Source organism: Vibrio crassostreae (assembly GCF_041439375.1).
GTDB lineage: Bacteria > Pseudomonadota > Gammaproteobacteria > Enterobacterales > Vibrionaceae > Vibrio > Vibrio crassostreae_D.
Genome location: NZ_JBGONY010000033.1, coordinates 1 through 57,561 on the forward strand (window position 1 = coordinate 1; position 57,561 = coordinate 57,561).

The window sequence follows — 57,561 nt, forward strand, 5'->3', positions numbered from 1 at the left end:
AATAATCACCCATACTGGCCGTTTCTATCTGAGATCCAATTAGGAAACAAAGCCACTACAGGTTGTAGAAATTTGAATATGCACAGTGGACTTAATCATTTCTATTCTCCTCAAGTCGATTTTGTTGTACAGCAGTGACTAATATTGATTAGTTTAGTGATGCTGAGTCATTGAAATGAAAATTATTTTGTTTTTCCTATTTCATTATTTAGTCATATTTTTAGTCGGATAACTAATATAACTGGTGATGTAATCAGAATGGCAATTGTATAGATATTTTGCATAGTAGTTTTTGGTGTTATCTCTATAAAATTGCCATCTTGATATTAAATGCATAATATATATAGTGTTTATATCACATCGTTATTTGATGTGGTGTTCTGCATTTTGGTACTTTAGTACCGCCCTTTTAAGCCAATTTAGTGTTCCAAAATAAATCCTATTTATATTGGCTAAGTTTATGTGGGAATTTATTCCCACTTTTTTTCTTTTTTACAGATGAGAAAATGCTCAATATAACCTTCTAAATCGATGAAATGCTTCCACCAGATATGTGTGCTTGGTCTAGTTAGTATTTACTTAAGTACGCAATGAAATGATTGTTATGTGACATCCGTTCAAATTGATTTGCCTTTTTAGTTGGTCAGACGAAATGACTATTTATCCTGTTTAATTAGCTTTATTGCTAGTGTTATGGTTTTTGACGATACTCCTTCTAATCTATTGAAATTTATAACCATTACGCGTAGAATTTATTTAACCAAATCGTTTTTTAAGCCTTATCAGCTTAGTTATCACCGCAACTATATATACCTGTAGGTTGTGGAGAATCCAAATGCACTTAGTTTGCAAATTTATATCTAGTTCGTCTCTCAGTACGAACGACCTTCAATATGTCTTAACACCGGATGAGTGTATCGGGCTATTTTCGCGTGTGCGCACCCCTAAAAACATCTTGGCTCAGTTACCAAGCACTCTGGTTCAGCAGATTACTGCGTCGGCTAAAAAAAATGTCCACAGCCTGCTCAATGCTATTCGAGTAGAACTTGTAAAAGCGAACTGGGTTTGTCTTTCATCCAATGTGAGACGTAGTCCACTAACGAGTAAGCAACTAGCAAGCTTCCCTCGACTGAAGTTACATGTCGACAGGGTGAGTAAGAGCACTGGAGAGCGTGTTCACAAAGCCAACTACCAGCAAGTTGTCGATGATGTACCTTTGGCACGTCACTACAGCTTCTCACCGGTTGAACCTTCCCCTGAACATAAAATCGTCGTTGAGTTTGCAGGGCAGTGGTCTAGCAATGCAGCATGTTTGATGTTGGGAAAAACAGATACTCAAAAAGAAAAAGTGACGGTAGGTAAGCCAGATCGAGAAAATAAGCACCGAAGCCTAGCTACATTTAAAGATCTTGAAGTAGAGGGGAAAACGCTCTATATCAAAATTCCTTGTTTTGACCAGCCTCAGCCAATCTTGCTTAAACTCGCAGAAGACCTGAAACCCGTTGAGAAAGAAACTCAGATGGATGAGTGGGATAACGTTTTGGTGCCGGTGAGGCCATTAGCTTACTTAGATGGCAGCAGTGAAAAGGCAAAAGCTTCTGATCTATGTGGTGGTTTTCTTTATGTTTTTTGGAAAGGGAAGCTTTGGCGAGAGATGGGGATAAACGAGAAAGGTTACTACCAAGACGTTGACGTCGAGTATTACCGTACCCTAGAGCAAGAAGAAAAGAAAAAAGATACACCTCAGGTAATACAAAGAAGCGCAAGCGGTTTTGCCATGGCGCATTTCTGGGCACCTTACAAAATATCGGGTGAAGTCCAACAGGGAGAAAATGGACTCAAGATCATTTTTTCACCAAAGCAAAAGCGCTTTGCTCAAATTGAAGCATTAGAATCGGATGCTGCTTTGCTAGATAAATCCAGCACGCCATTAGATGAATTAAGCAGTTACAGTGATGCACAGTCATTCAGTGCACAAGAATTCACCTCCGATGTAGACAGCGCAGCCATCCACAAAGTAACCGAAGACGACATGCCATGGCTGAGTGATCAACAAGCCATCGTTCGCAGTTATGACCAGAGCAACACCGTGATTGCTTATGTGGATGGAAAAAACAGTGGTTTTCAATTATCAGTTGAAACCGGGCTGATCGATTTTAATACCCCTGTCATTCATTATGCGGTGATATCTGATAGTGAAAGTGATTGGGTACTGAGTGAAGCGCTTCAATATGACCAAGAAAACCCACATTTTGCAACGGCGCAGCTCGGTGGTTTTCCCCCAAAAGGAAAATTCACTTTACAGATCACCTCTCCAGGTTATACCCATCACTCGGAACTGGTTTTTCAAGACTTAACTCTTGAGCAAATACAGAATTGGTCGACTCCGACTCAAATGGCGGAAAGGGTAGAACCCGAGCCAGAACGCAGCGAACAAGAGCTGAATGCAGAAGATAATCTCAGCCAATATATGTCGCTATGGAAACAAGAATTAGGAATGTAAGTTATGAATAAAAAAGTCGTCTGTGGCTTGATCGCATTTGCTATTGGGGGCGTCGGGGTAGGCATTGCCTTTAGCCCACAAGTTCAGCAATGGTTAGATGACATAGCTGTTGCACAAGCGGAGCAAGAAAAATATAACAAGGCGTTAAACACGGTTGTTTCCTCGATGGGGCTCTTTGTTGATAGGACGTCAGAGCGAGCTGATTGGATATTGGAAGTCGCAGACCCACGCACCGTGCCGTTGGCTCAGTGGGACAATCCCGGAGACAAGCCGCAAATCATCACGCAGATTTATCGTGCTGAAAACCGCAAACAAGCTGGTTTATACACCATGAATTTAGACGGCAGCAACCTGCAAACCTTGTTGACTCCAGAAGAAGTTGGCAGCCTAGTTGGTTTTACCAAAAACTTGCGCCCGCAGCGCTCACCAAATGGTCGCTTCTTATTTTTTAACATGGGGTTATTCGCATCGTTAAAAGGTTGTGCCGTTGCAGACCTTAAAACCCGCCAAATCGAACGCTTCGGGGGTGATTGTAACTTTGGTGGCTGGTTGCCTGACAGCAGTAAAGCTTACATGTCGAAACTCGGTAAGGCGTATGAATTTGATACCAACAGCATGGTTATGAGTGATCTGCCGTTGGCTGTACCTAACCCGGATTCTCCTGAACTGAGAAAGAAATGGCTGGATGGTAACGAGCATGCTTATGATGAACCTATAAGAGTGCAACTTTTGAATCAAGGAAAACAGTTACTAGTAACAGCAAGAACTTCCCATAACAAAATTGTATTAGGTCGGGCCGATGAGGAAACCAATCTCGTCTATCAAGTTGGCGACTGGCAACATTACAAGGAGGAGCGTTATTACCCTAAGGAATGTTATTTAGCCGAAGAGCGCAGAAAGTACAATGCCGTTGCAGATTATATCTACTGGCGGGAGGATGGTGGTGCGTTGACTTGCAACACCAAGGATGGTTATCGTTCATTTAATACTCGAGCAACCGACAAAGCCGTACCTTTAGCAAACAAAGACAGTCGCTATACGTTGCAACTCGGCGTATTAAGTGGCGATGATGCGCCTACCCCGAGACTGTATAGAGCGCGTCAGGCAGATGAGAGCGCGCCGATTGATGAACTAGCCTACCAGTATAAACCGCCTGAAGAAGGCGATAGTGTTAATGGCTTCTCCCTTTATGTTCCAGCGAGTTTGCAGCCTGACTTTTCTGATTATGATTTACGTCAGGAATTCCCAGCCTTACCAGACCACGCTCAATACAAACAAGCTTTCGCCCGTTATCAGGAAGCACAGCAAGAAAAATGTAAAGAAATAGATTATGGAAAATGGACATCACTTGAAATCCGACGTTGTGAGCGCACATGCCAAATTGAAAGACAAGGCGATCATTTTGTGACGGCATACTGTCACTCAAATAAAGCTAAATAAGGAATAAACTTCATGGCGAAATCAAACCTTAAAGTCAGTGGTGTTTACCTCCTGGGTCAACTTTTTGATGACAAGGGACCAGTACCAAATAGTCGATATTTTCCATTACGTAATGTGTGTTTCGCGCATAAAGACGACCGTGAAACTAGGGCTGTCAGCTATGATGGCGAAGGACACCAAACTCAAACACCACCGAAAGCGGCGTTACTGTACAGTGATACACTCGGGAAAATCACCTATTTTAACGCACCTGAATCATTAGATTTGGGGCAAGATTTGCCATTGCAAGGTAATCCTGCATCCGTGACAACGTTTGCCTCTGGTCACTCTCGCTTACTATTTTTTCCGCCTTATTTAGCGCCAATTCATCTTATGAGTGAAGAGGGCAAAGAAGGTAAATGGCTGGCGAATTTGTATAATTCACTTATATCAGGAGCAGAAACTGAGCCTGACGAAAACTATTTCACAAAGGCTAATCAAAGAGATTTTCCCATTACAGCTCTATTACCAAGTAAGGAGGTCAGTGATAAACGCTATGCTGCTGCTATCGGTAAGCTTGAGGATTCGATCGAGACAGAGCAACTGAATACGCTAAATGCCATTGTTTTACCGCAGACATTTACGATTGTGGTGCATTTTTCTGATGCCAACTTCGTTGGTGCGACGGTTACGCTGTCGAATTTCCCTTCACAGTTGCGAATTAAAGGGGATACAGAAGGCAGTAATTTAACTGCGGTGAGCACTGTTAAAGAAGTGAAATTCAAAGATATTGACGGTCAAGAAAAAAACATTTATAGCGCTACGTTTTGGGTAATTTCCGATTCGGTGTTTAAGCTCGAGGAGGCGAACCAGCATTGTCGTTTTGATATTGATCTCTCCACCGTTAGAGAGGGTAGTGCGCTAGACTTTTGGCAAGATACTAAAATCCAGAAATACAGTTTTTGCGAACGGGTTTTGCACTTACCGATCTCAACTCCGCTTGGGCGCAGTGCTTTGGTGAACGGTGATCCTATCTCGGTAGAGGAAGCACTGTTCAATCAAGCCCCTCACCTTTATCCCAATTTGCTGGAAAAACTGAAACAAAGCCCAACTGATTTGCCTGAAAAACTCGCCAGTGAGCCAAAAAACGCGATTGCTCCTCAGATATGGCACAGTGTACAAAACAATAAAGCGTACATTGAAAGTGCAGCCCAAACGATGCAACACAAGTTAAGTTGGCAAACTGTTGCCAAGGTTGCTGCGGCTTCTGTTGGTGGCAGTGCTGATAGCGAAATGAGAAATATTGCGGGTGCGACAGAGGCTTGTTTATCCGTTATCAGCAAAGCTAATGATCTTTCAGCGAACACGGCCGCATTTGGCCAGAGTCAAATCGATATGATTAAGTTGTTCGGTGACAAAGGCAATATCTTATTTGACAAGTTGAAAGAAAAGATCAATTTGATTGAAGTACCTTCGCAGTGGCGTCAGTTATTACAAAACACTCAAATAGCGGAAAAGATCGGTAAAGGTTACACTTTGGCTGATGTCGTCATTAAAGGTGGGAACTTAGTAGAGGCTTACAACAAAGACGATAAGGCGAGCAAAAGGCTTGATTCTGTTGTGCTTGAGTACCTTGCAACTGTACAGCAGCCTGGAATGAAATCTTTGGCCAGTATTGGTGATAAGGCACTTTTGGACGCAGAGACTAAGGCACTTGAACAACTCAAAAATCTACTGCCCAAGCTTGGAGACAACGATGAGCTTTCATTAAATACCGAGGTTAAAAAAGGGCGACACATATTCGAATTAAGAAGCACGACGTTTGCTTTTGACCGTAGCGACTCAAATAACCCTAAAGCTAGAGCCAACTTAATTGAATTGGGGGGGATACTATCGCAAATACACCGCCCGATTCCAATTACGATAAAGGGTCACACTTGTTCGCGCGGGTCGATCGAATACAACCAGACTTTGTCAGAAGAACGAGCGAGTTATATACGAGAATGTATATTAGAAGGGATTACGTCTAACCAGGCTGTTTGGAAAACGTGCATACGTGCCATTGGTCTAGGTGAGCGAGAACCGCTTGTCCCCAATGATTCTGAAGATCAACGCCGGCGCAATCGTCGCGTCGACTTACTGCTTCATTTTGAAGCAATCTTAGATTACCCAGTTTCTCGAGGTGGACTAACCGTCGTCGAAAAGTCTCGTCAAATGATGATTGCTAATGAGATGCAGCTTGACGCGGCCACTTTAGATGCAATAGAACTTGCCCTTGATACTGCCCTTGATACTGCCCTTGATGTGGCTTCAGTAACGCCTTTGGGAGCTACTGCTAACTTTATTTATACGGTAGGCAAGGCAGGTTCTTCGGTGTTCTCAAATCTTTATGATTTGATTAATGAAGAAGCAGACACTTTAAAGCTACGAAATAATCTTGAAAAAATACAATACCAAAATATTGTCTCTCAAGAACAAATACTGTCATTTGGTTCAGAAAGCCTCTCTGACGAGATGAAGTCAAGTTATTACAAACGTGCTCACGCGCTGAATGGCTTGAGTCGATTATTGCTTGAACGAAACTATCAAGAAATGTCAGGCGAACATAGCAACGTTTCGATAGAAAATATTAATGATTACATTCAACTTTTTTTGCTCAACGATCAGTGGCAACTTAATGAAAATGGGTTTGGTATGGTACACCTTGATGAGTTCTTTATGGATTCAGACTATGCACAAGCTGAGTTATCACTCCTAAAAGCCAGTACTTATTCTGCTTACGCACAACTAGGGGCAAGCATTGCGGGCAGACAGTTGAGCGATTGGTACTCTGACGCTGAGGATAGTGAAAGCCCAAGACCATTTATGGAATACAGCCCGATTCATTACACGGTATCCGCTAATACAGAAGCGCTTGTCAAAATGTTTGAAATTCCCTTCAAAACTGACGATCTGGAAGCGTTGTACAAAGGAGCTAAGCAATCAATATCCGTTAAAACGGCTCGTGACGGAGCACCAAAAGAATGGATAGCAATGGATGAATTCCTAGAAGAGCATGGATCTTTGTCACCATTTGATGAAGTTAGGATTATCGTCGTCTTGGCTAAGGGAGCTGTAGAGTCGATATCTGAAGAAAAGCGTCGCTTATTGCATCGAGTAGGAATTGAGGTTCAAGCTCGCTGGAATTGGTCGAATTACTCAGGCTTAACAGATGCAGTGCTAAAACGCTCAAAAATCGTTAATAAAAGTTCAGAGTACCTGCGAGATATTAAGCCGATAGTCGATAAGTTAAGTTTGACTTCTAAGGAAAAAGCGCTTCTTAACCAGCAATCTGATGATGAAACTTGGGGCGTCATTATCGAACCGTCTTTTGTTTTTGGTGTCAATAAAATTAAAGGTACAAGACCGTGGATTCCGTCAGATTCGACGAAAAACATATATTTGAACCACTTGTTTGAAGAAGAAAATAGAGAATTACGCTCTGGTGAGTTGCCTCTAGAGTATGAGTATCTGGCGGGCATCAAAGGGGTTAATGATTCATCTGAACCTATTAATTATAACTTTTGGGGGACATGGGGGATTTCTACATTCAATCTCTCACTAAGCCCCTCTCGACTTTATCAATTTGGTAAAAATAAGGATGTTAGGCATGCTGATCACTTGTTAGTTTCAGAAAGTTTCCTATCAGCGCCTAAACCGGGTTCAGACCAAGGCAGTTTCCCTAAAGTGTTTGATGATCCGACCGTTGAGCTCCATATAATGCAGAAAGGTCTTGACGGTAAATACTCTGATTTTGAGCGGTACTACAACAAAGAGGTTGAGGGTTTTGACTGGAGTAAGTGGGTCAATTGCCTAGCGATCGTTAAGACTAAACATTGTCCTGATACACATTTCAGTAACCTAGGATTCGCGCCTGGCAAAGTGATAGGTGTTGAGGCCAAATTGAGAGAAGCCGAGTTTACGAACAATATTGATTTTCTAGCTGGCGTATCAGGTGGGACTCAGTTTGCTTTGGGTCAAAAGGAGTTATATCGAATAGGCATTATTCTTGAAAATGATAATGAATGGCAGTTTGACGTAATGACCACACAAAAGAATGGAACACCATTAAAAACCGAGCTCTCCATTCAGCTTGAGAGCTTACGTCAATCTTATTCAAGAATGAGTTCGGATGAACTTAAAAGTCATGCCATAACCAACTTTGTTGGATTAAGGCAGAAGACGGATATTTATGCCCAGATTTTCAAGCCTGAATATGTCAATGCACTGGGCTCAAAAGTAGCTGGGCTTAAACCATTTAAGAGAGTTGAGAAGTTAGTTGATAATTTTCACACATATATCGACCTTCAACTTGAGCTCATTGGGCCTACTGGGTCAGGTTTACATTCGCAATCAGAAAAATTCAGGCTCAATCTGCATGCCGTTGACCGTGAAGACGTTCCTGCAACTTGGTATTCATGCAAAGAAGAACATATCAAAGGGGCTGAAGAGATTCTGAAAATAGAGGATAAAACAGACTTATCTTCGAAAAGAGAAATAGCAGAGCGCTACGGAAAAACTTACTCTGATATTTCACCTATTTTAGAATGGTTGGCAGCAGGCGAAGCTAAACCAACTAGGCTAAGTGAGCGCCAAATTGAATTGATAAACAAATGGATTTTAAGTAAATAAAAAACCGCCTTCGGGCGGTTTTTTTTCTTATCAATGGAAACTGAAGTAAGATTTTCTCGCTTAACCCGCTGCAGAAATGTCGTATTTCTTCATCTTATGGTTGAGAGTACTTAACGGGAGTGACAACTGCTCAGCTGCCCGTTTTGTGTGCCAATTACAAGAATTTAAGCAGTCAATAATTACGGTACGTTCGTACTGGCTGACGACCTCTTTTAGGCCAACAGCGACATCGTCATCTCCTAGAGGTTCAGGTTCAAGCGTGGGCTGTATTGCCGATGTAACTGGAGCAACGACTTGATGGTGTTCTACCTCTTCAGGGATCTGTTCACCAAACTCAATCTGAGTAATGGTTTCGAAATCGGAAAGCAGGACCGAGCGTTCGATGATGTTCTTAAGCTCGCGTACGTTACCGGGGTAGGTGTAAGTAAGTAGCTGGTTTCTCACATTAGCACTCAATCCCGGTGATTGAGGCAAGCCTAACATCGTCGTGGTGTGCTGAACAAAGTGCTCGGCAAGTGGGATAATGTCCGCTTGTCTGGATCTCAGTGGTGGTAAGGTGATGGGAAATACGTTCAAGCGGTAGAATAAATCGGCCCTAAAGCCTCCGTCTTTAATCTGCTGCATTAGGTTACAGTGCGTCGCGGCAATGACTCTAACATCCACTTCAATCTCTCTGCTGGCGCCTACAGGGCGAACTTTACGCTCTTGTAACACACGCAGCAGTTTAGCTTGAAGTAGCATTGGCATATCGCCAATTTCATCTAGGAACAGGGTGCCACCGTTTGCTGCTTCAAATAAGCCAACTTTGTCCTTGTCTGCACCGGTAAATGAGCCCTTTCTGTGCCCGAAAAGTTCGGATTCCAGAAGTTGTTCAGGAATTGCGGCACAGTTCTGAACGATTAATGCTTGGTCAGAACGATTCGAGTTTTCGTGAATGTATTTTGCAATGACTTCTTTACCCGCACCCGTCTCGCCTCTAAGTAAGACGTCGACAGGCAAAGAGAGCACCTTATCAAGTCGGCTCAATACATTGACCATCTCTTCACTTTCAGCGATCGGACCTTGATAGGTTTTCTTTGTCCGTTTCTTTAGCTGAGTATTTTCACGAACCAACGCTTGGTTATCGGCGCTTAAACTCTTAATCACTTGACCATATTGCTCTAACCAAATGGCATGGCGAATATTACTTGCCGCCATTCGGCAAAACTCGGTAAGTGCGGTTTCGTTATCGATAACGCTTAAATCAAGCAAAACCAACAATCCAATAGTTTTGCTTTCATCATCAATCAATGGCCAAGCAAGTAAGTTATTGCTTTTTAGACCTAATGTTTGCTCGGTTTGATAGATGCTTTCACAGTCATAACCATTGTAAGTGTATAGCTCATTGATCAAGACAACTTCGCCGTTACGTACGGCGAAGTTGAATGGGTCGGCTTCACTTACTGTGTCTAACTGCAGTGGCTCCCAAGGATGTGAGGCGATGACTTTTTCATGGTGATGCGCGGTACTTGGAATCAAGGCTTGACCGGTTTGGTCAAGCACGTAAATGATGCCATGTTTCGCGAAAGTCATTTGCCTTGCTGCTGTGAGAACGGCATCCAAAGTTTGAGCTAACTGGCTGCGATCAGCCAGAGATTGGCTGATCGCAAGTAGGGCGTTACTAAGCTCACTATGGTTAGCTGAACGCATAGGTTAGAGTTCCTTGCTCGTCCACAGAAACGTCAATTTGAGTATGTGAATCATCCTTGTCATTCACCAGTAGTTGAGTCGAAAGCTGCGGCAATAGTTGACGGTTAATAACGGCATCAATATTTCGAGCTCCCGTCTCCGCAAGGCGGCAGTTGCCTAATACGAATTCCACTAAGTTATCACCATAGCAAAGTGCCAGTTTGTGGTGGCTTTGCAGGCGCTCAGACACTTTCTTCAGTTTATGATGGATGATATCAGTCATTGCTGCGTCTGAAAGAGGAAGGAATGGCAACACGGACATACGAGCCAACAAGGCTGGCTTGAAGTGTTGATTCAACGTTGGGCGAATGGCTTCAGCGACGATATTGGCATCAATGTCTTTCGCTTGGTGAACTAAAGACTCAATCTCATGAGTCGCAAGGTTACTTGTCATGATGATGAGTGTATTTTTGAAGTCGATGGTACGACCTTCGCCATCATTTAGCGTGCCTTTGTCGAACACTTGGTAGAACAGGTTGAGTACTTCTGGATCTGCTTTTTCAACTTCATCTAAAAGAACAACAGAGTAAGGGCGCTGACGAACTGCTTCGGTCAGCATACCGCCTTCACCAAAACCAACATAGCCAGGAGGAGAACCAATAAGACGAGAAACCGTGTGTTTCTCTTGGTACTCAGACATGTTGATGGTTGTCATGAAGCGTTCACCACCAAACATCTGATCAGCGATAGCGCGAGCGGTTTCTGTTTTACCTACACCACTTGGGCCAACCAATAAGAAAACACCCGTTGGTGCATCTGGGTTACCTAATCCCGCTTTTGCGGTTTGAATACCTTCAGCAAGCGCATCAATGGCAAATTCTTGGCCTTTAATGTTTTGGATTAGGTTTTGTTTCAAGTTTAAGGTTGCTTGCGACTCATCTTGAAGCATCTTACCCATAGGGATGCCTGTCCAATCAGAAATTACATGACTAATTTCGTCGGGACCCACTTCATAGTGAACGAGTGGATTGGTACCGCGCACGTTATCTAAACGTTCGTTACAAGATTGAATAGCTTCGCGAGTCTGCTCTTCAGAATATTCATGACAATTTGGTTTGTCACTTGTTAGTGCGTCATCATCTTGAACCGTATTGTCAGCTATAGGAGCGCTGTCTTCTTCAGTCGAAGGAGTAGTAAGGCTATAAAGATGGCTACGCAGTTCAATGATTTCTTGAATAAGAGATTGTTCTTTCTTCCATTGAACTTGAAGGGTAGCTTGTTCTTCGGTGGCCTTTTCAATCTTCTCTTTTAGATCAGGAATTAAAGCGGCGCTGTGTTTGTCACCGGTTTGCTGCAGTTGGTCACGCTCAAGAGCTTCGAGTTCGCGGTTCGCAGCCGCAATTTCTTGATGCAATGTTTCGACAGGTGCCGGTGTTGCATTAAGGCTAATATTGACGCGAGCACAAGCCGTATCTAACACGTCGATTGCTTTATCTGGCAGTTGGCGTCCAGTGATGTAACGATCAGCTAAGTTTGCTGCGGCAGTGATTGCGTCGTCACGTACGTACACGTTATGTGATTTTTCATAGGCTGGTCTTAAGCCTCGGATGATCAATGCGGCTTGACTAGCTGATGGCTCATCGAGTTTTACTAGTTGGAAACGGCGCGCCAGAGCTGGATCTTTTTCGAAATATTTCTTGTATTCAGACCATGTGGTGGCAGCAATTGTTTTTACTTCACCACGTGCTAGAGCGGGTTTAAGTAGGTTGGCAGCATCACTGCCTCCAGCTTGATTGCCTCCACCAACTAGCGTGTGAGCTTCATCTATAAATAAAATGATTGGAGTCGGTGAATTCTTCACTTCATCTAGTACTGCGTTAAGGCGTTTTTCAAACTCACCTTTTACACTCGCTCCTGCTTGAAGTAAGCCCATGTCTAGGCCGTATAGTTCAACACCTTTGAGGCAGTCTGGAACATCTCCTTCGGTAATTTTTAATGCAAGACCCTCTACCACCGCTGTTTTACCAACTCCCGGCTCACCTACGGCGATTGGGTTATTTTTTCTGCGTCGCGCCAATATGTCGATTATTTGTCGGATTTCCTGATCACGGCAGAATACTGGGTCGATCTCGCCCTTTCTTGCTTTGCCGGTAAAGTCGGTGGTGAATTTACTTAATGCCGAACCATCTTCACGTGTGTCGGTTTTTTCTGATGTCGTTGCTAAAGATTCTAGAGAGTTTGTTGTGAGTTCAGAAAAGTTACGCTTTAAGGTATCTGGGTTTACACCGTCTAAGATTGAAGCGTAGCCGTGCTGACCATAGCGTAGTGGGTTACTCACGAGTGTAAGAAGTAGGGCGCCAGAGCGAATCTGAGTTTCGGATAGATCTAAAGATGAGACCAACCAACTTTCTTGAAGCCATTCGATTAAAAGCGAAGAAAAAACGGGCTTGCTGCCGTTGCCTGTTGTGTTGGTATCTAAAGTCGAACGAATGGATTGCCTTAAAATGGTCTCTGAGCAATCGAAATGACTTAATAAGATATCAAAATCACTATTTGGCCTTTCTAATAAGCTTAATAGATAGTGTTCAATTTGCACTTCATTGGCTTTTTCCGATACGGCTAATGCAGCGGCGTCCTCTAAAGCGACTTTTACAATAGGGTGCAGACGTTGTATTAAAGAGGAAAGGTTTATATTTATCATTTTAGTTCTATTAGTTATGTATATGGGATGCAGCAATTATACTAAAATTGATAACTGGTTTTTTATTCGGTGATGAATTTACTATTGTTTATTGGTTACTTTTATTGTTTGTTTTGGCTTTTTATCTGACTAATATTCAAAATCCCGTTCAAAATAATAAATAGTCTAGGCGTTATGATTTAATTGCTAGTTTTTTTGACTTTATTTCTAATCTTCGAGATAGTTATTTTGCCTTTGTTTTTAAATTCAATTTATTAGTATCCACGTTCAATAAATCGTTTTTCTAAACAACAAATTGTTGTTAAATATAATATTTATAACGGATAATTTATTGTAACTATCTGTATTTATTGGTTTTATAAAGTTGGCATGATGTTTGTATTAGCTTAATCAGTCGCGGTGATAAGCGATTTGGTGAATTAATGAATTATAAATTTTAAAAAGGAAATATCGATGCCAACTCCAGCATATATGTCTATCAATGGTGAAACTCAAGGTCACATTACTAAAGATACTTACTCTGCAGATTCTGTAGGTAACACTTGGCAAGAAGCTCACGTTGATGAGTTCCTAGTTCAAGAACTTGATCACGTACTAACAGTTCCACGTGACCCACAAAGTGGTCAGCCAACAGGTCAACGTGTTCACCGTCCGGTAGTAGTAACTAAAGTACAAGACCGTTGTTCACCTCTGTTATTCAACGCATTAGTGTCTGGCGAAAAGCTTCCTGAGTGTGTAATCCGTTTTTACCGTACTTCAGTACAAGGTAAGCAAGAGCACTACTACTCAATCAAGTTAATTGATGCACTACTAGTAGATATTCAAACTCGTATGAATCACTGTCAAGACGCTGCAACTTCAGATCGTGTAACTGAAGAAGTACTTAAGCTGACTTACCGTGCAATCGAAGTTACTCACGAAAACTGTGGTACTGCTGGTAATGATGACTGGCGTGCTCCACGCGAAGCTTAATCGCTTTTCGTGAAAAACAAAGGGTCAACAACTACTGTTGGCCCTATTTCTATTATTAGTATCAGGTAAAAGATATGGTGAATGACGTAGAATTTAAGTTTGAACTGCAAGGCTCCACGCATGATTTTCGTGTGGAGAGCTTTCAGGTAATCGAAGAGCTTTCAAAGCCTTTTCAAATCAGCCTATCATTACTTTCACTTGATCCTGATATCTCATTTGACGCACTCATCCGTAAACCAGGTAGTTTGACTCTATACGGTCAAGGCGTCAGTTCTGCGAGATGCTTTCACGGCGTGGTTAATGAGGTGCGTTACCTTGGTTCGGGCAGGAGATTCTCTCGTTACCAATTGACTCTTGTTCCACAAGCTTGGTTTTTGAGCCAAAGACAAGACTGCCGTATTTTTCAACAAAAATCAGCGTCGGCGATCATTTCTGAAGTTTTAGATGATGCGTCAGTGACCGATTATCGATTCGAACTGTCTGGTGTATATCCTTCAAAAGAATACGTGTTGCAATATCGAGAGACTGACCTTGAATTTGTTCAGAGAATTCTGGCCGAACACGGCATGTGGTACTACTTCGAACATACAGAAGCTAACCACACAATGGTTATTGTCGACAGTAATGATGCAATCGCTGAGTTATTGAGCACGCCACTAAACGGATCTTATTTAGGCCCTATTGTTTATCATGCGGATGGTGGCGGTGTTGCAGACCGCGAGCATATCTCTGACCTTGAACTCGTGAATCGAGTGAAAACCGGACACGTTACTTACACTGACTATAACTACGAGTTTCCGAAGATCCCTCAGGAAATGAGCAGTTCCGGCGAACTCGATTTAGATTTGAAATTATTCGATTTTCCAGGACGTTACGTTGACCCAGCAATGGGGCAAGTAAGATCAAATGAATGGATGTCAGAGCACGTTGTAGATAATCAGCAAGTAGAGGCGACCAGTAATGTCATGAGACTGGCGTCTGGATACAGTTTTAGTATCAGTGAGCATCCACGTTCGGCAATCAACCGCGATTACCTCATGCTGTCGGTGATGCATAGTGGTCATGACCCTCAGGTGCATGAAGACGAAACTAATGGTCTGCCAACTACATATCATAATCAGTTCGCGTGTATTCCTAGACATGTTGAGTTTAGAGCTCCAAAACTTGAAGCTCCTTTGGTTGAAGGTACGCAAACAGCGGTTGTCGTGGGGCCTGCAGGTGAAGAGATCTATACCGATAAGCTTGGGCGAATCAAAGTCCAGTTCCATTGGGACCGTTATGGCGAGAGCGATGAGCATTCGAGTTGTTGGATTCGAGTTAGCCAATCAATGGCTGCACCGACTTGGGGGGCGGTATACCTACCTCGCATCGGCCATGAGGTGGTTGTTACCTTCCTAGAGGGAGACCCTGATAGGCCTTTAGTTACTGGCGCAGTTTATAACGGGCTTCATTATCCCCCTTATTCGTTACCAGAGAACAAAACGCGTACAACTTTCAGAACTCAAACGCATAAAGGGACTGGCTATAACGAGTTGAGCTTTGAAGATGAAGCTAACCAAGAAGAAGTCTACATTCATGCGCAAAAGGACATGTCGACCAAGGTTTTAAATAACCGCTATCGCGACATAGGCCAAGATGAGTTTTTAAAGGTTGCGCGCCATCAGACGAATGATGTTCACGGTGATCACAAAGAGACCATTGACGGGCACAAGACTACCCAAGTTAACAGCACGTTTACTGAAACTGTCGAACAAGATGTATCTGTTACTTACAACGCTAATGAAACTCAATATGTTAAGAACAACTCTGATTTAGAAATTGGAGATAATCAAATTACCAAGATTGGTAAGAATGATGACTTGGATGTGGGTGAAAACAGCAATTTAACGGTTGGTGCATCAAAAAGTTCTGATATAGGAGCCGATGATAACCAAACGGTTGGTGGCAACTTAACGGTTTCTGTTAAAGGAAATACTTCATACAAAGCCGATGGTGCGACCCAGATCATAAGCGGCGACAAGATAGTACTCAAAACGGGTGGGTCTTCATTAGTGATGAATAGTGATGGTTCTATCAAGTTGTCCGGTTCTTCAATAACCATTGAAGGAAGCGATAAAGTTGTAGTCAAAGGTGGAAACGTAGCGATCAATTAATGATGGAAAAACAAACCCAAATTATCCAAACCATCACCGAACAGCAAGCCGAATCAACGGCTTGCTTTTCGCGTTTTGGAACAATTGTATCGATTAACGAATCTAAAAGTGGTGTTCGTGTCGATTTCGAAGGTAACCCTTTACAGCAACCAATAAATGCGAGGTTGGGGCGGGGGTTCAAATTAGCCGAGTTACAACTTGCTATTGATAACAAACTTTCATGTCGTATCGAATTTTTAAATAACGATTTTAATCTCCCTTTAGTCACAGATATCTTTTTCTCCATTCTAGATGATTCTGATGAATTTGTACTGAGAGCAAAGAAAATGGTTATTGAAACGGAACAAGAGTTAATTGTGAGAAGTGGCGAAACAGAGACTCGTTACAGCGGCCGTGATGGCCGAATTACCACCAAAGCCAAATATGTGACTTCCCAAGCAGAGAAGGCTCAAAAAATTCAAGGCGGCACCATCGCGATCAATTGATCGTGTTACTAGATTGGATTCACGGATGCGTCAAAAAATAGGTATTGATCAACTAAACCAGCCGATTACTAATGAAGATTTGGAACTCGCCATCACTAATGCGGAAAGTACGCTCGCTTTATTGGACGAGCTTCCTATCAAGTGGCTGGATATGTGTAATGAAAAGCTGTCACTGGCTTCGGAGACACTCGGTTTCTTGTTAAAGCAACGCTTACAAGTACATAAAAGGGGATACCCAAGCGTTAAACTGGAGTATTTAGCGCTGGCTGAGCGTCAGATTAAAGATTTAAAAAATGTTTATTTGTCTTTCTATCGTTTAGCTCCAGGGTTAATACATCAATTAAAGCAGAGCGAACCGGCTATTTATGCTTGGTTGATGTTGAGTTCTGAGCTTGGTCAAGACCAGCAAAACCTGCTTTGTGGTTTATCTATACTGGGTGATTTAGATTATCAAACCACAAAATTGTTGTTGGTCCAGTCATCATTATCAGACATCGACTCTGTGATCATCGGAATGGTTGAAGGTGGTTGTAAGCTTCCCTTACTTTTCCTTGAATGCATACAGTTACGTCAGAGTATTACTGTCGGTTTATTAAAACGTTGGCTCAAAGATAAACGATTTTCCGATCATAAAACGCATTCGTTTTTATCTTTACAAAATGATTCAGAGAGCGTCATTTGGTTAGTTGAAAATACTGCGGGCAGTCAGAATTTGTTTGAACGATTACTTGCGAAGGAAGACAGGAATACATGGTTTCGTAAGGAGTTCGGTGTATCCGTCGATGGTGTCTTTGATCCTGAAGTCATTACTTTTGCCAAACTTTTAGAACTCAAAGAGTTTTCCAAGTTTGATACGAGCGGTGCGCTGGCGCCAATTGAGTTTGTTTTACATGGCCTGAATGAGCACGTTCCTGAAATAGTTGAATTGATGTTAAGCCTTGATGAGTTCGATGGCGAGCAATGGGTTCAGGCGCTCTATATTGTCTATGGACAACGTATGCCAGTGACACCAGAAAATTTTGGCCTCGACATTGAATGGGATGAAATACTCATAAAGTTAACAGAGTGGGTTGAAAGTGGTGCTTACATACAAGTATCACCAAGTCGAATGGGGCAACCTTTGACCTTAGAAACCAGTATACAAGCCATGTTCGATACTCAGGTTAGTACCGTATTTAGGGTTTGGATTTGGCGACAGGTTTGTCTTCACACTCGATCATACATTCCTTGGGATTTTACTATGCCTGCTCATCAACAAAACTGGAATATCACACGATTAACTCAGAATTCAGCAGCCTCAGAAAGGTTCAATTTAAGGAATAATAATGCAGTTGTGGGATATTGAGAATCATCCTGACCTTTCTATTAAAGGCAGATTCCAACGAGATCAGAATGGCGATGAGGTGTGGGTTGTTGTTGGAAAACGCTCTTGGAAACTCGTAGATTCAGTTTGGACGGAGCAAGAAGAGTCAGAGATTTACGACGATCCGATTTATTTGGGTGAAGCGGGGCTCTCCGCCATGAAAGTAGACCATGAATTTGCCATAGTCAAAGCCAATACTGATGTGCTGATTTTCGGAAAGGCACGAAGCTATGCAAAAAAGGCAGTTACGTACCACGAGTGTCGGCTTTTGATTGACGGTCACATTGATAAAACCATCTCGGTACTTGGTGATAGGCAATGGATTGAGCATGGTGGCAGTGTAACATTGAGTAAACCACTCCCATTTGTCGAAAAAGAGATCGATTTCTCATGTGCCATAGGCGGCGATTTAAGAAATCGACTCGGTGGAGGAGTTGCTGATAGCAAAGGTGAACTATTAAAACAGAAGGTTCCTTCTGTTTTCTATCCAACAGAGGATTGGAGTGCAACGTCAAAGAACACTCGAGTTGCGGGGTTTGGTCCGTTAGCGCCATTTTTTGGAGCGCGGCAGCGATACGCTGGTACTTTTGATGACGATTGGTTAGAGCATAGAAGGCCTCTCTATCCGGTAGATTTTGATCAGCGTTTTTATCAGAGCGCACCACAAGACCAACAATGCAAAGGCCTCATATCTGGCGGCGAACGTTTGATGATGAGTGGGTTTTGTCATGATGACTCGCTCTCTTTCCGCTTCCCTCAGGAAATGTATGTCGCAGAAGCGCAGTTCAAAAATGCTAATTATCAAGCTGATATGTTTATTTCTACCGTTTTCATCGATACCGAGACTCGCACACTTTCAATCAGCTATAGCGCTGCGTTTCCATGTCAAGGTGAGGAGCACCTGTTAGTGTCAACGAAGATTCATAAAAAACAGGAGTTTTCCGATAATGAATAACAATTCAGCACGATTTGTTATTGGGATGGAGGCCATGACACCAACCGGCATGAACCTTGATATCGCCACAACAGTCGCCAAAGCGGATTTGGGAAGGTTTGACCAGAAAGTGGACTTGGATGGAATAGAAAGGTTCACCTTCGCCAATATTGAATACACTTCGAAGACATCATTGTTTGATAAGTGTAAAGAGCTTATTGAGAGCTTAATTGGGTCTCTTTTGAAACAATTGCCTAAAGTATTAAAGCCTATTCCTCTACTAGTTAATATACCGGAGGCTCTTTCTGTTGTTGCGATAAGTGAGTGGTTAAATGAATGTAGGCATTGCGATTCAATCTCACATTATGAAGTTGTTCAACAAAGTGGGCCGTCACATTTAACGACATCATTAGCGAAATTGAACCAATTTGACGCAATTATGAGCATTTCGGTGGACTCACTTGTCGATGACCTTAGCGGTTTAATTGATGCCGGACAGGTAATGAGCTCATCTAATCCTTGGGGGATTATTCCAAGCGAGGGAGGGGCTGGAGTCATTTTGTGTCGAAACAATTTGGTTAAAACGTTAAAACTTAAGCCCTTGGCGCAATTAGGTTACTTTGACTTAGAAGCCGCAAACACAACTCGTAGAACAATGATGAAGTTAGTGAGAAATGCGAGCCGTAAGATCAAAAATTTTGGACCTGTATTCACTGACATGACTAATCTCAGATCTCACACTGAAGATTATGGCTTCGCGTTAGGTGCGCGCGCGGAATATTTCGAAAACCCTCAACAGCCGACTTTGATCAATGATTTATGGGGAACATTAGGTCGTTGTTCCGCATTGGCATTATTGGCTAGCGCGATCCGTGACGCACCTAACAGTAAACAGGTGACCCTGTTAATGTTTGATATTCAGGGAGAAAGGGCGCTCCTTCAATTGGTCCGAATGAAACATATTGGATTTGGTCCAAGTTAGTTCGGGGTCAACGTTTTTGTGTAACTATTGTTTATGAGAATTAGTTTAAGTTTGATGCTCTAGAGAGAGCTGCAATGTTCTTGTTATGTATTGCCAATTTGCACTTTTATCAATTGAGCTGAAATTTGCGAGCGTTACTTTTAACTTGAGGTGTTTGGCAAGTGGCTTAGCTACATCATTGTGTTAGGCATTTTAACAACTAACTTAAAACTCATTCATATTGGATAGTTTCTAATTGTATGGCTTTCATCTTAACTGCAGGATTTTAGGTTATCTCCAGTCTATTTAAAGGCTTCTAAATACGATTGAGTTGACTAGCTGCACTCCCAACTATTTATCATACTAAACGTTAATAATGTGATTTATGTCACGATGGGAATTTTAACCATTATTGAAACGGAAATTTATCTATATTTCGAGTGAAAAGTTGTTAGTCAATGAGTTTGTTATTACACGGCGTTATTTAGTAATAATAACTAAAGTAATAGTCTTACCGGGCGTTTTAAATACTGCTATTGAAAAGGGTATTGGACAGTAATTATTATCCAGCATTAATTTATTTCGTTTGATAAAGAGTTTAGCGTGCCAGAAAAGCAAGGGACAGCCAAAGGTTATCTAGATAAGTTGGTTGTGAAAGCGATCGAAAAGAAAAATCAGCAAGCTCAGAATATGGCTAATAAAAATAAGCCCAAGCTAGAGTATGTGATTTTCTCCCAATTTGACGTGTTAGATACATTACCTTCAAAAAATGGCAAAACGACTGTTTATCACCTGGCCAAGAAAGGGAACCCTGAAAAACAGGTTTGCTGTAAGGTTTTAAATGAAGGTTCATCTGAACTTGCGAATGAATTAATCATTAATGAAGCCAGTCGTCTTGAGATGTCTCAACATCCGAGTGTTGCTGATTTCATTAAAATAGGCAAAGAGTTCGATCGACCATACTTTATGTATCAGTGGATTCAGGGCGAATCTTTGGCTGAAAAAATGGCTCGTCATACTCCTAAAGGTTTTAGGCATGATCATATTGCGTGGCTGATATATCAATTATCTGGTGCGCTTGAGTTTATGCACACGAGAGGTGTCTGCCATTTAGATATTAAACCTTCAAACATTATTGTTACAGAGTCCGATTATGTAAAGTTGATCGACTTTGGTGCTGCTCGTTATGTTGGTGAATCTAATACTTACGCAGAAGCAAGCATGAGCTATGCGTCTCCTGCATTTATAAAGTCTGGCGTGGCTCAACCTCAAGATGACGTCTATTCATTGGCGTTATTAACTGGGCATCTATTTCTTGGTGCTGCATTTGGTGATGCTTGGACAACTCAATTACAAGCAAAAAAACGACCAGGTTTAATCCCTAACCATGTATGGAAGTTAATTAAAGATGTTGTCAACAACCCTCGACAGCACAGGTATACAGCGACTTCGTTTGCGCAGCAACTAGCTAAGATCGATACCCAAAAATTTGGTGCTGATGTAAGTGCTCCCTTATTTAGTAGTTTACGGAATGCTGATCTCGTTCTAACCAAACATCGAACTATTGACAGAATTCAAAGTGGTCGACTCCGATACTTAGAAGCGAGTTTGGTTCTGTGTGTCGTAATTATCACTGGCACATATTTATATAACCAAGGTCAGCCTGAATGGAAATCGATTGTTAAATCTACCAGCAGTTCAAGTAGCCTTGTGAGCACTATTAAACCTGCACAAACCGCGTCTTTTTTAGCGCAGTCTCCATGGGAAATTGAATTCGCGTTACAAGATATGGAAAAAGATGTCGTCTCGACAGCTCCTTACCGAGAAGCTTATGAAGTCCAACAGAGCAAATTAGCTAAGTTGTATAAAAACTATGAATCGGACTTGAATGAATATGAAGGGGCGGTCGATCTACTTCCTAAAACTCTGATGTCGATCCGGTATGATCTCGTTGTTTTGCGAGAAAAACTGAACAGTGACGGCTCTCTATTTCCTTATGCAGATAAAGCGCTGACGGAAACGATGGCAAGTCTGAATAAGGCGACCATCAATTCACAAAATATTGCCGCCTTTGGTGGGAATCAAGAACAGCGTTTAGTCGAACTCATCTTAGATGGGAAATCAGATGTTGCAGACAGTGATATTGAAACTGCTTGGAAAGTAAACCAGTCAAGAGCCTATTTTTATAGTCATGTATTACCGCGAAAAGTGCTCAGCGGAATAGATGCCTCGATAGAGAAAAATGCAAAGCAGCATTATTACACCAAAGCAATTCTTGAGGCAGAAGCTGCGCAATCATTTTTTGGTAACACGCCAAAATTGAAAGCTAAAGTAAGAGCTCTAAAAGTAGCAAGAAGCGAATTTATCTTGTTCAGTACTGTAACTGAACAATCAGTATTTGGCCGACAGAAACTTCACGACTCGTTAGCTGATCTAGAGACTAATGCCCCTAAGAAATTCAGCGAAATAACGGAAATTCTTAATAGTATGGCAAGTGATTCTATAGACAAAAGTCATCAACTATCTAAACCAGCGCGAGGTGCTATAGCAATCGAGCGAGCAATTAGAAATTACAATTCTGAAAGCAGAGGTTAACTTGAGTCTGATCGATACTGAAACGCTATTAGCACCAATATCTGAACACTCACCAACTGGTGAGGATGCTAGGTACGAGTTTTGCTATGAAATGATGGAAGCCGAAGTGAAAAAATTTGGTTCATTATTTGGTGAGACTGTTGACTGGCATATAGTAAAAGTCCATTCGATTGAAGTGCTAAGTCAGCATAGTAAGGATCTTAAAGCGCTTTGTTATCTGATCCGTTCTTTGGTAGAGGACAAAGGCGAGATAGGGCTTGAGGAAGGATTATCTTTGCTCAATGACTCAATCAGTCGTTTTGGTCATGAGTTATACCCTAAACGTAAAAGAGGTAGAGATGGGGCTGTTGAGTGGCTCAATCATCAATTCAAACTCGTCGCGACTAAATTGTCTGCAGAATCCCTTGACTGGGAAGTTCTATCTCGATGTATCACACTAACTGAAGGTATCCAGCGTCAGTTTGACGAGATATTTCAAGACTCTGATGTAGACTTTTTCGAATTAAAAAGTCATTTGAATCAACTAATGCAGAACGCATCTTTAAATGAAGAAACGTTGGTTGAACACAGTTTGGCAGATTCCGAACCGCTCATTGATGTTGTTGCACTGTCCGAGAAAGCGATCGTTCCACAAAGCCACGAAGCTGACAGTCCTAAGACGCACACCACGCCTAATCAGAAACGAAGTAAACCTCGAGAGTACAGCACTGTAGACGTTGACACAGATTTTTCATCTCCGGCTGCATCAAAGCGTACGTTAAAAAAAGTGTCTGAGATCATGGTGCATTCAAATCCGACTGAACCTTTAGGATATCGGATTTACCGTCACCTGACATGGGCCGACGTTGATGGTTTACCTGATCACAAAGACAATCTAACGCCTCTTAGCCTCGCTGTGTCATCAGACCAGCAGGCGGAATATCGAGATAAAGCAAATCAAGAAAGTGATATCGATACGATCAAGCGTCTAGAGCGAACACTTACTGATGCGCCATTTTGGCTGACTGGGCATTATTTCGTTTATTCAATGTTAGACAATCTTGGGTATGACGAAGCTGCGTTGGCTGTAAAGCAAGAAACAAAGAGATTTGTCGATTCTTTTGAGGGAATTGAGAACCTCTCTTTCAAAAATTCTATTCCATTTGCGGATGAAGCAACGATTACTTGGTTGTCTACAGGTAACGCTTGTCCTTCGGGTAAGTCGTCAATAATTCAAACTATTGTTGTAGCTGAAGATGATCTATCTGAGATGGAGGATATTGCCCTAGGTGACTTGGGTAAATATGTGGCTGAACTGTCAAACAAACTCGAGTTGGATAACTCCGGTCGTGGACAATTCATGTTGCACTTAAAGTTAGTGAAGGCCTACCAAAGTGTTGGTTTATACCCTTTGTGCTTGCCTTACTTGGAACAAAGTTGGGCGGTGGCTAAGGAACTAAATCTATCAATTTGGGAACCACATTTGTTTTTTTCTTTAGAAAATCTAATTCAAAAAACTCTAAAGGAACTATATCGAACTAAGGATTTTTTACCTGTGAGATATAGCGAATGGGAAACAATTTATGACCAGCAATAAACTAGAAAGGACTAATTATGTCACGTGATGGCTCGGTGGCTCCGAAAGAGCGAATTAATATACGTTATGTTCCAGCAACAGGTGATGCGTCTGATGATGTTGAACTGCCCCTAAGTATGATGGTTGTCGGTGACTTCACTGCTCGTGCAGATGAAACTCCGATCGAAGAGCGTAATCCGATTAATATCGATAAAGATAACTTTAACGAAGTATTAGAAGGTTACGCACCGAATATCAAAGCAAATGTTGAAAACCGTCTTTCTGATGAAGAAGGTGCGCAAATTGGCGTTGATATTACATTCAAAAATATGAAGGACTTTACTCCAGAGTCGATTGCGAAGAGCGTTCCTGAGCTGAATGGTTTACTAGAACTTCGTGAAGCCTTGGTTGCATTGAAAGGCCCTCTAGGGAATGTACCTGCTTTCCGTAAGAAGATTGCAGCAGTTCTTCAAGATGAAGAAGCAAGAAAGAAACTTTTGGATGAACTAAGCATTGGTGCAGACCAAGGCGAAAAAGCAGAGTAAGGAAGATCATGTCGGCAGAAGCACAAGCACCAGAACAAGAAGCAGCTCTAGTTGAGTCAGGCTCTCTTCTGGATAGCATTTTAAATGAGACTCGCCTTAAACCTAGTGATGAGGGTTTTGACGTTGCAAAGCGTGGCGTTGAAGCATTCATTGGTGAGTTATTAAGCAGCTCAACAGTAGAAAAAGTAGACCAGTCTTTAGTTGATTTGATGATCTCTGAGATTGATCAAAAGTTGTCTAAACAGGTTGATGCAATTCTTCACAACGAAGAAGTTCAAGCGATTGAATCAACATGGCGTGGTCTTAAATATCTTGTTGATCACACGGACTTCCGTGAAAACATTCAAATCGAACTTATTTCGGCTAAGAAAGACGAAGTTCTGGATGATTTTGAAGATGCTCCTGAAGTAGTGAAATCAGGTTTATACAAGCAGATTTATACTCGTGAATACGGTCAATTTGGTGGTAAGCCTGTAGGTGCCGTTATTTGTGATTACCAACTATCTGCGTCTTCGCCTGATATTAAACTAATGGAATATATGGGTAATGTAGGTGCTATGTCTCATGCACCATTTATTACTTCTGCATCTTCTCAATTCTTTGGTTTAGATTCTTATGAAGAATTACCAAACTTAAAAGACTTAAAGTCGGTATTTGAAGGTCCTCAGTATACTAAGTGGCGCGGATTCCGTGAGCACGAAGACGCACGTTATGTTGGGCTGTGTACATCACGTTTTATGCTGCGTACGCCATACTCAGTTGAAGACAACCCAATTAAGGCGTTTGACTACGATGAAATGGTTACGGACAGCCATGACAATTACCTTTGGGGTAACTCAGCTTATGCTATGGCTTCAAAGATCAGTGAGTCGTTTGCAAAATATCGCTGGTGTCCAAACATTATTGGCCCGCAAAGTGGTGGTGCGGTAACCGATTTACCGGTTTATAACTTTGAAGCGATGGGTCAGATCGAAACTAAGATCCCAACCGAAATTCTGGTTTCTGACCGCCGTGAGTATGAACTTGCAGAAGAAGGCTTTATGGCTTTAACAATGCGTAAAGGTTCTGATAACGCAGCGTTCTTCTCGGCAAACTCAGTTCAAAAACCAAAAGTGTTTGCGAATACACCTGAAGGCAAGCAAGCTGAGATGAACTACAAGTTGGGTACTCAGCTACCTTACATGTTCATTATTAACCGCTTAGCTCATTACATTAAAGTACTTCAACGTGAGCAAATTGGTTCTTGGAAAGAGCGTACCGATTTGGAAGTTGAGCTAAATAAATGGATCCGTCAATACGTATCTGACCAAGAGAACCCGCCAGCAGAAGTTCGTGGTCGTCGACCGTTACGAGCGGCTAAAGTCGAAGTTTCTGACGTTGAGGGTGACCCAGGTTGGTATAAAGTATCGATGTCTGTTCGTCCTCACTTCAAGTACATGGGCGCGAGCTTTGACTTATCTTTGGTTGGTAAGCTAGACCAATAATAAGTTTGGAAATAAATAAGCGGCCAGGTTTACTGGCTGCTTTTTTTCTTAGAGTGTTATATGGAAAAAGGTTACCGATTATTAGAACGAATTGAACTTGGTGAGCCGAAAAATTGTTATGAAAAAGTGGTTTCACACAGGCATTTAATTGAATCCATTCATCTGCACCTTGCTGATTTGCTTAATACTCATGCGGGTAATGCAATGATCGATGGGGAATATGGCTTACCTGATTTCAATGATGTTCTATCGAACAACACCAATTTAGTTCGTCACATCCAAAAGAACATCACTTCCACAATAGAAAGCTTCGAACCTCGGCTACGAAGTGTTGAAGTACATTACCGAGAAAATCACAACAACCCTCTTCAATTAGGCTTTGGCATATGCGGAGAAGTCTTACACAACGGTGGAAAAGTTCCGATGTCTATCGATGTCTATATGGGAACTGACGGCCAATTTAACGTTTAGTAGGTGCCCATTGAGTAACAGTAAATACTTTCAAGATGAACTCACATATCTACGAGAATCCGGCAGCGAATTTGCCAAGTACAATCCAAAACTGACCAACTTTTTGTCTGAAGGAACATTCGATCCTGATGTAGAACGTCTTCTTGAAGGTTTTGCGTTTCTTACTGGCCGTATTAGAGAAAAGATTGATGATGAACTCCCAGAGCTCACTCAGTCGTTAATGACGCTGTTGTGGCCACATTACATGCGCTCGATTCCTTCGTTATGCATTAGCGAACTAACGCCACACTCCGGAAGTGTCACTGAAAAAACAGTGGTGAAGCGTGGGGCTGAGATGGCTAGTGAACAAGTGGAAGGTACGCAATGTTTATTCAGAACCTGCTATGACGTAGAGCTTTTCCCCTTAAAAATCACAAGCATTGACCAAAGCAACAGTCGAACAAGCTCATCTGTTGATGTGACACTTGCGACTGAACATGGGCTAGAGTTATCTCGTATCGGGTTAGACAAATTAAGGTTTCATTTACATGGTGAGATCCATATAACTAGAATTCTTTTCTTATGGATATTTAGATATTTAGACTACGTCGAGTTAGACGTGGGCGGTGGGTATAAACGTAAACTTGGACCTGAATTTGTTAAACCGGTTGGGTACCAAGACGACGAAGCGATACTGCCATATAGCGACAATTCATTTGCAGGTTATCGTTTGTTGCAAGAATATTTTTCTTTGCCAGACAAATTTATGTTTTTTGATATTACGGGTCTCGATTGGCTAAAAGGGATACCACAAAGAAGTACCGTGAACCTTAAATTCCATTTTAAGAGAGCATTACCTGCCGAAGTTGTTCTGAAAGATAAGCACTTAAGGCTACATTGTACGCCAGCTGTGAATCTATTCAAAAAAGATGGTGATCCAATTCGGCTTGAACATCGTCGCAATGAGTATAAAGTTCGGCCACAGAGTGACAACCAGGACCACTACGAAGTTTATTCAATAAACCAAGTAGAAAGTTGGAGCAAAAATGAAAGGCGACGAAAACCTCTTATTGAATTTGAGTCCTTTGAACACCAAATAAATCAAAGAGATAAACGTGATTTCTACAAGTCAAAAGTTTCAGAGCGAGTGAGTGGAAGAGGGCTTGAGCGTTATATATCTTTTCATACCCACAATGGGGATATTGCAGACCTAGGAACCGAAACGGTTTTGATGAAGTTATTGTGCAGTAATGCAGATTTGTCTGAAAGATTGTCTGTAGGAGACATCATATATACCACACATAAATCTCCAACTTACGCCACGTTTAGTAATATTACTAAACCTACGCAATCTGTTAGCCCGCAAGTGAATGGCGAACTCCAATGGCAACTGATTGCTAATATGTCATTGAATTATCTATCGCTCTCTAATATTGATGTACTCAAGGTTTTACTGTCTACATATGACTTCCATTCTAGAGTGGATAGGCAGGCTCATAGGGCTTCGTTGCACAGGCTTGACGGCATTATCTCATCAGAAATGAAACCTATCGATAGAGTGTTTAGAGGGGTATCCGTTCGTGGTAATCAATTTAAGCTTAAGATGAACTCTAGTTTTTTTGTCAATGAAGGGGACATGTTTTTGATGGCAAATGTATTGAATGAGTTCATACGCTTATATTCGAGTGTTAACTCATTTACAGAGTTAGAAGTCTACGATGAACGCAGTGGCGAAAGCTACCAATGGGCAAGTTTAACTGGACAGCAAACAATCTTATGATTGATGAATTATCAGAAAAAATAAACGAATTTAGCTTTTTTCAAGCAGTTTTGTTGTTAGAGAAGCACTACCAACTATTACCGGGCAGTGATTTTGTAGCGGTTGGTGAAAACAAATATTTTTATCAAGAGAGAATTGCGTTTAGTGTCTCACCAAACCTCTGTTTCCCCAAAAGTGATATGGAATTCATCAGTCATATGGAAAGGTCTGGTGAGCACTATTCGAGAATTGAAACTAACTTTTTAGGATTACACGGTTCAAGTTCACCTTTGCCCGCGAACTATACAGAAAAATTAGTAGGTAGAGATGATGATGATAATCCAGTTAGAGACTTCTTTGATTTCTTCCATAATAGATATACCAGTTTAATCTATCGTGTTTGGAAAAAGTACCGTTATCATGTTCAGTATCAAAGCGATGCAACAGATGACTTTTCTGGGCGTATGCTGCACCTAGCAGGGTTGTCTAATGTTATTCAAGAGTCCGATACGATCGGGCTTGATCGTGCAAAGATTTTGTCTTACGTCAATCAGCTATCTACCAGGACACGCTCTCCGAAACTGATTTCTGGCATTGTTGCGCACTATTTTTCATTACCAAGTGTTCGAATCGAAGAGTGGGTCTTTCGAAGAGTAAAAATTGCCGAATGCCAAAGGAATCAATTAAATAGAACGAATTGTATTTTGGGTTCAAATTTACATTTAGGTAAGAGCATCCCAGATCTAAACGGTAAGTTTAATCTTTGTATTGATAACATTGATTTCGAGACGTTCCGAAAGTTCTCCTATGGAGGAGATTTCCATAAAACTTTAGTGGGGTTGATGCGTTTTATTCTTCGTGACCCCATGTCTTGGGATTTAAAGCTAACCGTTGATTTAGACTCAGTTCCAAAGAACCAACTCGGTCAAGGTGATGGGACGAGTTTGGGGCAAACTTTTTGGTTGGGTCAAGCAGGTACGAAAGATGCGAAGATTAGAGTAATTGGAGGCATTTAAAAAAGCCGCTCATAAGAGCGGCTTTATTTTTAACGACTGATTGGCTGGTGTAGCACTACTGTTGTATTGAGAGAGCGAATGCCATTGAAAGACTCTATCTCATTACATAAATGGTGTATTGATTGCAGATCAGGAGCTTCAATCAAAGAAATAATGTCGTAGGTCCCCCCAACAATGCTTGTAAGTCTGACTTCAGGTAGTTCTTTTAATGCATTACTTACATCATTTTTCTTACCTTTTTCACAAGAAATTAGCAAATAACTGGCCGCTTTTCTCCCGTCATTTTCTACTCTTATTTGTGCCGTATACCCTTTGATAATACCGGTCTTTTCAAGCCTGTTGATGCGTTCAGCGACCGCTGTTCGCGACAAGCCGATGTTGCGAGAAAGATTAGCAATCGATTCTCGCCCATTGGAGAGTAGATTCGAAAGAATTTTACGATCTAGTTTGTCTAAGCCTTGTAAACTAATGTTGGACATCATGTGTTCTGCCTTTTCTGAATTATTATTGTATTTGTATTTGTATTTGTATTTGTATTTTTATTATATAGCTTCGGGTAGAGTGAAGTTATACAGCTCCGCTAACGTAAACGGGTTTTTCTGAGTCAAAGGAGTGATTCGCAAGCTCAGATCTCTGCCTGATACTTTTATATCACTCACGAAGCTACCGTTATGGGTATTTGTTAACGTTGAGTCACCAAATAACCGATAGATAGCCCATTGACCATTCTTGCTTAGTACATGTTGTTTACCTTCGTCTGTTACATCTTGAATTGTTATACTGATATTGAAATCTCCATTTTGAGGAGGCCACTCAAGTTCGCGAATTCTGCTGGGACCATGGTAATAGTTGATATTTGAGTCCGCTATTTTTAAGCTTGCTCTGATCGCACTAGAATCAAGATCAAGTACCTTCGCACTAAATGGAAGGTACAAACGGTTTGTACTCTTGTTGATTAGTGTATCTTTGATGACATTGTAATTTCGTAACTGAACAAGCAGTTCTGGTGAGAGAGGCATAATTTCACCTTCTACTTGTTTTGGCGTCCATAGGTTTGTGTCATAAAAAGGAGCGAAATTTTTATCGATAAATGCATCAAGCAAGCCTCCCGATGCGAAAAGCAGCTCAAAGTCTTCGATCGAAATTTCTTCTGTTGCACTTAGATCAAAAGGGTACCTTCCTAAACCTAACTCTTTGAACTTAGAATAGATCTCACTATACCAAAGAGTCTGTATTCCTTTTGATGATTCAGAAATCATCACGGACCAGCTCTGGTTAACTACGTCTAAAAGCCAACTTCTTACTGGCTCAGGAGATTTTTGTGCAATTTGTTTTAAACGAATCAGAGGATCGGCATCCGTACTACTCATCCGGTGTTGTGCTGCAGACAACGCTGCCATTTGAGGGTCCGGTGCGTCTGCTATATCTTTCATATACGTACGAACTCTGCTCAGTGCAGTTATCGTTTCATCCCATGGTGTAGGGGAGTTTGGGGTTTCGTTAATTTGCAATTGATTCAAGATGTGGAAAGCTTGTTCAACTCTTTTCATTAATAAGTAGTCAGGCTTTACAACTTCTTCAACGAGTTCTGGTGCTGCTTTTACGGCACCCGCAAGTTTAGGGTTAACTTGAGCCATTAATGCTCCTTGTTGACCGATCGGTGAAAACTGCGTGTTTGTATAAACTTGTTTTAGAACCGTTGTCATCGGAGAAGATGGGCCAGAGATCAGATCAATGGCGTTAGTAATCTCCCCTATATTGTTATAACGCTTTACTTTTAGTTCGCTTAAAGCATTTCGCCAATAACTGATGTAGTCATCCGTATATTTTTTTCTTACTTGCTTCTTGAATGTCTCTTGTTCTTTGTCTGTTGGGATTACGTGGTTTGACAAACCCAATACCCAGTTGTCGGTGATGACTTGTTGCGACATTAAATCGACGCGGGGGCGGTAAAACGTACTGAAGCCTGTAGATGTGTAAACTTTATCGATTTCTAATCGTTGAGGATCCAAGTTGTCGTTGAAGACATTATTAAAGTTGAAACCGACTGCTCGCTGTAAATTCAAAGTGCCTAAATCAATGTCACCTGCTTGTTGTAACAAGCTGGCGTACACAAGATCTACATTTGAACTAGAGAGTAGAGAACGTCTTGTCGCACGCACCATATTCATGTTGATCGATACAGGTTCAAAATCAGTGCGGAAATATGCGTCCAAATATTTCATCACTGTCGTGATCGTGTCTGGTTGATCACTGAGCTTTTGGAGCGTTGACATCGTTTGCTGACGTAGAAATTTTATCTCGCGTTTTGTAGGATCATTCAACATTAAGTAACCTTTTAGTAAAGGCAGTGCATTATTAACGTTGTCTTGATTTTGTGTTAGTTGCAAACGATAACCTTGCTCAATTACTGGCATTAAGTGGTTTCTAATTTGCATTATGAGGGCGTTATAAGCGATTTTCGTACTTTCATCGAGACGACTTACATTCATATTCATAAGTTCATTATCTAGCGCTTGTGAGCCACTAAGCCATGCTTGATAAGATGGTTGTACAGTTTGGATCGCACTTGAAAGAGAACTTTCAAAAGAATTGCCTTTTGGGTAAGACGATTGTGAATCATCTATACCAATAAGCTGACTAATCACTCTCAGGTTGTCATCTAAAGTCGTTGAAAACAGGTAAGTACCACTACCTAGTAAAATAATGGAAGCTGCAACGGCTAGACGGCTCTGCCTCTGGATCATCCTAAGGTAAGTCTTGTTTTCACCTGCGAAATCAGATTCAGGCAGGATCTGAGAGTCCATTAAGAAACGCGTAAAATAGGGCGTTTCTGTTAACTGAGTATGTTCCGACGCAATGATCGGCAAGTTAAAGTAGTTGCTGCAACTCTTAGCTAATAGGTTGTATTTTCTACCACCTTGGATATTCGATATAAAAAACACTTCACGGATATCAAGAGAATAAGACCCAGTATTGAGTTCTGAAAGTCGTTCTATCACAGAAGCAATTTCAGACTGACACAATTCGAATTGTTTAGGGAATGCTAATATGGCTTGCTTCTCGTTAACGTCATTAGAGTGAGACGACGAATCTAACGCATTGCTCTCCATTACTTTTACTAAATTACGGAAGCTATCATGGTAGTACTCAACAAATACACCTTTAGCTTCCTTTAATGGAATTGATAGAAATTCAACCGAGGTCTTTAAAGAACTAAAGTGTATGTATTCCTTAAAGCCTTCTAGTTTATCGAGTTTAGACATCATTAGATAAAGAGGAATTGCCGATGATGTTTTGTCACTTACTGACTCTAATCGATGATTCAGAGCAGTTAATGTATAGTCAATTTGCTCTGATTCAGAAACGATTAAAAATTCAAAATCGATAAAGAAAAGACAACCAGAAAATGGCTTTCTAGGTTTGTGTTTAATGACCTCATCTACAAATGTGTTCCACAGAGCGCTATCGTTACTTGATACTTCTTGAAACAATAGGCGTTGATCCGGTTTGATATACACGGCGGAGTCTGACTCATACCATTCGAAAAAATCATTCTTTGCAGTACGAGTCTGATCCATTGGCTTGATTGCACTGGAGTTAAGTAGAAACTGAGTTCGACCCGCGTATTTATTGCCAATCATTAAATAGATTGGCTTTTTATTGGAACCAGAAAGAAGCGGACGGATGACCATGGCTAATGCTTCTTCTTCTGTTTCCAGCTTTAGGGCTTTAGTGTTGTTTTTCTTTTTTAGCCACAACGTTACCTGAAACAACGAATAGAAAATTGTTATAGCACCTAAAGCAATCCATAGGTAAAACTTGTCTGTTATATCTAGCCAAAGGATATAGATTGCAGCGATCGTAGCAGCAAGAAAGAGGAAAATGGCCGTTGATATAACAACAGGGTTCCTCATTAGTTTGTGTTTTAACATAAGCCTATTTCGTTGTTTTGAGTTTGTTGTAATACCGAGTCTTAAGACGGTTTTATGAGTTTTACGGTTTATTTGCTGACAGATCTGATTCTAAGGTTTTTATTTTGTGTAAATAGACGTTCAGTATCCGAAGAGATTTCTGTAGTTCTTTTTGTTGTTGTTCTTTTTCTGCATATTCAATGCGGCCAATCAATGGAAAAAGAGAGTTACTGTACTCATAAGCTCGTGCTGTCTTTTTACTTTCACTTCCTCTAATTACATTCGCAAATACAGTCCTGGCGTTAGAAAAGCGTCGGTGAAGTTGGGCGTAATCTGTGTTTAACTTTTCTTGTTCATTGGTGAACTCTTGGCGTAATCGTAGAATAGAAGACGAGTCCGGATATAGCTTGGTCAAATCAAGCGTCAATCGGTCTAAAATATCGATCTGATACACTTTGATTGGATCGGCAACCCAACCTTTCATTAGTGTGTCTAATTGGTTTACGACATTAGGTCTAACATCTTGAGAAATAGGAGCATATTCATATCTTAATGAATGTGCTATTTCATTAAGTTGTGAGATATCAGATGTGATGATTTGTTTAGTCAGATCATTTAGTTGGTATTGCTTATAAAAGAAGTGAGAGGACAATGCTAAAGCAAGAAATCCGGCTAACAGGTAGACGACTAAATAATTAGAGGGTGTTTTATCGTCGACTTTCGATGTTGTTGCAGATTGCTTATTTGACACATCAATTTTAATGGTTGATGGTTGAGCCACTGGTGTTGGTTGTTTATTTTCTTCTGGAGCTCGGTACTTTCGTTGATTCTCTGCTTCGCGCAGGTTTGCTTCGGTCTCTTTATGTTCATCAACCCATTGCTTTAAGATTCGACGTACCCCACCTAATGAAGGTGCTTTTATACCGTAATGTAGTCTTAGTTCTTCTTCAATTCTCATACATAAGCGATGGCAAGTTTCGATCAGCAGTACGTCGTCGGGGTTTGTTTTAATCGACTTTATTCGTTTTTCTGTGTGTTCAACCATCCAGTCTATCGCCCCAATCCTTGCGTTTGATTTTGTAACTTCTGGATATGCGGTAAACCAATAAACGACGCATAAGTCCAGAATAGAACTGAGTCCTTCAGCTAAACCTTTTAAGCCATCATTATGTGTTGCTGCGACAGTAAAGTAGCAACTACAACGGAAATCTTTGCTGTTTTTCGAAAGTATCGTTTTTGAAAGAGACTGAACCTTTTTCCAAGATACTCTCCCTGTCACCTTATTAAGGTTATTAATTTGACGTTTTATCTCTGTAAAATCATCTAATGCGTTTGGGTTAGTTCCGCTAGGCTTTTCTTCGTCAATAGGCCGTCTTGTGAAATCTGAGGAGAACATAATCTTGATATCCAACTGTATATATAACGAAATCGAAATTTAGCGATAACTAATAAATTTAGCCTCGCTTGTTTTTATATTTATATTTTTTCAAGGATTCTATAGTCAAACAGAATAATTTGAATGTTAAAAGATTTGAAAGTTCTGAATTTCAGCACTATGTGACCTTATTCACAAAAAGATCAAAAAACGTAACAATTTACGACTGAGCTTTATAAAGTTATCAGTGATGAAAGTCTCGTTTATGGTCTTTGTTGGGAAAAATAATATGAACCTAACTATTCCTGTGTGTGGTGTTTTATTGATCAATGATTACTCTTATCAATGATTACATAAATATTAACTAACACTAAATTAGAAAAATGCTGGAAATGATTATGCTACAGCTTAAAGATAAAAAAGTGGCATGTTAGGTTTTTTGAATTTTGTAAATGCTAATTTTCTTGTATTGAACAATCTTCTTGCTTTAGATGATTGCTGGTCGTTTGATTTTTCAATTATTGATAGTTTTGATTTTATAAATGAATTTTATTTGTAATTATTCGTAATGCATTTTCTTGTAGATATATCGTTTTTTTTGCTAGTTATAATGTCGTAAATGGCGGGTTTGACCGTCTCCTTATTGTAAAAGACATAATACTTGCTATCTTGCGCATCTCGTTAATATATGGATGAACTCAGAGGGAAGCATGCGAAACCTAAGTCAAATCGGTCTAATATCCACAATGTGTCTTTTTTCGTCCATCGCGATCGCGAAGGGGGAAAGATATGGTGGCTCAGTAAATATGCTGAGCATAGACACTATAGAATATGAAGAAGGACCGAGTGGCCAAGTAGATGCTCTGCGTTACGGGTTCGTCCATACACGTCCAATTGATGAAAGTAACAACCGATGGCGTTGGTGGTTAGGTTTTAATTATTTGGCTGAAGACGACATCGAAGCTCCAAAGAATGGCGTGTATAACGAGGTAACCAATTACGAACTTCGTATTGTGCCTCAGTATGCTTTAGGTAGCTGGTCGGTGTTCACACCTTATATAGGTGCTGGCTTGTCTTTAGGTTACTCGCAATACTCAAACCGTTGGAAAGTTGACGACCAAGGCTTTCGTTACGGCGAACAACTTGAAGATATCGATCAATTTGAAGCTGGCGCTGTTGTTACTTTTGGTAGTGTGATCAAATTAGGAAGTAACCCAGACGCTCATTTACAAATAATCCCGCAAGCTTCATACATCTTACCTTTTTATAACGAGGGTCTAGGTGGTGTCGAGTTTAGTGTTTCTCTTCTGTTTTAAAGGCTGTTCATGCGTATAAATCAATTGGTTTTGGTGATCTCGAAGTGCCCTGAAGAATATGTTGGAGCTAAAAGTATCGAGATGCCTGAAGAAGGTGGGTCTTTAGGGCGAGAAGCAGGTTGTACAGTGACTTTAACGGATCACAACCGATTCATATCTGGTACGCACTGTCTATTGAGTATATATGGAGAGACTTATTACATTAGTGATGTGAGTACAAATGGCACATTGGTTAATGGTAATAAGATCCTAAAGAATCAACCAGTTTCGTTGTGCGATGGTGACAGAGTTTCTCTCGGTCAATATGAAGTAAGTATTTCGCTAGAACTAATAACAACATCGTACGATATTGCGTCTGAAATCGCACCAGAAAGAGACTCAACAGATCCTTTAATGAACTTAGAAGAGTCAGTTGTTGAAGAGGAAGTAGAACCTGGAACACTTGAAGACCTTTTCATGGAAACAAAACCTGATGGCGTAGATAGTCACGATCCTGTCGAACACTTAAAGTTTTCAATGCAAAGGGACGACGATTACCTTGTAAGGGACGAGGGCAGTGATGAAGGCGTTGTCAACGCATCAATAGAACCTCAGAGGCAAGTAGTTGATGATAGCTTGAGTATTCATTCTGAGTTTGACCTTCCTAATTTAATTCCTGAAGATTGGATGGGATTAGATGACGAAGTGCCGGCCGCGGTCAACCATCATAGTCTCGCTATTGAAGAAGAAAGCCCAAGTCTTGTAAAACCTACTCGTAATGTAGGCTTAGGTCGTGATGAAGGTTTTCAAGGAAAATCTGAAGAACGAGTTGAGCGCTCTATTGCTGCTAAGCATGATATTTCAGCTCCTGAGCATAATATTTTAGCTCCTGAGTCGCAGCCCGTGAATGCTTCTAGTAATGCCAATATACAAAGTCATAAATGGGAAGAGGTGACCCAAGAGTTTGTCCCACATATTGAGCCTCAAGAGTCACCGATGGAAAACGAAGGTAAAACTCAGAACAGTATTGCGTTGAGTAAGGCATCATCTGATAACGTAACACATGCGTTTTTCGAAGGGCTAGGGGCAGATATAGAAACAGATTCCAATCATGATGCGTTATTTTTCAAACAAATGGGCGCTTGTTTGCGATTGTGTATCGATAATCTGTACAAAAACTTGCAGGGCGTTGAAGAGCTTACGGATGAAAATTCGTTTACTCAAAATGATCTCAGTTTGACTACGTTAATGCTAACTCTAAACAGTCAAAACTTGTTAGCTCCTAACGAACTCATTGAGCAGATATTGGATGAACTTAGCGAGCACGATACCTTATATGCGAAGGCAATTAACGATTTGGTATTGGAGCAACTAAAAGCGAATGATCCTCAGCAGTTTGCAAACACTTTAAGCCAAGAGACACGCTTCCTTAGTAAATCAAAGTTGTGGAAAAAGTACAGTGAACATTATGAGCAAAGTACTAGACAATTCAATGAGTCAACTTTTAAAGCGTTGATGAAAGACAGATACAATAAGGTTGCAAAAGCTGATCATGCGTAAACTTATAATCCCCATTACCTTGTTTCTATTATCAGGTTGTTCTATGTGGGAGCAGTTCAAAGAGTCCTCAGGGATTACTCCAGACACTTCTTCGATTGAACTTGTTATCGAAGCTTCAGAACACCTCAATGTTCGTGACCAAGGTCAATCGTCCCCAGTTATTCTGAGAGTTCACGAACTAACGTCTCCAGTTATGTTCCGTAGTTTGGACTTCTTCGCTTTGTTCGAAAATGATAAGGCCTCCTTGGGGGATGAATACATTAAACGGTACGAATATCAGCTGCAACCAGGAGACAAGTTGCACGAGATTCTAGAGTTAGACCCAACAACTAGAGCATTGGGTTTTTCTGTCGCATTCCGCGATATCAATGGCTCATCTTGGCGGAAGGTCGAAGTGATCGAAGAAAAAAGTGAGTACTTCCTCAGACTAAAACTTGAGGGTAGCGAATTATCTTCGAACAATACTCGTGGTATTGAACAGACGTATTTTTAAGGAACTGACGAATGTCTTTATATAATCCAGTTGTTTGGCAAGATGGTATGTTCATGAAGCCTCAACATTTCCAACAACTAGACCGATCTCAAAGTAAGTTATCTAACATGCTTAGCTCTAATAGCTCTCCATTACATTGGGGAGTAAAAAAAATTGAGATTAATACTGAGCTATTGGCATTAGGAAAAATCGGAATCACACGAGCAGAAGGTATATTACAAGACCGCACGCCATTTGATTTACCGCTTCTTGCTGAACTTCCAGAAGTAAGAGATGTTGACCCATCTATTGCGGATAAAGTGGTGTACTTATGTTGCCCACTACCATCAGAGCGTTCGGAACTCTTTGGAGGTAATGGTGACGGTGCTCGTTATAACATGGAGACCCAAGAAGCCGTCGATGCATGTTATGAATCAGAAGATATGGCAAGTATTGTGGTGGGTAAACTTAACTTCTTCTTAATGTACGACCACGAAGATAAGAGTGCTTATACATCGATACCCATTTTAAAAATTTCCGAAGTGAAGCCCGACGGAAGCATCATTTTGGATGAGAACTATATCCCGACGTGTATTGATATTCATGCTTCTACCGTTTTAAGCAAGTTCGCGACTGAATTCGCGTCAATGCTCAAACATAGAGCAGAATCTATAGTTCAGCGTTTGGGGGTGGTTGACCAACAGGGCGTATCATCTGTTGCTGACTTTATGTTGTTACAAGCCTTAAATCGCTACGAACCGTTGTTCTGGCATTTTGCAAGCGTAGAGGGTGTTCACCCAGAGTCGTTTTACCGAATCCTATTACAAGCTGAGGGTGAATTATCCACATTGTGTTCTGCATCTCGCAGACCACAAGAGTTCACCAAATATAACCATAGCCAACTTACTGATTGTTTATCTCGGACACTTGATAGCGCGAAAATGACACTCAGTGTGATGTCAGAGCAACGCGCAATACCTCTAACATTGAGAGAGCAAAGCTACGGAATTCGAACAGCAGCAATTCCAGACAGTAAAATTGTCGAATCTACGACGTTTATTCTTGCTGTTAAAGCAGACGTACCGCTTGATATTTTACATACACAATTTGTGAGCCAAACTAAGATTGGTTCGATCGACAATATTCGCGATCTAATTAACTTACAATTGCCGGGCATTGAAATGAAACCAATGCCAGTGGTACCTCGAGCGTTGCCTTATCATGCAGGTTATACCTATTTTGAGCTCGATAAAGCGAGTGACGAATGGAATGCATTGAATAACACAGCTGCCATCGCTGTCCATATTGCAGGTGACTTCGCGAACTTGTCACTACAGCTTTGGGCTGTACGCCTATGAGTTACGCCGAAAACGATGTCACAGTAGTACTATTTCAACCAGAGCCAGGCAAGCCAATGGAGGTTATGCCTGCACCTGATTTATCTAGAAATATTGCGGTAAGAGACCTAAATGTTGAGAGTATGGGTGTTAATCCTTTGGTCGATCAGTTTACTTGGTTAATCGCCAGTCTCTCATGCATGTCTTCGATTCCTTGGTTGGACGACCCTGGCCCTTTTAGAGAACAAGTTGCACGAGAAATTCGCAAAGGTGAGCGAAAGCTCAATGAAATGGAGTTGGATCGAGCATCAATATTGGTCATACGCTATTGCTTATGTGCTGCGATAGACGAATCTGTATGTCGACAAGAGTGGGGGGCGAACAGTCATTGGAGTACAAATAGTTTGTTGTCTGAGTTTCATAACGAAACATCGGGTGGCGACAAGTTCTTCACCATCTTAGAGCGCTTAAAAGCTGACCCTCGAAAATATAGACACGTAATAGAATTCCTCTATTTGTTGCTGCAGCTAGGGTTCCAAGGCAAGTATGGTCGAGAAGAGCGTGGCAACGAAAAGCTTTCAGAGATAGGAAATACTATCTATCGCTTAGTTAGAGACGAGCGTTTAGCTGAGCAGGAAAAAGTAACGTTAGTTAACTTAAAGGCGAAGTACTTAAAAAAACCGCTCAAACGGGTTATTTCCCCTAAGTTAATTCTTGGCGTCAGTACTGTCATCTTTGGCGTTATGTATGCTGCGACTTACTTGGTTATTGACCTAAAATTTCAGCAGCTTTTGGATGTGTATCAGTAGCATCAGATTTAATTGTGAGATCTTCTGTCCGTTTTTAAAAATAGACTCGAAGTAACAGTCTCATCCTTCATTTTCACTACGTACTTAGAGAGATTGCAGCAAGCAATCTCTCTTATCATACATCTATTGGAATTTAATTGGATTTACTATGGGCGTAACAGTTTGTGCTAATGGACTCAGCGTAGTTCATCAAGGCTCAGGAGGAGAAGCGAACGCAACACTTCCTGATGTTTGTTTAACAACAGTCGGCAAACCTGTTGTTCCTATCCCTTATGGTAACAATGCAAAGTCCGCCGATTTAGCGGGAGGCACCACTACCGTCTCTATGGATGGCGGCAACAGCATTGCAATTAAAGGCAGTAAATTCAGCGCCAGTACTGGCGATGCAGGTGGTGATAAAAAGGGCGTAGCCTCAGGCACTATTGAAGCCGAGGCCGAATTCATATCAGCTTCTCCTACCGTTAAGTTCGAAGGTATCGGTGTATGCCGCCTTTCTGACCAAATGACCATGAATAAAGCCAACACTATGTGTTTAGGCGGTGCTCAAAACCCTTCGGTTTCTGTAACTGAAGATCAAGAAGGGACATATACGGTTGATTTAAAAGTCACTTATGACGATGGAACAGGGTTCCAGGCTCCATACCAGTTAGTTGATAGCGGTGGTTCTAGCTTTGAAGGTGTTCTTGATGAGAAGGGAGAAGCTAATGTCAGCGGTATCACTCAGGGCACTTTTCAAATTGAATATGGAGAGGACATTAGAGATTTTCAGCCTGATATTAAATATGTCAACACAAACCCATATTATAAGAACACCTTTGACCCTCATAAGTTGATCGAGAGTACTAAAATAGGTCAAGTAGGTTTCTGGGAAGCTGCCAAAAATCAATCTTCAACAGTTGGCAGTTGGCTCTGGGGCTTTATTGTAGGGGATTTTAATAAAGATCCCACAACTGGGCAGATAATGTTAAATACATTACTTGGTGTTGTCCCAGGAATTGACCAGGTTCTCGATGCAAGGGATATAACTGCAAACATCTTGTTCCTTAGCGAAGAAGAGAATCAAAACAGCCAAGAAGCATGGTTAGATTTGGCATTGTCGGGTATTGGCGCAATACCAACTTTGGGTTCAGTTTTAAAAGGAGTTGGAAAGGCAGTAAAGTCAGATAAATCTCGTGATGATGTTTTTGCTCTTGTTAGAGAATATGGTAAAGGTGATGTAGATAAGTTCTTAACTAATCTGGATTGGAATGTTATTAAATATGAAGTCTTACAAATCATCTCTGAGGCGATTCTGAGTTTCGCTGATGTATTAGACGAGCTAGCCAAAAAAGCATCTTTCTTTGGCTACGATGAATATGCGCTGGAAATTGGAAATTTTAAATCTCAGGTTGAAGCCGTCGAAAAGCAGGCACACCAACATATTCCTGATGCTTTAATGTTTCTGAAAGACAAAGTCGATATGAGCCTTCGAAGAGGAAAATCTAAATCGAATGCTGGCTCACAATCAGATAAAGGGTCCGCTGAGGCGGGCACACATGATGATAAAGTTAGCCAAGAAAAAAAAGAGAAGAGGCCCGATGAATGTTGGTTATGCGATAAAAAGGTTGGAAAGAAAAAACAGAGCGACTCCGCCGCAAATTATTGTAAAGAAAAAGGATTTAAAGGTAAGTACTATATAAAAAGCGACAGTGAATTTGGGTTTGTAAGACGTGGAACAAAAAAAAACAAACACTATCCTTGGTTGTTTTTGAAGGAACATAATGAAAGAGTTAGTTCTTCCCCTTATATACATCCGTTGTATGCTAGATGTTATGACAAGAACCCAGATGGCAAAAGATATCGACGGCCTCAACATCTTTGGGACAAGGCGGAAGCTAAAAGAGAATTTGTTAAAGCTCAGGTAGATGGCTTACTAGAACAAGGGCAACAGTTTTCAATAGGTAGTATTTTAGCTGCCCACCACATTATTACAGTTGATGAGCTCAAAAATAATTCGATTTTGTATAAAAAGTTATCTGCTCTAGGCTATGAATTGAATGATTGGCACAATATTGTTGTCTTACCAACGATTCCAGAATTAGCATGCTTCTATGAGTTGCCTTTGCATAGCGGTCCACATCCCAACCCCTATACAATTAATGTGAGAACTCAGTTAAGGTTGATTTCAGATGCAATACAGTCATCGTACTATTGTGATAAATCTGCAATAAAAGATATTAATGGTGAATTAAACGAGATTAGTAGCGACATATATGATGATATCATCGAATTTAGCAGGAATGGCGCACTAAACAATAAGTTCCATAATACTTATGATAGCGGTGGAAAGGGGTGTTGTAATCAATTAACACATGCGTCAGTTACAGCAACTAGCGAAACGTGTAGTCATAGGTTGAATTCAAATAAAAGCAAAGAATTACACCATGACTTCAAAGTTACTAGAAATGGCAAACTAAAACGTCTGGCCTATAAAGGCAAAATTGTTCCAAAATTAGGTTTTTAAGTATGAAATACTATTTAATGTTTGGTAGATTTGAAGAAGGTGAAGGATCATTTTCTGAGCAAGAACCTCTGCAATTGAACTGCTACCAAACTAAATTTAAATTATTTACCCATAAACCGGTTGTTACGGTTGATGATTTCTATGAAGAGCGTGGTGTATCAGACTTTTTGAAAATCGCACTCGGATTTTTGGCTAGTAATACAGTTCAAGAGGTTTTTGAAACTAAGGGCTTTAAAGGCGTTCAATTCCTGCCGGTAGAAGTTCACAATGAAGGTAAGAACTTAAGTTATTCATTTATGAATTACGTAGCTAGTTATGATTTACTTGAACCAAATGCATCTAAAGCGAAGAGGTTTAAGGATATTTATGGTGGGTACGGACGAGTTTCTGATGTATTTATAGACAAGAGTAAGTTTACTGGAGAAAAAATTAAACATGACTGTTTTACGTTATCAAATTATAAATTGGCTTGCTTTGTAAGTGATGATGTTAAATCTGCTCTAGAGGCTGCTGGAGTCACTGGAATTGAATTCATACCTATGGAGTTTGCATGATTGAACAGAAGTTTAAGCAAGACGGTTTGCTTTCTGCGACAAAGTCTGATTCATTATTTCCCAAAATACCGGATTTGGTTCTAGTCTTTTTTCCTTCACCAGGAGTCTTTGTAAGAGATACCTTGAAAGTACCGGATGGTTTTAAAACTGAAACAGCAACTTATTATGAAGCCGATGGCGAGCCTTTTGAAAATATGCATGTTTTTTTGCCTGCAGTCTTACAAAGCCAATATGATACGGGAAGAAATGATTCTGGCATTGTTTATAGTAAAGAGTCGCTTAAATTTGAGTCAACGCTGATTCAAGCTTTGTTCGAGCAAACACCAGCAGTGATTGAACATCGTTTAAGTTGATCTAAAAACGGGTCTGATAATACGTTTCCGCTTCTATTCGATGGTCAAGCTTGTCTATATAACAAAAAGTTTGATCTCTCAAAGTGGAAGAGTGCTCCACTTGAAGAAAGACTAATTTTCAAACTGGAAGAAGATTATGGTTTGGTTTTTATCCACCAAAGTGTGATTGATTTACTGAAACAACATGTTAATGATGTTTGGATTCGAGATGTATAAAACAAAGCGCCGTAAGGCGCTTTTTGCGTTTAGTTGCGGTGTTTTTGAGTAAATCGAACAAAATACTCTTTGGAGTTTGTTTAACAACAGTCGGCAAACCTGTTGTTCCTATCCCTTATGGTAACAATGCAAAGTCCGCCGATTTAGCGGGCGGCACCACGACCGTCTCTATGGATGGCGGTAACAGCATTGCTATAAAAGGCAGTAAATTCAGCGCTAGTACTGGTGATGCCGGTGGTGATAAAAAGGGTGTAGCCTCAGGTACTATTGAAGCCGAGGCCGAATTCATATCAGCTTCTCCTACCGTTAAGTTCGAAGGTATCGGTGTATGCCGCCTTTCTGACCAGATGACTATGAACAAAGCCAACACCATGTGTTTAGGCGGCGCGCAAAACCCTTCGGTTTCTGTAACTGAAGATCAAGAAGGGACGTATACGTTGGATATAGAGTGCAAGTATCCAAACGGTATGCCTTATTCTAATGCGCCATTTTCTTTAGTCGAGCCTTCTGGATCTGTCATCGGGAGTGGGGCTTTGGATTCTAGCGGAAAAGCAACGGTTGGTGGGCTAGCTTTAAAAGAATGCAAGCTGGTACTCTGCGAAACTCCAGACTCTTATACTCCAAACCAATCTTTAGCTGAAAGTATAGTGACGGAAACATATCCTGACCCAAATGATTTTTGCACGTTTGTAGCGGGTCGTCGATCACCATTTTGGGAGGACCGTGTCGGGGTTGCCAATGATTGGGGCATCTTGATGTCTCCATCCTTCAGTGATGATGACTTTAGAGATATCGTAATAGAACAAAGTCGTATTCTGACTCCTTACGCGATCAGTCAAAACCACTCTAAAGATTTTTCTGATGCTTATGTCTCGGCACTTTATCACATTCAAACTGATAGCACTTCGCTTGATAAGTATGAACCCTTAATTGAACTACTGTTAGAACAAGTACACGAAAATGGCGACATATTGAGGGTCCTATATCAAGCTGATGTGTTTGAACCTCCTTACAGCTTTGTTAGGAAAGTCGTGTGCAAATCGGAGCAGCTAAGCTTTTTGAGAAGCTTTGAGTTATAGAGTCAAAACGTGTCGTGAGGCTTAAGTTTTTGTGATGTGCAGTTGTTGGATCTCAGAGCAGAAACTTGTTAATGGTGGAACTTAGACCAAGTTCTGAAAGGGGACTTTCGTCAACTGTCATCGTGCTTGTTGGTAACTGTAATTTACTATTATCTTTGTATTGTGGTTATACTTTGAGCTTTATGTCTGGTTGTATAATGTTCTCTAAACTATTGATAAAGTATGCTTTTCTTATCGCTTCTTTGCGATTTGTGACATTTATTTTTTTATATATATTGTATACGTGCGTCTTTACCGTACTTTCTGAAATAAATAGTTCGTTTGATATTTCTAAATTTGAATCTCCTCTAATCACCCGTTTGAATATTTGAACTTCTCTTTTTGTAAGGCTAGATAGTATTACTTTCGACTTGAAAGTGTAATCGTGCCTATTAGATAAAATATGCGACATTAACTTTCTCGGTAACCACAAATCGTCGTCACACACTGTTTTTAAACAACGGGTAAGATGATCAATTGGAGCATCCTGATAGATGATTCCCTTTATATTAAACAAGTTGAATAGCTGCATTACGGTAATACTCTGTCCGGTAATGTCTGCAGGGACATCATAAACTACCCATTTATTGGATTCTATTTTGGATAAGATGATGTTGATATCTTCGATATTTGCCAATAGCAAGTAGCTAATAAGGACGATATCGAAAGTTTTATGATTACTCGAGCGCCCAATGCTTGCCAAACATTCTCTGCTAAAAGAAAAGCTACTGTATTTTTCTATTTCGCGCTGAATAAACTGGTTGTTAATACCGTTGTCACCAATTAGGAGCATCTGCTTTAAATTATTTCTATGCATAACTTATTCCGAGCCTGGTAAATCATGTTTTGATTCTATGACGTTGTGTTTTATAAAATTGAGCTCTACGGCTTAATTTTTACATAATTGCATAATTACGGTTGCTGTGAAAGTCGAGGTTCAATAGAAATTTGTAATGTATCGTTATATTGTCCTCCTGGTTTGTTCTCTGTTTCACCTATAACAAAGCTTAAAGGAATCGGTTGACCAATCGTAGCCGAAAGACGTTGAATTCTTATATCCAGTTGCTCAAGGTTTACTCTGTCGTTATCGAGGGATAATTGATATGGAATGTCCCATTTGGTCTCATTAGATTCATGACGCAGCATTCCTTGGTGGGATGATTCCAATACGATGGTATAAGCTGTATTGCTTTGAACCCATAGGTTAGGTGCAGAACGAATAACTTTGTTTGAATATAATGTTCCAAGATCAAGGTCATAATGTTGTTGGGTTAATCCATAAAAATGAATTCTTGCAGCAGGCGGAACGTTAACAGAGACCGGGATGGAGCTAGGGCTAATTTCTATCTGTTTACTTTTTGATAGATAAGAAGGTGAGACTTCCAATAACCCCCGATAGGTTCCTGATGCTAACCATTGCTTGCTCGGGAATCGCATTTGTATCGTTGCCGAAGGTTGGCTGTCGGTTAATGATAAGTGCCATTGATTAGCCACTGGCATACCGATCTGTCCACTCCACTCAAAGTTGAGTTTGTCTTGGCTAGACCCTTTTAACGAGCGACTGGTATCGTTAAGCTGCAAAATTAAGGTTAACTCGCAGGGTTCGCCAATTATGTTCGCATCTATTCGGTAAGTGTTTATTGTGGCGAATGTGCCTGCGCTGAAAACATCATATTGTGATTTAGATGAGACGGGTTGAATAGTCAACGCATTAGCTTCACACGCAAATGCATAAGGCAGATGGTTTATGGCGGTGAGGAACAAGGAGCCCCAAAGTACTTGCTTATTCAACATACACATCTCCTAGTCTTATCAAATTGTCACTGCGTTCACTGAGGGAAATGATGGCTGACTCTTGTTCTTTAGTGTCTAGTACCAATTGATATTTACCTGGCTTTAATCCAGAGATAGCAAATATGCCGTTACGGTTGGTAAAGAAGTCAATTGGCAACTGTTTTGCTTCACCAAGGTAATGTGCTACACCAGCGACAAGTGAAATAGGGTTGTTACTTTGACGATCGAATAGCTTGCCAATAACGGTTAATACTGCATCAGATCCAATCTGGAGTTGGAAGCCCCGTTTATAACCAGGCTTAATCCAAAAAGCGCCGTCACCTAAGTCATACCCTGGCGGCAAGTTATCGACCTCGTAACTGACTACTTGGCCATTATAAGCAACAAGGTCTGGGACCATAGCACTTGTATCTCCTTTAAGATAAACGCGTGCGTACTCACCATCTTTTGTGGGATCGATATCTACATCATTTTCTTTCAAGCTTTTGTGCTTGCTGACAATTGCAAATGCTTCGCGCACCGGTCTGCCGATTGTCACAGAGGTACCTGCAAAAGCAAGCGCACTACTAATAGTCACGTCAGTACTGTGGTTTCGTGTTTCACCACTAATGTCTTCAAGCCGCGAAGCGTGGGTTGCATTTAATTCATAGCGGTTTGCCGTGTAGTTAATTCCGGCATCCATATCGGCATCCGTTTCTTCGTTATTAATGACACTCGCAAACGCTGATATCCCGCCTGTGTTACCAATATTATTTTGATAGCTGTAATCTAAGGCGGCTTCATTGAGTTCTGTGGTGTATCGACCGACGACACGAGTTTGTCGACTAAGAGGCCAGCTAACGGTGACTGTAGTGCTGATATCATCGTCTTCGGTTGCGTTGTTCCGATAGTTGACGCGTGCGCTCCAGGTGGCGGGTGTATCAAACAGTCTGTCCGATAAACTCGGGCTAATTAGCCAATAATCGTTTTCTTTGTCTATTCCTGAGCGGTAATTGAGAGTCATGGCGGCACGTAAAGACTGACTAAGGTAAATAGAGCTGAATGCAGATACATAATGGGTGGTTAAATTGATATCGATATCGGAAGCATCAAACCCTGAGACCCCAGTAAAATTGTTGGCCAGATATTCATAACTGAAACTCAGTTGTGGAGACAGAGTGTTCGTATTGGAGAACTCCGCATCGAATGCAAATTTGTATGCGTCGCCAGTTCCAAATGTAGGGTGTTCGCTACGCGAAGCATTGAGCTCAGTGACGCCCCATGTAGAAGCGAGTAACGCGGTGGCACCATATTGGTAAAGATCTTTACGGCTTTGAAAGTTTGTACCCAACGTTAACCAAGGGTTAATACCCACATCGACATAACCATGGAAAATACGCTCATCGGTAAGGTATTCTAGTTGCCCATTTTGTAATTCAGAAGGCGCTCCATACATGATGCTATATTCAAACTCACCGCTATTTAGCAAATCGTTACCGGTTGCAATAGAAAACTCGATGCGTTCTTCATTACCTGAGCGGTCGGTGATGACGAGTACAATATCATTGCTACCTTGCGCCAGGGGTATATCACTAAGGTTATAGCTACCAGCGCCTAGGGTTAATCTTTGGACTGCAATCCCATCTATATAGACATCGACATTTGATGCCCTTTGAAGGGTGAATGATTGATTGGCTCGTGGTCGCGCATTTCTGGTTGGAATGAGTGTGAAATCTCGAGTTAAGCCAATACCAAGTATGTCGGTACTGTCCTGAAAAGATTGACCACTGTTGTACATATCGCCGAGCACAAGTCGTGTGCCTTGTTCTGCAAAGTCAATATTAAGGCGAGATCCTTCTCTCACGTATCGCGAATCTTGTGATGAGCTGTTTTCTAAGTAGGATTCATACTCAAAGTTTAGAAAACCAATGTTAAGTGCTGAGTCGAATTGACTGCGATAGAGATCCTGCCTTGACGAATTCTGATCGACATATTGGGTCTCATTGGCCGAAAGGGCAAAGTTAACGTATCCACTTAACAAATTTGGCTCAACATAGTTATAAAAATCATCTGCGCCGTTCATAGACAGTTGTTGGGTTAAGCTAAATTCAGGCGGTACCGTCACGATGCATTCTAATGAAGAGAAATCGAAACTCAGACCTAATCCTACACTCTCAAAATGGTGCTGAGACAGCATCTCATCGTCTGTCGTGCCATTGAGTCTCCCAATACCTTCTTGAGTTACGACGGATGAAAGGAGTGAAAGCGTACTTTCCTTCGGTAACAAAATTTCGTTGTTTGCGGTAATGATAATGTCTGCTTCCCCCAGTATGGTGTCACTTATCCTTAGCAAAGAGGTAAGTTGAATATCTCGCCCTGTTGGGTTCAAGACCATTTTCTTGCCCCAAGCTGCGGGGCTTAAGGCGGCACAATAAAAAAGTACTAATCCCAAGACATATAAAACTTGCCACATCTTGTGATGGTTTTCAGTTTTCATGCCCATGGTAAGTGCCCATTGGTAAGTAATTTAAAGAAGAAGGGAAAGTAATAGTGGAGCGTGGTGGAATAAACTGCTCACCTAAAGCCTCATGTACTTTTTGGCTTTGAGATTCGAGCCCTGCAAAATGAAGTAACGACGTATAGGTAAATCGCGATCCTGAATTAGTGAGTGTTAGCTTGCCTTGTTCATCTATGCGCAATTTCACGTCAGGCTCTAACGACGATGAGTGAATGTGCAGCAACGCATTGTAGTGAACTTGTAAGTTGATACCGGTTGTCAAATCGATGGGTTTATCTATTCTCGCGTTGTTCTGTCCAATATTCACGGTACTGAAACGGATGAAATAACTCTGAGAGGTTTCGAGTGATCTATTTCCCAACCATTGTATACGGAATACTTGACGTTCTCCGGGGGCTAACATCGCGGCAGGTGGAAACACAAACACCTCTTCACTCGCTAGCTCCGATGTCTCGAATGTACCATCAGATAAGAATTTTAATCGACGAACGTTAGCTTCAAGTGGGAGAGCTTGTGTTGAGTTGTTAGTCACAACCAGTTGAGATGCTGCCCGGTGATCTGTGTTGAGCTCAATGACGGTTGGAAACAGTGTTATGCCCAACGTTTGTGCACACAGAAAGCAATAGATGATCGTTCCCCAAATATAACGTCTCATTGCTATTGATCCTGCTCTATTTCAATCGTTAGGTTATTCACGTTGTAATTTTTAAGAGGCTGCATTTCAAAATAACGAGTGGAGTAGGGAAGGACTAAAGTTCCCGGAATACGCTTAGCGATTTCTACACCTTTTAAATAGGTTGAGTTTTTACCATCAGATATTTTCCATGTTGTATTGGTTAATCGACCATAACTATTGCCACTGTTAATTACTTCAAGAACCCATTTGTTCCTTTTGTCATTTTGTTCGATACTTTTTATTTCAAGCTGAGAAACCGTGTTCTGAGGTCGGACGTTGATAAGCGTATTAAACTGAAGTAAAAGACTTACTTGCCCTTGGTTGCTGCTTGCTCTTTGAACTTTCACTTGCTTCACAGCAATTCGATACGCTTTAGATTCTGTGATGGAAGGATCGCCTAAATAGCGCACCATAATGGATTGTGATCGTCCAGGTTCAATAATCGCGGTCACAGGAATAACTAATAGCTCGTCATCAGCAGGAGTGGTGGTCTCTTTGCCATATTTGTCCATTGTCATATATACCGGAGACAACTCAACCGTGAGTGGTTCTTGAGAAGAGTTCTCAACCCTCATGGTCATTTGAGCTCTTTTTCCAAGCGGCGTCATTTCCATAGACATCGGTTCTACTTTGAACGCATGAGCGGACAAACAAGTGAATGACAATAGGAAAAGAACGATCCATTTATGCATGATCCATTGATACATAGCGAAGAGCTCCAAATTAAACTTACGTCGTTGAGATTGAGGCTGAGATTAAGTCGGAGGCCAATTAATAGCCCCCGACTTATTAGCCTCTAATTTGAGGTGATATTTACGGTTAATGTATCTGAGTAGCCACCTGCCCATGGGGAGGTTTCTGTCGTCACAATATCAATAGATGCGGCAACACCTGTCGCTAATGCGCCAGAACCGCCATAAGAATTACTGACTGAAACGTCATTTAGACCTGGGCCCCCTGGTGCATTAAGCGTGAAAGGAGCTAAGCCTGAAGGATTAAATGTTGCATCGTATGTAAGGGCGTAGTCTTCGCTATCATCTGACTCTAGACCACCTTCAGCACTTGTCAGTGTCACAGTTGCACCATCGACGTCATTACACTTCATGTTAAGACCACTAACAGAAAGGTTTTGAATTTGAGATACGTTACCAAAGTCCATCAGTTGCGTTGAAAGACCAGTAACCTCACATACAGGTGAAACAAATCCAACTAACTGTACATCACCTGGAGCGGCTTGGACTTGAGCGCCAAAAATAGCTGTGACTGTTGCTGCGTAGAGTGTTAGCTTTTTCATTAGAAATTCCTTTATCTTAAATGATTGGCTCGAATACTGCTGAGCGTATGTTGTTCTGCAGATACATTGCAGAGTTTTCACTTTGTTACGCTATGAATCGAAGGGTAAACTTCGATCTCAATAACGTCTTGATAATAACCTGCGTAATGCAAGCTATTTTCGAGTGCTACCCTAAGATTCCCCTGTTGAGAGAACGGAATAACACCAGAACTGTCTATCATTACTGGTGAAGTAAGTTGGCTACTGTGCCTACTTTCATGAAGACGAATTTCGTCTATTTGTAATGACAAATTGTAACTTTCAATAATATCAACCCCTTGATGTTGATATTTTAAGCCTCCATATTTTGAGTTGATCGTTATACCCAACGGACGGTTACAATAAATATTAAAAGGCAACGATTGCACATCACGGTGTTCCGTAAAATTCATAATGTTGCCAGAAAAGAAGTTTATTTCGCATCGGTCTTTGATCTGACCACTAATTCCTAACGTTAAGCTATTAGCACTGGCATATAATGAAAGTGACAGACTGAAAATTAACGCTGAGACGATTAAGTTATGAAGAATTCGAAATGCTTTAACCATAATCTCACCTCTCAACGGTTGAATGTAACTTGTTGCTTAACTGTGAAAACTATATGTGCTTTAAAAAATGGTGAAGTAGTAAAAAAAGTTTATTATTTAAGAGAAGTATGAGTTTTAGTATGATTTTAATCTGAACCGAAGAGATTAAATAATTGGATAATAATACTATATTCAATTAGATAGTGGAGTTTCCCCCAATGTTTGAGTTGACGAGCGATTTTTATTTAATTGATAAAAGTAGAAGTATGGTCTATGTCGAGTGTATTGAGTTTTTTGATGGGCCGTTGTCATCACAATAGTTACAGTGTTATTAACGGGGAGGCTAATTTGAAAACTTAATTTATAAGTTGATTTTAGCGATTTTAAATTTTTATTTCGGAGAGGGGTACCTGCTGTTTGTTTATTGAAATTAGTTATTTAAACGAATTTTTTAGGGGAGGTTAACTCTAGTTTTAAATACCGTATGCGTGGTATTTAAAAGCTTGACATTATTATTACTAAGTTATTTACCTCTAGTGAACAGACAAAGCTTTAAGTCATTAATGAAATTCGAACTCAAAGGTTAATTGAATGCTTAAATTTAGGGATTATTCTTAGAAGGTATCCTTATAGGCCAAAATGAGATTGCGTTCTGTTCCAGTCAATCTAGTGTGTTTTCTAGAAAACCTACAGGTGTCGAAGGCTGGTTTTGTTGTGGAATTGTCTAACAAATTTGATGAAAAATTAAAGCTTCCCGAAGGAAGCTTTAGTGTTAATTGCGATAGAGGCTCTTCTCGTTAAGAGTTAAAGTGCATTTTCTAGCTTTGTTAGGAAAGTAGTGATGTCTTCAGAGCTGATATCTCTATGAGTAACAAATCGAACCGGGTTACCTGGAGACATCGTAATGCCTTGTTTGCCCAGTTCGCGAGCGATTCGGTTGATATCCACGGACTCATCTAACTTAGCAAACACAATGTTAGTTTGAATGAAATCAGGGTTAACAGAAAAGCCTTCTAACTTGCTTAGGCCGATCGCTAGGCTTTTCGCGTTCTCGTGGTCAGCTTTAAGTTGAGCAACGTTCTCAGTCAGTGCCATTTTACCTGCTGCAGCAAGAATGCCTGCTTGACGCATACCGCCACCAACCATTTTACGTAGTCGACGTGCTTTAGCGATGTACTCTTTACTACCAAGTAGCAGAGAGCCGACTGGAGCACCTAAACCTTTCGATAAACAAATTGTCATCGAATCGAAGTGTTGTGCGATCTCTTTAATGTCAACGCCGAGAGCGACTGCCGCATTGTATACGCGTGCGCCGTCTAAGTGCATTTGCAAACCGTGTTGGTTTACGAACTCACGAGCTTCCGCTAGGTAAGACATTGGCAGCACTTTACCGTTGATCGTGTTTTCTAAACTAAGAAGCTTAGTACGAGCAAAGTGACTGTCGTCTGGCTTAATCGCAGCAGCAAGCTTTTTAAAATCTAAAGTGCCGTCTGGGTTGTTCTCGATTGGTTGAGGTTGAATCGAGCCCAATACCGCCGCGCCACCGGCTTCGTATTTGTAGTTGTGCGCCTGTTGACCACATAGGTATTCATCACCACGCTCACAGTGCGCCATTAGGCCGAGTAGGTTGGCTTGCGTACCTGAAGAGGTGAACATAGCGGCTTCAAAGCCAGTTTCGTTGGCTGCCCACTGCTCAAGCTCGTTTACTGTTGGGTCATCACCATATACATCATCACCGACTTCTGCGCTTGCCATTACATCGCGCATAGCTTGTGAGGGTTTAGTTACGGTATCAGAACGAAAGTCCATGTTTCTCTCCTAGAGTGTTATAGGTAGCCGCAGAGTTGGGCTTTACTTAAACAAGCGATAGTTTTTGTATCGGTGATTTGATCGTGTCGTATTTTATCTTGCAGTTCTTCTAAGCTCAGTTCGATCACTTCTATGACTTCATCTTCATCACATTCAAAGCGGGTAGTGAGGCTTAAGTCTTTTGCGACAAACAGATACTGTATTTCATCACAGAAGCCAGCTAAAGGCGTAACTTGCCCTAAACTTTGAAAAGAAGTTGCACTGTAACCTGTTTCTTCTTCCAGTTCGCGCTGCGCGCATTCAAGAGGTGTCTCATCAATTTCCATAGTGCCTGCAGGTAACTCTAGAAGCCACTTTTTGAGAGAAGGGCGAAATTGGTTAATGAGGATAATCTTTCCAGACGAAGTGATAGGAAGAATAACGGCCGCGCCAGGGTGGTTGATTGTTGTATGTTTTACCACGACGTTCGTAGGGAGCGTCACGTTCTCTTCTATAAGAGAAATACTTTTCCATTGATGGATAACTTTACTCATGCAGTCTGGCCACATTCCTTGCCAATTTGTCGATAACTGAAGACGTGCACCACCATAACGTCTATGGTGTCGAAAATAAAAGAAAAATTGGGTTTAGTTATAGATTTCGTTTTGCGCCGTTCGTGATGTTACTCTCATATTTGGAATCTATGATTACATGAAAATTACGACCCTAACCATCTGATATAAATGCAACTCAATAATAAAATACACTTGTAACAAAGTGCTAACAAATGTATAAAAACATATCTACACTATCAACAGTTAAAAGATTTCCGGAGTAACGCATGAACCCTTCTATTTCCTCACATGCTGACAAAGCGCTACTCTCTGAAAGAATCAATAAATTAGCGCATGCTCTATCCGATGGTGTCTATGAAAGAGAAGACACGATTAAGCTCTGTTTACTGGCGGCTCTCGCCGGCGAAAGTGTATTCCTATTAGGCCCTCCGGGCATCGCAAAAAGTCTTATTGCTAAACGCTTGATCCAAGCTTTTGACAATAGTAGCTATTTCGAATATTTGATGACACGTTTCTCTACGCCAGAGGAAGTGTTCGGTCCGCTAAGTATCCAAGAATTAAAAGATAACGGTCGTTATGTAAGACTGACTGAAGGGTACCTACCAACTGCACAAGTTGTGTTCCTTGATGAGATCTGGAAAGCAGGCCCTGCAATCCTAAACACACTGCTTACTGTAGTGAACGAAAAAACCTTCAAAAACGGCAGCGACATTGAGCGTGTACCAATGCGCTTGTTGGTATCTGCATCTAATGAACTTCCAGACGAAGACAGCGGCCTGGAAGCGCTTTATGACCGTATGTTGGTTCGTGTGTTTGTAAACCGTATTCAAAACAAACAAAACTTTAAATCGATGCTGACGACTGGCACATCTCAAGAAGCTGTTATTCCAAAAGGCTTGGCGATCACTGACATTGAATACCATCAGTGGCAGAAAGAGCTCGACAAGTTAGAGCTGACCGATAACTCGTTTAACAAGCTGTATGAACTGAAAACCATGCTTGAGGAAACAGTTAAGAAGCAAGGTTCTGCATCAGAGTCTGATTTGTATGTATCCGACAGACGTTGGAAGAAGGCCGTTAAGCTATTGAAAGCGAGCGCCTTCTTTAGCGGGCGAGATAGCGTGAACCCGCTAGATATCATGCTTCTGCAAGATTGTTTATGGCATAGCCCAGAATCACGAGATGTGGTACGTAGCGTGGTTAAAGACTTTGCATTGAACCGTGCGTTCGATCAGCAAGAGTCAAAAGCGCAAATCGAAATGTCTCGTGAAGAGTTAGAAGAGATTCAAGACGATGTTGAATCGACGCTATCTGTTTCGCTTTCTATGGAATCAACCAGCGGCTTGTTGCGAAAAGACGTTTACCAGAATGATATCAAGAACGCGAAAATGTACAGCGTGGGCAGTGCATACAATCTAGTTAAACTGGTTATGCTACAAAGCAACATGTCGGTGTCTGAATCAGAGAAAGGCGATAGCCGTTGGGTATACGTAGCCAAAGACGATTTTGATCGTGTTCTTAAAGAAGGTCACGGCGATATTTACGGTTACGTAAACGAAAATAAAAACCTATGCCGTTTAAAACTCGACTTAGATGCCTCGAACCAATTAGTGATTAAAGACATTGCCAATCGCTCTGTCTTGGTGAGCGTTGTTACCACCGATGGTTTGGATCAAGAACTGTATAACAAGTGGTTAAGTGGCGCTGAAAGAGCGCTAGAACAGTTAACCGAAGCGGAATTCAAGTTAAAACGCGTTCGCACTGAATTCCATGATGCGTTACCTCATAACTATATTGACCCTGATTTACCGAAAGCGATGGAAGCAAGTTTGCAAGCGGTAACGCAAGATCTTGAAACAACCAAAGTGAAGAGCAGTAAGATTGCTCAGCGTATTAAGTTTATGAGCCAGTACTTCGAGTAAGGGGAGAGCATATGTTAGGAGCAGACGGCTTAAACCTCGCTTTGATGGTGGCTGATTCAGGAATCATTGATACAGCGATGAATGATCTCATCGCTCGTTCTCAAGTCATGATGGCTGCAGAGAACAAAGGTGTGAAGACATCAGTGAAAAACCACTTAGTGAAATGGCGTGGTAAAGTAAAAAAACGCGTCACTAAAGTGTGTGAAACTGATCGATTCCAAGAGGAGATCGCCCTTTACCAAAAAGTGATTTACTGGGATGAACCTCAGTTCTTTGATGAGATAGACAGTGTTATCAAAAAGCTTGAGTGGCACTCAGCGTTTTATCTACAAGCTAGACGCCTTATGGAGAACAATAAGGGCGTTTATAACGCGATGTTTCCACACTACTTTTGCGACCAGTGGTACCAATCACTATCAGATGCGATCAAGCAAGCTCAAGTAACCGAACTTGAAACGAGCAAAGAAAAAGTCTTAGCCGATCTTTACCAGCGCATGGAAACCATGAAAAACATGGACAAAGTGACGGAGTCGGGTGATGAAGGCAGTGTAGGGCGCTTGTGGGATATGGCATCTGCCAAGTTAAGCAAAACAGACCTTACCATCATGAAGCGTCATGCTGAGTTCTTGAATAAGCACAAGGGCTTGCAAGAGATCGCTGAAAAGCTGGGCCGTATGGCTGGTGAAGAAGATGATCCTTCGCTTCACAAAGCCCCTGTAGAAGAATTGCAGATGGTTGAAGAGAAGAGCGATGAGGCCGTCGATGATATTGTTGGGATTCATGAAAGTGATGACCTGAACAAAATGCTGCCAAACGAAACCATGTTCCTAGCCTATCCTGAACTTGAGGTTATCTTTTACAAGCACTTGGCCGACAAGCGTTTACTGAGCTATCGCTCGCAAGGTAAATCACGCACGTTACGTAAAGTGAAGGCGCAAAAACCAGATAGCAAGAACATCGATATTGAAAAGGGCCCGTTTATCGTCTGTGTGGACGCTTCGGGCTCTATGAGTGGTTTCCCTGAGCAGTCTGCTAAAGCTATGGCTTATGCCTTAATGCAAATTGCTCTTGCGGAAGAGAGAGACTGTTACGTGATTCTGTTCTCTTCTGAGCAGATTACTTATGAGTTAACAAGGCAAGATGGCTTACGTGAAGCGAGCGACTTCTTAAGTTACTCATTCCACGGCGGTACGGATCTAGAACCTGTTCTTATGAAGTCGATTGATTTGATGACGGGTGATAAATACAAGAATGCCGATTTAATCGTACTTTCGGACTTTATTGCACCTAAACAATCTGACGAAATGATTGCTCAGGTTGAAAAGTTGAAAGAACACAAAAACCGTTTCCATGCGGTTAGTCTTTCTAAGTATGGTAACCCTCAACTTATGACGATGTTCGACCACTGCTGGGCGTATCATCCGAGCCTTGTCGGTCGTTTCATGAAGAAGTGGTAGCGCTAAAACATCTTATTTAAATCGATTTTGCTGTGTGTTTTTTGATTGAAGAGATCGAACATGCAGCAATTTGATTTAAATGTCAGCAAACGGAATTTAAATTCACTTTTTTGTTTGACTATCTCCCCTTAATCCGTAAAGTAGGCACCCGAACACAGCGGTGCGGCTTACTTAAGTCCCTAAAGTGTTGAATTAAAAAGGCGCCTTGGCAGAGTGGCTATGCAGCGGATTGCAAATCCGTGGACCTCGGTT

At 41.2% G+C, this 57,561-nt stretch carries 39 protein-coding genes and 3 pseudogenes; 27 read left to right on the top strand and 15 right to left on the bottom strand.

Annotated features, from left to right (window positions below; all coding sequences use genetic code 11):
• Positions 1 to 835: 835 nt before the first annotated feature.
• The 3 genes from ACED45_RS14315 to ACED45_RS14325 are packed head-to-tail and all read left to right on the top strand — an operon-like array spanning position 836 to position 8,593.
• Positions 836 to 2,503 carry a hypothetical protein gene (locus tag ACED45_RS14315; RefSeq protein WP_371714305.1) on the top strand — a complete coding sequence of 556 codons (1,668 nt, stop codon included), beginning with the start codon at positions 836 to 838 and terminating at the stop codon, positions 2,501 to 2,503.
• 3 nt (positions 2,504 to 2,506) lie between these two features.
• Positions 2,507 to 3,943 carry a hypothetical protein gene (locus tag ACED45_RS14320; RefSeq protein ID WP_371714306.1) on the top strand — a complete coding sequence of 479 codons (1,437 nt, stop codon included), beginning with the start codon at positions 2,507 to 2,509 and terminating at the stop codon, positions 3,941 to 3,943.
• Positions 3,944 to 3,955: 12 nt separating this feature from the next.
• Positions 3,956 to 8,593 (top strand): OmpA family protein, encoded by a 4,638-nt coding sequence (locus ACED45_RS14325; RefSeq protein ID WP_371714307.1) that lies wholly within the window; start codon positions 3,956 to 3,958, stop codon positions 8,591 to 8,593.
• Positions 8,594 to 8,653: 60 nt separating this feature from the next.
• On the opposite strand, the pseudogene ACED45_RS14330 reads toward ACED45_RS14325, so the two are convergent.
• The 3 genes and pseudogenes from ACED45_RS14330 to tssH form a co-directional block, all read right to left on the bottom strand.
• Positions 8,654 to 8,818: pseudogene (locus tag ACED45_RS14330) on the bottom strand (helix-turn-helix domain-containing protein); the annotation flags it as partial.
• Between the two features lie 83 nt (positions 8,819 to 8,901).
• Positions 8,902 to 10,282 (bottom strand): annotated as a pseudogene (locus tag ACED45_RS14335) (sigma-54-dependent Fis family transcriptional regulator); the annotation flags it as partial.
• Positions 10,269 to 12,962, bottom strand: a complete 2,694-nt coding sequence (gene tssH, locus ACED45_RS14340; protein WP_371714308.1) for a type VI secretion system ATPase TssH — start codon at positions 12,960 to 12,962, stop codon at positions 10,269 to 10,271. The gene tssH and the pseudogene ACED45_RS14335, both read right to left, overlap by 14 nt.
• 453 nt (positions 12,963 to 13,415) lie before the next feature.
• Here tssH and ACED45_RS14345 point away from each other — a divergent pair, with 453 nt between their 5' ends.
• From ACED45_RS14345 to tssG, 13 genes are all read left to right on the top strand, one after another.
• A complete protein-coding gene (locus ACED45_RS14345; protein ID WP_012600867.1) occupies positions 13,416 to 13,934 on the top strand; it encodes an Hcp family type VI secretion system effector in 519 nt (172 codons plus the stop codon).
• Between the two features lie 74 nt (positions 13,935 to 14,008).
• Complete coding sequence (gene tssI, locus ACED45_RS14350; RefSeq protein ID WP_371714309.1) at positions 14,009 to 16,087, top strand: type VI secretion system Vgr family protein; 2,079 nt, start codon at positions 14,009 to 14,011, stop codon at positions 16,085 to 16,087.
• The gene (locus ACED45_RS14355) at positions 16,087 to 16,572 is read left to right on the top strand and encodes a hypothetical protein (protein WP_017062589.1); all 486 of its coding nucleotides are present in this window, start codon (positions 16,087 to 16,089) and stop codon (positions 16,570 to 16,572) included. Before tssI ends, ACED45_RS14355 begins: the two co-directional genes overlap by 1 nt.
• Positions 16,573 to 16,597: 25 nt before the next feature.
• Complete coding sequence (locus ACED45_RS14360) at positions 16,598 to 17,917, top strand: hypothetical protein (RefSeq protein ID WP_371714310.1); 1,320 nt, start codon at positions 16,598 to 16,600, stop codon at positions 17,915 to 17,917.
• A complete protein-coding gene (locus tag ACED45_RS14365) occupies positions 17,898 to 18,890 on the top strand; it encodes a DUF2169 family type VI secretion system accessory protein (RefSeq protein WP_371714311.1) in 993 nt (330 codons plus the stop codon). The genes ACED45_RS14360 and ACED45_RS14365 overlap by 20 nt, the downstream gene beginning before the upstream one ends.
• A complete protein-coding gene (locus tag ACED45_RS14370; protein ID WP_371714312.1) occupies positions 18,883 to 19,851 on the top strand; it encodes a hypothetical protein in 969 nt (322 codons plus the stop codon). The genes ACED45_RS14365 and ACED45_RS14370 overlap by 8 nt, the downstream gene beginning before the upstream one ends.
• A 582-nt stretch (positions 19,852 to 20,433) precedes the next feature.
• Positions 20,434 to 22,425 (top strand): serine/threonine protein kinase, encoded by a 1,992-nt coding sequence (locus ACED45_RS14375; protein WP_371714313.1) that lies wholly within the window; start codon positions 20,434 to 20,436, stop codon positions 22,423 to 22,425.
• Position 22,426: 1 nt separating this feature from the next.
• On the top strand, positions 22,427 to 24,001 hold the full coding sequence (gene tssA, locus ACED45_RS14380) for a type VI secretion system protein TssA (protein ID WP_371714314.1): 1,575 nt from the start codon (positions 22,427 to 22,429) through the stop codon (positions 23,999 to 24,001).
• A 17-nt stretch (positions 24,002 to 24,018) separates the two neighbouring features.
• The gene (gene tssB, locus ACED45_RS14385) at positions 24,019 to 24,525 is read left to right on the top strand and encodes a type VI secretion system contractile sheath small subunit (RefSeq protein WP_017064520.1); all 507 of its coding nucleotides are present in this window, start codon (positions 24,019 to 24,021) and stop codon (positions 24,523 to 24,525) included.
• Between the two features lie 8 nt (positions 24,526 to 24,533).
• Positions 24,534 to 26,009, top strand: a complete 1,476-nt coding sequence (gene tssC / locus ACED45_RS14390; RefSeq protein ID WP_017062582.1) for a type VI secretion system contractile sheath large subunit — start codon at positions 24,534 to 24,536, stop codon at positions 26,007 to 26,009.
• Between the two features lie 60 nt (positions 26,010 to 26,069).
• The gene (tssE, locus tag ACED45_RS14395) at positions 26,070 to 26,480 is read left to right on the top strand and encodes a type VI secretion system baseplate subunit TssE (RefSeq protein WP_017067543.1); all 411 of its coding nucleotides are present in this window, start codon (positions 26,070 to 26,072) and stop codon (positions 26,478 to 26,480) included.
• Between the two features lie 10 nt (positions 26,481 to 26,490).
• The gene (gene tssF / locus ACED45_RS14400; RefSeq protein WP_371714315.1) at positions 26,491 to 28,239 is read left to right on the top strand and encodes a type VI secretion system baseplate subunit TssF; all 1,749 of its coding nucleotides are present in this window, start codon (positions 26,491 to 26,493) and stop codon (positions 28,237 to 28,239) included.
• Positions 28,236 to 29,234, top strand: a complete 999-nt coding sequence (tssG, locus tag ACED45_RS14405) for a type VI secretion system baseplate subunit TssG (RefSeq protein ID WP_029235222.1) — start codon at positions 28,236 to 28,238, stop codon at positions 29,232 to 29,234. Before tssF ends, tssG begins: the two co-directional genes overlap by 4 nt.
• A 29-nt stretch (positions 29,235 to 29,263) precedes the next feature.
• Here tssG and ACED45_RS14410 read toward each other — a convergent pair whose 3' ends face one another.
• From ACED45_RS14410 to ACED45_RS14420, 3 genes are all read right to left on the bottom strand, one after another.
• Positions 29,264 to 29,716: an Lrp/AsnC family transcriptional regulator gene (locus tag ACED45_RS14410; protein WP_017062578.1), complete on the bottom strand. Its 453-nt coding sequence runs from the start codon at positions 29,714 to 29,716 to the stop codon at positions 29,264 to 29,266.
• A gap of 60 nt (positions 29,717 to 29,776) precedes the next feature.
• Entirely contained in the window at positions 29,777 to 33,169 is a 3,393-nt protein-coding gene (gene tssM, locus ACED45_RS14415; RefSeq protein ID WP_371714316.1) for a type VI secretion system membrane subunit TssM, read from the bottom strand.
• Between the two features lie 61 nt (positions 33,170 to 33,230).
• The gene (locus ACED45_RS14420; protein WP_371714317.1) at positions 33,231 to 34,544 is read right to left on the bottom strand and encodes a type VI secretion system ImpA family N-terminal domain-containing protein; all 1,314 of its coding nucleotides are present in this window, start codon (positions 34,542 to 34,544) and stop codon (positions 33,231 to 33,233) included.
• A gap of 689 nt (positions 34,545 to 35,233) precedes the next feature.
• Between ACED45_RS14420 and ACED45_RS14425 the strand changes: the two genes are divergently transcribed.
• The 9 genes and pseudogenes from ACED45_RS14425 to ACED45_RS14465 form a co-directional block, all read left to right on the top strand.
• Positions 35,234 to 35,839 (top strand): hypothetical protein, encoded by a 606-nt coding sequence (locus ACED45_RS14425; protein WP_136974941.1) that lies wholly within the window; start codon positions 35,234 to 35,236, stop codon positions 35,837 to 35,839.
• A gap of 9 nt (positions 35,840 to 35,848) precedes the next feature.
• Positions 35,849 to 37,378 (top strand): FHA domain-containing protein, encoded by a 1,530-nt coding sequence (locus tag ACED45_RS14430; RefSeq protein WP_371714318.1) that lies wholly within the window; start codon positions 35,849 to 35,851, stop codon positions 37,376 to 37,378.
• Positions 37,371 to 37,871 (top strand): type VI secretion system lipoprotein TssJ, encoded by a 501-nt coding sequence (gene tssJ, locus ACED45_RS14435; RefSeq protein ID WP_371714319.1) that lies wholly within the window; start codon positions 37,371 to 37,373, stop codon positions 37,869 to 37,871. Before ACED45_RS14430 ends, tssJ begins: the two co-directional genes overlap by 8 nt.
• 11 nt (positions 37,872 to 37,882) lie before the next feature.
• Positions 37,883 to 39,208 (top strand): type VI secretion system baseplate subunit TssK, encoded by a 1,326-nt coding sequence (gene tssK, locus ACED45_RS14440; protein ID WP_017064530.1) that lies wholly within the window; start codon positions 37,883 to 37,885, stop codon positions 39,206 to 39,208.
• On the top strand, positions 39,205 to 39,996 hold the full coding sequence (gene icmH / locus ACED45_RS14445) for a type IVB secretion system protein IcmH/DotU (protein ID WP_017064531.1): 792 nt from the start codon (positions 39,205 to 39,207) through the stop codon (positions 39,994 to 39,996). The genes tssK and icmH overlap by 4 nt, the downstream gene beginning before the upstream one ends.
• A 148-nt stretch (positions 39,997 to 40,144) precedes the next feature.
• Complete coding sequence (locus ACED45_RS14450; RefSeq protein ID WP_371714320.1) at positions 40,145 to 42,499, top strand: PAAR-like domain-containing protein; 2,355 nt, start codon at positions 40,145 to 40,147, stop codon at positions 42,497 to 42,499.
• A 2-nt stretch (positions 42,500 to 42,501) separates the two neighbouring features.
• Positions 42,502 to 43,053: an imm11 family protein gene (locus tag ACED45_RS14455; RefSeq protein ID WP_371714321.1), complete on the top strand. Its 552-nt coding sequence runs from the start codon at positions 42,502 to 42,504 to the stop codon at positions 43,051 to 43,053.
• The gene (locus ACED45_RS14460; protein ID WP_371714322.1) at positions 43,050 to 43,406 is read left to right on the top strand and encodes a hypothetical protein; all 357 of its coding nucleotides are present in this window, start codon (positions 43,050 to 43,052) and stop codon (positions 43,404 to 43,406) included. The genes ACED45_RS14455 and ACED45_RS14460 overlap by 4 nt, the downstream gene beginning before the upstream one ends.
• A gap of 281 nt (positions 43,407 to 43,687) precedes the next feature.
• Positions 43,688 to 44,174: pseudogene (locus tag ACED45_RS14465) on the top strand (DUF4150 domain-containing protein); the annotation flags it as partial.
• Positions 44,175 to 44,867: 693 nt separating this feature from the next.
• Here the strand turns inward: ACED45_RS14465 and ACED45_RS14470 are convergent.
• The 9 genes from ACED45_RS14470 to ACED45_RS14510 all read right to left on the bottom strand — a co-directional run bounded on the left by ACED45_RS14470 (position 44,868) and on the right by ACED45_RS14510 (position 53,909).
• On the bottom strand, positions 44,868 to 45,557 hold the full coding sequence (locus ACED45_RS14470; RefSeq protein WP_371714323.1) for a helix-turn-helix domain-containing protein: 690 nt from the start codon (positions 45,555 to 45,557) through the stop codon (positions 44,868 to 44,870).
• Between the two features lie 95 nt (positions 45,558 to 45,652).
• A complete protein-coding gene (locus ACED45_RS14475; RefSeq protein ID WP_371714324.1) occupies positions 45,653 to 46,534 on the bottom strand; it encodes a hypothetical protein in 882 nt (293 codons plus the stop codon).
• Positions 46,524 to 49,016, bottom strand: a complete 2,493-nt coding sequence (locus ACED45_RS14480; RefSeq protein WP_371714325.1) for a fimbria/pilus outer membrane usher protein — start codon at positions 49,014 to 49,016, stop codon at positions 46,524 to 46,526. Before ACED45_RS14480 ends, ACED45_RS14475 begins: the two co-directional genes overlap by 11 nt.
• On the bottom strand, positions 49,000 to 49,686 hold the full coding sequence (locus ACED45_RS14485; protein ID WP_371714326.1) for a molecular chaperone: 687 nt from the start codon (positions 49,684 to 49,686) through the stop codon (positions 49,000 to 49,002). The genes ACED45_RS14480 and ACED45_RS14485 overlap by 17 nt, the downstream gene beginning before the upstream one ends.
• Before the next feature lie 2 nt (positions 49,687 to 49,688).
• Complete coding sequence (locus ACED45_RS14490; RefSeq protein ID WP_371714327.1) at positions 49,689 to 50,414, bottom strand: molecular chaperone; 726 nt, start codon at positions 50,412 to 50,414, stop codon at positions 49,689 to 49,691.
• Between the two features lie 89 nt (positions 50,415 to 50,503).
• A complete protein-coding gene (locus tag ACED45_RS14495) occupies positions 50,504 to 51,001 on the bottom strand; it encodes a hypothetical protein (RefSeq protein WP_017080976.1) in 498 nt (165 codons plus the stop codon).
• Positions 51,002 to 51,078: 77 nt separating this feature from the next.
• Positions 51,079 to 51,603 (bottom strand): hypothetical protein, encoded by a 525-nt coding sequence (locus tag ACED45_RS14500; RefSeq protein ID WP_230682276.1) that lies wholly within the window; start codon positions 51,601 to 51,603, stop codon positions 51,079 to 51,081.
• A 768-nt stretch (positions 51,604 to 52,371) separates the two neighbouring features.
• Positions 52,372 to 53,376, bottom strand: coding sequence for a low-specificity L-threonine aldolase (gene ltaE, locus ACED45_RS14505; RefSeq protein ID WP_123285630.1), 1,005 nt, complete (start codon positions 53,374 to 53,376; stop codon positions 52,372 to 52,374).
• 17 nt (positions 53,377 to 53,393) lie between these two features.
• The gene (locus tag ACED45_RS14510) at positions 53,394 to 53,909 is read right to left on the bottom strand and encodes an NUDIX hydrolase (RefSeq protein WP_371714328.1); all 516 of its coding nucleotides are present in this window, start codon (positions 53,907 to 53,909) and stop codon (positions 53,394 to 53,396) included.
• A gap of 287 nt (positions 53,910 to 54,196) precedes the next feature.
• On the opposite strand from ACED45_RS14510, the gene ACED45_RS14515 reads away from it, so the two are divergent.
• Together ACED45_RS14515 and viaA are read left to right on the top strand one after the other, a co-directional pair.
• Positions 54,197 to 55,852 carry an ATPase RavA domain-containing protein gene (locus tag ACED45_RS14515; protein WP_050634205.1) on the top strand — a complete coding sequence of 552 codons (1,656 nt, stop codon included), beginning with the start codon at positions 54,197 to 54,199 and terminating at the stop codon, positions 55,850 to 55,852.
• Positions 55,853 to 55,863: 11 nt separating this feature from the next.
• The gene (viaA, locus tag ACED45_RS14520; protein ID WP_146492492.1) at positions 55,864 to 57,309 is read left to right on the top strand and encodes an ATPase RavA stimulator ViaA; all 1,446 of its coding nucleotides are present in this window, start codon (positions 55,864 to 55,866) and stop codon (positions 57,307 to 57,309) included.
• Positions 57,310 to 57,561: the final 252 nt, after the last annotated feature.

What these genes read in the sequence shown, in the direction of transcription:
- ACED45_RS14315 (WP_371714305.1), top strand. Translation starts at nt 836, where the DNA reads ATGCACTTAGTTTGCAAATTTATATCTAGTTCGTCTCTCAGTACGAAC.
- ACED45_RS14320 (WP_371714306.1), top strand. Translation starts at nt 2,507, where the DNA reads ATGAATAAAAAAGTCGTCTGTGGCTTGATCGCATTTGCTATTGGGGGC.
- ACED45_RS14325 (WP_371714307.1), top strand. Translation starts at nt 3,956, where the DNA reads ATGGCGAAATCAAACCTTAAAGTCAGTGGTGTTTACCTCCTGGGTCAA.
- tssH (WP_371714308.1), bottom strand. Translation starts at nt 12,962, where the DNA reads ATGATAAATATAAACCTTTCCTCTTTAATACAACGTCTGCACCCTATT.
- ACED45_RS14345 (WP_012600867.1), top strand. Translation starts at nt 13,416, where the DNA reads ATGCCAACTCCAGCATATATGTCTATCAATGGTGAAACTCAAGGTCAC.
- tssI (WP_371714309.1), top strand. Translation starts at nt 14,009, where the DNA reads ATGGTGAATGACGTAGAATTTAAGTTTGAACTGCAAGGCTCCACGCAT.
- ACED45_RS14355 (WP_017062589.1), top strand. Translation starts at nt 16,087, where the DNA reads ATGATGGAAAAACAAACCCAAATTATCCAAACCATCACCGAACAGCAA.
- ACED45_RS14360 (WP_371714310.1), top strand. Translation starts at nt 16,598, where the DNA reads ATGCGTCAAAAAATAGGTATTGATCAACTAAACCAGCCGATTACTAAT.
- ACED45_RS14365 (WP_371714311.1), top strand. Translation starts at nt 17,898, where the DNA reads ATGCAGTTGTGGGATATTGAGAATCATCCTGACCTTTCTATTAAAGGC.
- ACED45_RS14370 (WP_371714312.1), top strand. Translation starts at nt 18,883, where the DNA reads ATGAATAACAATTCAGCACGATTTGTTATTGGGATGGAGGCCATGACA.
- tssB (WP_017064520.1), top strand. Translation starts at nt 24,019, where the DNA reads ATGTCACGTGATGGCTCGGTGGCTCCGAAAGAGCGAATTAATATACGT.
- tssC (WP_017062582.1), top strand. Translation starts at nt 24,534, where the DNA reads ATGTCGGCAGAAGCACAAGCACCAGAACAAGAAGCAGCTCTAGTTGAG.
- tssE (WP_017067543.1), top strand. Translation starts at nt 26,070, where the DNA reads ATGGAAAAAGGTTACCGATTATTAGAACGAATTGAACTTGGTGAGCCG.
- tssG (WP_029235222.1), top strand. Translation starts at nt 28,236, where the DNA reads ATGATTGATGAATTATCAGAAAAAATAAACGAATTTAGCTTTTTTCAA.
- ACED45_RS14410 (WP_017062578.1), bottom strand. Translation starts at nt 29,716, where the DNA reads ATGATGTCCAACATTAGTTTACAAGGCTTAGACAAACTAGATCGTAAA.
- tssM (WP_371714316.1), bottom strand. Translation starts at nt 33,169, where the DNA reads ATGTTAAAACACAAACTAATGAGGAACCCTGTTGTTATATCAACGGCC.
- ACED45_RS14420 (WP_371714317.1), bottom strand. Translation starts at nt 34,544, where the DNA reads ATGTTCTCCTCAGATTTCACAAGACGGCCTATTGACGAAGAAAAGCCT.
- ACED45_RS14425 (WP_136974941.1), top strand. Translation starts at nt 35,234, where the DNA reads ATGCGAAACCTAAGTCAAATCGGTCTAATATCCACAATGTGTCTTTTT.
- ACED45_RS14430 (WP_371714318.1), top strand. Translation starts at nt 35,849, where the DNA reads ATGCGTATAAATCAATTGGTTTTGGTGATCTCGAAGTGCCCTGAAGAA.
- tssJ (WP_371714319.1), top strand. Translation starts at nt 37,371, where the DNA reads ATGCGTAAACTTATAATCCCCATTACCTTGTTTCTATTATCAGGTTGT.
- tssK (WP_017064530.1), top strand. Translation starts at nt 37,883, where the DNA reads ATGTCTTTATATAATCCAGTTGTTTGGCAAGATGGTATGTTCATGAAG.
- icmH (WP_017064531.1), top strand. Translation starts at nt 39,205, where the DNA reads ATGAGTTACGCCGAAAACGATGTCACAGTAGTACTATTTCAACCAGAG.
- ACED45_RS14450 (WP_371714320.1), top strand. Translation starts at nt 40,145, where the DNA reads ATGGGCGTAACAGTTTGTGCTAATGGACTCAGCGTAGTTCATCAAGGC.
- ACED45_RS14455 (WP_371714321.1), top strand. Translation starts at nt 42,502, where the DNA reads ATGAAATACTATTTAATGTTTGGTAGATTTGAAGAAGGTGAAGGATCA.
- ACED45_RS14460 (WP_371714322.1), top strand. Translation starts at nt 43,050, where the DNA reads ATGATTGAACAGAAGTTTAAGCAAGACGGTTTGCTTTCTGCGACAAAG.
- ACED45_RS14470 (WP_371714323.1), bottom strand. Translation starts at nt 45,557, where the DNA reads ATGCATAGAAATAATTTAAAGCAGATGCTCCTAATTGGTGACAACGGT.
- ACED45_RS14475 (WP_371714324.1), bottom strand. Translation starts at nt 46,534, where the DNA reads ATGTTGAATAAGCAAGTACTTTGGGGCTCCTTGTTCCTCACCGCCATA.
- ACED45_RS14480 (WP_371714325.1), bottom strand. Translation starts at nt 49,016, where the DNA reads ATGGGCATGAAAACTGAAAACCATCACAAGATGTGGCAAGTTTTATAT.
- ACED45_RS14485 (WP_371714326.1), bottom strand. Translation starts at nt 49,686, where the DNA reads ATGAGACGTTATATTTGGGGAACGATCATCTATTGCTTTCTGTGTGCA.
- ACED45_RS14490 (WP_371714327.1), bottom strand. Translation starts at nt 50,414, where the DNA reads ATGTATCAATGGATCATGCATAAATGGATCGTTCTTTTCCTATTGTCA.
- ACED45_RS14495 (WP_017080976.1), bottom strand. Translation starts at nt 51,001, where the DNA reads ATGAAAAAGCTAACACTCTACGCAGCAACAGTCACAGCTATTTTTGGC.
- ltaE (WP_123285630.1), bottom strand. Translation starts at nt 53,376, where the DNA reads ATGGACTTTCGTTCTGATACCGTAACTAAACCCTCACAAGCTATGCGC.
- ACED45_RS14510 (WP_371714328.1), bottom strand. Translation starts at nt 53,909, where the DNA reads ATGAGTAAAGTTATCCATCAATGGAAAAGTATTTCTCTTATAGAAGAG.
- ACED45_RS14515 (WP_050634205.1), top strand. Translation starts at nt 54,197, where the DNA reads ATGAACCCTTCTATTTCCTCACATGCTGACAAAGCGCTACTCTCTGAA.
- viaA (WP_146492492.1), top strand. Translation starts at nt 55,864, where the DNA reads ATGTTAGGAGCAGACGGCTTAAACCTCGCTTTGATGGTGGCTGATTCA.